Annotated in this window: 47 protein-coding genes and 1 tRNA gene (2 of these 48 only partly in view); 26 read left to right on the plus strand and 22 right to left on the minus strand. The window is 64.2% G+C overall.

Features of this window, described 5'->3' with window-relative positions; all coding sequences use genetic code 11:
- Window positions 1-1,668, plus strand: partial view of a ComEC/Rec2 family competence protein gene (locus tag AC4NN3_RS02795; protein ID WP_491925598.1) — the 3' portion only. 480 nt of this gene lie to the left of the window's left edge; the window shows 1,668 of its 2,148 coding nt (coding positions 481-2,148); its start codon lies beyond the left edge, outside the window; it ends in the stop codon at window positions 1,666-1,668.
- Here the strand turns inward: AC4NN3_RS02795 and AC4NN3_RS02800 are convergent.
- From AC4NN3_RS02800 to AC4NN3_RS02815, 4 genes are read right to left on the minus strand one after another with little or no spacing between them, the layout of a single operon-like run.
- Window positions 1,637-3,595 (minus strand): beta-galactosidase, encoded by a 1,959-nt coding sequence (locus AC4NN3_RS02800; RefSeq protein ID WP_491925599.1) that lies wholly within the window; start codon window positions 3,593-3,595, stop codon window positions 1,637-1,639. The genes AC4NN3_RS02795 and AC4NN3_RS02800 overlap by 32 nt on opposite strands.
- Before the next feature lie 10 nt (window positions 3,596-3,605).
- On the minus strand, window positions 3,606-4,484 hold the full coding sequence (locus AC4NN3_RS02805) for an SMP-30/gluconolactonase/LRE family protein (protein WP_491925600.1): 879 nt from the start codon (window positions 4,482-4,484) through the stop codon (window positions 3,606-3,608).
- Window positions 4,481-5,092, minus strand: coding sequence for a 2-dehydro-3-deoxy-6-phosphogalactonate aldolase (locus tag AC4NN3_RS02810; RefSeq protein WP_491925601.1), 612 nt, complete (start codon window positions 5,090-5,092; stop codon window positions 4,481-4,483). Before AC4NN3_RS02810 ends, AC4NN3_RS02805 begins: the two co-directional genes overlap by 4 nt.
- A 9-nt stretch (window positions 5,093-5,101) precedes the next feature.
- Window positions 5,102-6,022, minus strand: a complete 921-nt coding sequence (locus AC4NN3_RS02815; RefSeq protein ID WP_491925602.1) for a 2-dehydro-3-deoxygalactonokinase — start codon at window positions 6,020-6,022, stop codon at window positions 5,102-5,104.
- A gap of 292 nt (window positions 6,023-6,314) precedes the next feature.
- On the opposite strand from AC4NN3_RS02815, the gene AC4NN3_RS02820 reads away from it, so the two are divergent.
- From AC4NN3_RS02820 to AC4NN3_RS02830, 3 genes are all read left to right on the plus strand, one after another.
- Entirely contained in the window at window positions 6,315-8,123 is a 1,809-nt protein-coding gene (locus AC4NN3_RS02820) for an IlvD/Edd family dehydratase (RefSeq protein ID WP_491925603.1), read from the plus strand.
- Window positions 8,124-8,273: 150 nt separating this feature from the next.
- Window positions 8,274-9,059, plus strand: coding sequence for an SDR family NAD(P)-dependent oxidoreductase (locus AC4NN3_RS02825; protein WP_491925604.1), 786 nt, complete (start codon window positions 8,274-8,276; stop codon window positions 9,057-9,059).
- A gap of 46 nt (window positions 9,060-9,105) precedes the next feature.
- On the plus strand, window positions 9,106-9,600 hold the full coding sequence (locus AC4NN3_RS02830) for a GyrI-like domain-containing protein (protein ID WP_491925605.1): 495 nt from the start codon (window positions 9,106-9,108) through the stop codon (window positions 9,598-9,600).
- On the opposite strand, the gene aat is transcribed toward AC4NN3_RS02830, so the two are convergent.
- The 5 genes from aat to AC4NN3_RS02855 form a co-directional block, all read right to left on the minus strand.
- Window positions 9,584-10,225 (minus strand): leucyl/phenylalanyl-tRNA--protein transferase, encoded by a 642-nt coding sequence (gene aat / locus AC4NN3_RS02835; RefSeq protein WP_491925606.1) that lies wholly within the window; start codon window positions 10,223-10,225, stop codon window positions 9,584-9,586. The two genes, AC4NN3_RS02830 and aat, sit on opposite strands and share 17 nt — an antisense overlap.
- 52 nt (window positions 10,226-10,277) lie before the next feature.
- The gene (gene accC / locus AC4NN3_RS02840; RefSeq protein ID WP_491925607.1) at window positions 10,278-11,624 is read right to left on the minus strand and encodes an acetyl-CoA carboxylase biotin carboxylase subunit; all 1,347 of its coding nucleotides are present in this window, start codon (window positions 11,622-11,624) and stop codon (window positions 10,278-10,280) included.
- A gap of 10 nt (window positions 11,625-11,634) precedes the next feature.
- Window positions 11,635-12,129, minus strand: a complete 495-nt coding sequence (accB, locus tag AC4NN3_RS02845; protein ID WP_491925608.1) for an acetyl-CoA carboxylase biotin carboxyl carrier protein — start codon at window positions 12,127-12,129, stop codon at window positions 11,635-11,637.
- A 34-nt stretch (window positions 12,130-12,163) separates the two neighbouring features.
- Complete coding sequence (gene aroQ, locus AC4NN3_RS02850; RefSeq protein WP_491925609.1) at window positions 12,164-12,601, minus strand: type II 3-dehydroquinate dehydratase; 438 nt, start codon at window positions 12,599-12,601, stop codon at window positions 12,164-12,166.
- A gap of 94 nt (window positions 12,602-12,695) precedes the next feature.
- On the minus strand, window positions 12,696-13,571 hold the full coding sequence (locus AC4NN3_RS02855) for a DsbA family protein (protein ID WP_491925610.1): 876 nt from the start codon (window positions 13,569-13,571) through the stop codon (window positions 12,696-12,698).
- 164 nt (window positions 13,572-13,735) lie between these two features.
- Here AC4NN3_RS02855 and AC4NN3_RS02860 point away from each other — a divergent pair, with 164 nt between their 5' ends.
- A complete protein-coding gene (locus AC4NN3_RS02860; protein ID WP_491925611.1) occupies window positions 13,736-14,881 on the plus strand; it encodes a pyridoxal phosphate-dependent aminotransferase in 1,146 nt (381 codons plus the stop codon).
- A 97-nt stretch (window positions 14,882-14,978) separates the two neighbouring features.
- Window positions 14,979-15,560, plus strand: coding sequence for a hypothetical protein (locus tag AC4NN3_RS02865; protein ID WP_491925612.1), 582 nt, complete (start codon window positions 14,979-14,981; stop codon window positions 15,558-15,560).
- Between the two features lie 40 nt (window positions 15,561-15,600).
- Here AC4NN3_RS02865 and AC4NN3_RS02870 read toward each other — a convergent pair whose 3' ends face one another.
- On the minus strand, window positions 15,601-18,309 hold the full coding sequence (locus AC4NN3_RS02870; RefSeq protein ID WP_491925613.1) for an Rne/Rng family ribonuclease: 2,709 nt from the start codon (window positions 18,307-18,309) through the stop codon (window positions 15,601-15,603).
- Window positions 18,310-18,926: 617 nt separating this feature from the next.
- Here AC4NN3_RS02870 and AC4NN3_RS02875 point away from each other — a divergent pair.
- From AC4NN3_RS02875 to prfB, 4 genes are all read left to right on the plus strand, one after another.
- Window positions 18,927-20,171: an N-acetylmuramoyl-L-alanine amidase gene (locus AC4NN3_RS02875; RefSeq protein ID WP_491925614.1), complete on the plus strand. Its 1,245-nt coding sequence runs from the start codon at window positions 18,927-18,929 to the stop codon at window positions 20,169-20,171.
- Between the two features lie 184 nt (window positions 20,172-20,355).
- Window positions 20,356-22,827 (plus strand): penicillin-binding protein 1A, encoded by a 2,472-nt coding sequence (locus AC4NN3_RS02880; RefSeq protein ID WP_491925615.1) that lies wholly within the window; start codon window positions 20,356-20,358, stop codon window positions 22,825-22,827.
- The gene (locus tag AC4NN3_RS02885; RefSeq protein WP_491925616.1) at window positions 22,828-23,322 is read left to right on the plus strand and encodes a peptide deformylase; all 495 of its coding nucleotides are present in this window, start codon (window positions 22,828-22,830) and stop codon (window positions 23,320-23,322) included. It abuts the gene before it with no gap.
- 57 nt (window positions 23,323-23,379) lie between these two features.
- A protein-coding gene (prfB, locus tag AC4NN3_RS02890) for a peptide chain release factor 2 (RefSeq protein WP_491925617.1) occupies window positions 23,380-24,502 on the plus strand; the annotation gives its coding sequence in 2 pieces (ribosomal slippage) (window positions 23,380-23,448 and window positions 23,450-24,502; 1,122 coding nt in all).
- A 69-nt stretch (window positions 24,503-24,571) separates the two neighbouring features.
- Here the strand turns inward: prfB and AC4NN3_RS02895 are convergent.
- Together AC4NN3_RS02895 and AC4NN3_RS02900 are read right to left on the minus strand one after the other, a co-directional pair.
- On the minus strand, window positions 24,572-25,732 hold the full coding sequence (locus AC4NN3_RS02895) for a M23 family metallopeptidase (protein ID WP_491925618.1): 1,161 nt from the start codon (window positions 25,730-25,732) through the stop codon (window positions 24,572-24,574).
- Between the two features lie 63 nt (window positions 25,733-25,795).
- Window positions 25,796-26,284: a peroxiredoxin gene (locus AC4NN3_RS02900; RefSeq protein ID WP_491925619.1), complete on the minus strand. Its 489-nt coding sequence runs from the start codon at window positions 26,282-26,284 to the stop codon at window positions 25,796-25,798.
- A gap of 234 nt (window positions 26,285-26,518) precedes the next feature.
- On the opposite strand from AC4NN3_RS02900, the gene AC4NN3_RS02905 reads away from it, so the two are divergent.
- Window positions 26,519-29,908 carry a hypothetical protein gene (locus AC4NN3_RS02905; protein WP_491925620.1) on the plus strand — a complete coding sequence of 1,130 codons (3,390 nt, stop codon included), beginning with the start codon at window positions 26,519-26,521 and terminating at the stop codon, window positions 29,906-29,908.
- Between the two features lie 59 nt (window positions 29,909-29,967).
- Here the strand turns inward: AC4NN3_RS02905 and tyrS are convergent, their stop codons facing one another.
- A complete protein-coding gene (gene tyrS / locus AC4NN3_RS02910; RefSeq protein ID WP_491925621.1) occupies window positions 29,968-31,212 on the minus strand; it encodes a tyrosine--tRNA ligase in 1,245 nt (414 codons plus the stop codon).
- Between the two features lie 92 nt (window positions 31,213-31,304).
- Window positions 31,305-31,967, minus strand: coding sequence for an alpha/beta hydrolase (locus AC4NN3_RS02915; RefSeq protein WP_491925622.1), 663 nt, complete (start codon window positions 31,965-31,967; stop codon window positions 31,305-31,307).
- A 285-nt stretch (window positions 31,968-32,252) separates the two neighbouring features.
- Here AC4NN3_RS02915 and AC4NN3_RS02920 point away from each other — a divergent pair, with 285 nt between their 5' ends.
- The 8 genes from AC4NN3_RS02920 (at window position 32,253) to AC4NN3_RS02955 (ending at window position 40,518) form a co-directional block, all read left to right on the plus strand.
- Window positions 32,253-33,383 carry a cysteine desulfurase family protein gene (locus tag AC4NN3_RS02920; RefSeq protein ID WP_491925623.1) on the plus strand — a complete coding sequence of 377 codons (1,131 nt, stop codon included), beginning with the start codon at window positions 32,253-32,255 and terminating at the stop codon, window positions 33,381-33,383.
- 66 nt (window positions 33,384-33,449) lie between these two features.
- The gene (sufB, locus tag AC4NN3_RS02925) at window positions 33,450-34,952 is read left to right on the plus strand and encodes a Fe-S cluster assembly protein SufB (protein ID WP_193335733.1); all 1,503 of its coding nucleotides are present in this window, start codon (window positions 33,450-33,452) and stop codon (window positions 34,950-34,952) included.
- Between the two features lie 171 nt (window positions 34,953-35,123).
- Window positions 35,124-35,873, plus strand: coding sequence for a Fe-S cluster assembly ATPase SufC (gene sufC, locus AC4NN3_RS02930; RefSeq protein ID WP_491926452.1), 750 nt, complete (start codon window positions 35,124-35,126; stop codon window positions 35,871-35,873).
- 2 nt (window positions 35,874-35,875) lie between these two features.
- Window positions 35,876-37,084 carry a Fe-S cluster assembly protein SufD gene (gene sufD, locus AC4NN3_RS02935; protein ID WP_491925624.1) on the plus strand — a complete coding sequence of 403 codons (1,209 nt, stop codon included), beginning with the start codon at window positions 35,876-35,878 and terminating at the stop codon, window positions 37,082-37,084.
- Window positions 37,084-38,304 (plus strand): cysteine desulfurase, encoded by a 1,221-nt coding sequence (locus AC4NN3_RS02940; RefSeq protein ID WP_491925625.1) that lies wholly within the window; start codon window positions 37,084-37,086, stop codon window positions 38,302-38,304. Before sufD ends, AC4NN3_RS02940 begins: the two co-directional genes overlap by 1 nt.
- Before the next feature lie 16 nt (window positions 38,305-38,320).
- Complete coding sequence (locus tag AC4NN3_RS02945) at window positions 38,321-38,734, plus strand: SUF system Fe-S cluster assembly protein (protein ID WP_491925626.1); 414 nt, start codon at window positions 38,321-38,323, stop codon at window positions 38,732-38,734.
- A gap of 53 nt (window positions 38,735-38,787) precedes the next feature.
- On the plus strand, window positions 38,788-39,168 hold the full coding sequence (locus tag AC4NN3_RS02950; RefSeq protein ID WP_193335738.1) for a HesB/IscA family protein: 381 nt from the start codon (window positions 38,788-38,790) through the stop codon (window positions 39,166-39,168).
- A 72-nt stretch (window positions 39,169-39,240) separates the two neighbouring features.
- On the plus strand, window positions 39,241-40,518 hold the full coding sequence (locus AC4NN3_RS02955; RefSeq protein WP_491925627.1) for a 3-phosphoshikimate 1-carboxyvinyltransferase: 1,278 nt from the start codon (window positions 39,241-39,243) through the stop codon (window positions 40,516-40,518).
- A gap of 104 nt (window positions 40,519-40,622) precedes the next feature.
- Here AC4NN3_RS02955 and AC4NN3_RS02960 read toward each other — a convergent pair whose 3' ends face one another.
- The 3 genes from AC4NN3_RS02960 to parE form a co-directional block, all read right to left on the minus strand.
- Window positions 40,623-41,693 (minus strand): GGDEF domain-containing protein, encoded by a 1,071-nt coding sequence (locus AC4NN3_RS02960; RefSeq protein ID WP_491925628.1) that lies wholly within the window; start codon window positions 41,691-41,693, stop codon window positions 40,623-40,625.
- 164 nt (window positions 41,694-41,857) lie between these two features.
- The gene (locus AC4NN3_RS02965; RefSeq protein ID WP_491925629.1) at window positions 41,858-43,513 is read right to left on the minus strand and encodes a DEAD/DEAH box helicase; all 1,656 of its coding nucleotides are present in this window, start codon (window positions 43,511-43,513) and stop codon (window positions 41,858-41,860) included.
- A 361-nt stretch (window positions 43,514-43,874) separates the two neighbouring features.
- Window positions 43,875-45,896, minus strand: a complete 2,022-nt coding sequence (parE, locus tag AC4NN3_RS02970; RefSeq protein ID WP_491925630.1) for a DNA topoisomerase IV subunit B — start codon at window positions 45,894-45,896, stop codon at window positions 43,875-43,877.
- A gap of 244 nt (window positions 45,897-46,140) precedes the next feature.
- On the opposite strand from parE, the gene AC4NN3_RS02975 reads away from it, so the two are divergent.
- The 3 genes from AC4NN3_RS02975 (at window position 46,141) to AC4NN3_RS02985 (ending at window position 49,477) form a co-directional block, all read left to right on the plus strand.
- Window positions 46,141-46,458 (plus strand): hypothetical protein, encoded by a 318-nt coding sequence (locus AC4NN3_RS02975; RefSeq protein ID WP_491925631.1) that lies wholly within the window; start codon window positions 46,141-46,143, stop codon window positions 46,456-46,458.
- Window positions 46,459-47,023: 565 nt separating this feature from the next.
- Complete coding sequence (locus tag AC4NN3_RS02980) at window positions 47,024-48,544, plus strand: ATP-binding cassette domain-containing protein (protein ID WP_491925632.1); 1,521 nt, start codon at window positions 47,024-47,026, stop codon at window positions 48,542-48,544.
- 255 nt (window positions 48,545-48,799) lie between these two features.
- Window positions 48,800-49,477: a PilZ domain-containing protein gene (locus tag AC4NN3_RS02985; RefSeq protein WP_491925633.1), complete on the plus strand. Its 678-nt coding sequence runs from the start codon at window positions 48,800-48,802 to the stop codon at window positions 49,475-49,477.
- Window positions 49,478-49,539: 62 nt separating this feature from the next.
- Here AC4NN3_RS02985 and AC4NN3_RS02990 read toward each other — a convergent pair whose 3' ends face one another.
- The 4 genes from AC4NN3_RS02990 to AC4NN3_RS03005 form a co-directional block, all read right to left on the minus strand.
- Window positions 49,540-49,977, minus strand: a complete 438-nt coding sequence (locus AC4NN3_RS02990) for a VOC family protein (RefSeq protein WP_491925634.1) — start codon at window positions 49,975-49,977, stop codon at window positions 49,540-49,542.
- 103 nt (window positions 49,978-50,080) lie between these two features.
- Complete coding sequence (locus AC4NN3_RS02995; RefSeq protein WP_491925635.1) at window positions 50,081-50,446, minus strand: YciI family protein; 366 nt, start codon at window positions 50,444-50,446, stop codon at window positions 50,081-50,083.
- A 205-nt stretch (window positions 50,447-50,651) separates the two neighbouring features.
- Window positions 50,652-52,061, minus strand: a complete 1,410-nt coding sequence (gene glnA, locus AC4NN3_RS03000; RefSeq protein WP_491925636.1) for a type I glutamate--ammonia ligase — start codon at window positions 52,059-52,061, stop codon at window positions 50,652-50,654.
- A gap of 90 nt (window positions 52,062-52,151) precedes the next feature.
- Window positions 52,152-52,490: a P-II family nitrogen regulator gene (locus AC4NN3_RS03005; RefSeq protein ID WP_035079039.1), complete on the minus strand. Its 339-nt coding sequence runs from the start codon at window positions 52,488-52,490 to the stop codon at window positions 52,152-52,154.
- 363 nt (window positions 52,491-52,853) lie between these two features.
- Between AC4NN3_RS03005 and AC4NN3_RS03010 the strand changes: the two genes are divergently transcribed.
- From AC4NN3_RS03010 to AC4NN3_RS03020, 3 genes are all read left to right on the plus strand, one after another.
- Window positions 52,854-52,938 (plus strand) — tRNA-Leu (locus AC4NN3_RS03010).
- A 46-nt stretch (window positions 52,939-52,984) separates the two neighbouring features.
- Entirely contained in the window at window positions 52,985-54,364 is a 1,380-nt protein-coding gene (gene tig, locus AC4NN3_RS03015) for a trigger factor (RefSeq protein ID WP_491925637.1), read from the plus strand.
- A gap of 94 nt (window positions 54,365-54,458) precedes the next feature.
- Window positions 54,459-55,931 (plus strand): NAD(P)H-hydrate epimerase, encoded by a 1,473-nt coding sequence (locus tag AC4NN3_RS03020; RefSeq protein WP_491925638.1) that lies wholly within the window; start codon window positions 54,459-54,461, stop codon window positions 55,929-55,931.
- 10 nt (window positions 55,932-55,941) lie between these two features.
- Here the strand turns inward: AC4NN3_RS03020 and AC4NN3_RS03025 are convergent, their stop codons facing one another.
- Window positions 55,942-57,198, minus strand: a complete 1,257-nt coding sequence (locus tag AC4NN3_RS03025) for a cytochrome P450 (protein WP_491925639.1) — start codon at window positions 57,196-57,198, stop codon at window positions 55,942-55,944.
- A 149-nt stretch (window positions 57,199-57,347) separates the two neighbouring features.
- On the opposite strand from AC4NN3_RS03025, the gene AC4NN3_RS03030 reads away from it, so the two are divergent.
- Window positions 57,348-57,476: the start of a YciI family protein gene (locus AC4NN3_RS03030; RefSeq protein WP_491925640.1), read on the plus strand. 270 nt of this gene lie beyond the right edge of the window; 129 of the gene's 399 nt are visible here — the first part of the coding sequence; the start codon lies at window positions 57,348-57,350; its stop codon lies off the right edge, out of view.

Consider the following 57,476-nt stretch of genomic DNA (forward strand, 5'->3'; position numbering starts at 1 on the left):
TTCGTGCCCGTGGGCGATAGCCGGCCGGTGCCCATGGCGCGGGCGCGGCTGGTGGTGCCACCGGCACCGGCATTGGCGCCGGGCGATAGAATCCGCGGCCAGATGCGGTTCACCCCGGTGCCGGGGCCGGTGCTGCCGGGGAGTTTTGACGGGCAGTTTCATGGCTATTTTGCCGGCGTGGGCGCCTATGGCACGGTCACCGGCGGCTTTGCGCGGATCGCCGAGGGCGCCGCACTGGACGGCAATCGCGGCGTGGAACAATTGCGCATGGCCATTGGCAGCCGGATCGCGGCGCAGTTGGAGGGCGCCGCGGCGGCCATCGGCCGGGCCATGGTGGTGGGTGACCAGAGCGGCATCTCCGACGAGACGCGCGAGGTGATGGCGGCGTCCGGCCTGGCGCATATTTATTCGATTTCAGGCCTGCACCTGTCGATCGTGGCAGGCGGGGTGTTCTGGCTGCTGCGCTGGCTGCTGGCGTCCATTCCCGCCACGGCCAACCGCTGGCCGGTCAAAAAGCTCGCTGCCATGGTCGGTCTCCTGGCCGCCGGCGGATACATGTTGCTGGCGGGCGGGCTGGCCAATGTGCCGGCCTTGCGCTCGGCGATCATGCTGGGGCTGATCTTTGGCGCGGTGCTGGCCGGGCGGCGGGCGCTGACCATGCGCAATGTGGCGCTGGCGGCTTTGGCCATCGTGGTGATCGATCCGGCCAGCGTGTTCCGCGCCAGCTTCCAGCTGTCCTTTGCCGCCGTGGTGGCGCTGATCGGCATCTATGAGCTGCCGCGGGCTGCGCCGGTGACCGATCGCGCCTGGCCGGCGCGGCTGGGCGGCGCCGTGTGGACCACGGCGGTGACCAGCCTGATTGCCGGGACGGCGACGCTGCTGTTTTCGGCCTATCATTTCCAGCAGACCGCGCCTTTGGGCGTGCTCGGCAATGTGCTGGCTTTGCCCTTGGTCAGCCTGGTCATCATGCCGTTTGGCGTGCTCTCGGTGCTGGCCATGCCGCTGGGAATCGATGCGCCTTTCGTGGCCGTGCTGGGTTGGGGCATCGAGCGCATGGTGGATGTCGCCGCGCTGGTGGCCGCCTGGAGCCAAGGCCTGACCGGTAACCCTTTGCTGACGCATTGGGCGCTGTTGATCGGGCTGGCGGCTTTGGCCTGGTTTGCCTTTTTCAGCACGCGTTGGCGCCTGCTCGGGCCGCTGCTGGCGGTGCCGCTGGTGCTCTTGGTCGGTTTCGAGCCGCGGCCCGACGTGCTGATTGCCGATACGACCCAGGCCGTGGTGGTGCGCGGGGAGACGGGCATGGCGCTGGTGACCGGGCGGACGGGCAGCTTTGCCGTCGATGTCTGGAGCGAGCATTATCAGGAGGAGATCGCCGCGGCATTTCCCGGTATGCGCTGCGACAGCCTCGGCTGCCTGGCGCGGACGCCGGCGTTTTCCATCGCGGTAATCAAAAATGCCGCGGCTTTTGCCGAGGACTGCGGCAACCATGACCTGGTGATCACCCGGCTAAGGGCGCCGCAGACCTGCACAGGTAGTCAGGTGATCGACGGCGACGACCTCAAGGCCGGCGGCGTGCACTGGCTGAAATGGGACAAGGCGGCGGCGCGGTTCGAGATCCGCACCGCCGTTGTCCATCTCAACCGGCTGTGGCGAGTCGCGCTATGGTGACACCGGCGGCGGGCAGGTCGGCCGAGCCCAGCACATAGCCGGTCTCGTCGCTGGCCGGGGTCAGTGTCGCTGCGCTGGCATTGTAGTTGACGTAGATACGCAGGCCATCGCGGGTGCGGCAGCGGATGCCGGCGGGCAGCGACAGGGTGGGCAGGTCGGCCTCGGCGATCAGGTAGTCGACGACGCGGTGCACCAGCGCCTTGGAGCCGCTGCCACCCAGGTAAAACAGCTTGCCCTGGTTGACCAGTACCGGCCAGCCGTCGCCATCCTCGATGACGACATTGGCTTTGGTCTCGATACGCTCGCGCCAGTGATGCACGGCGCCGCTGCCCTTGACCTCCACCTCAATGCTGGGATCAAGCGTCTCGACGCGGATGACCTTGAGGTCGAGCAGATTGCTCGGCAGGTCGGGCGCCAGGCGGCTTGGAATGGAGAAATTTTCGGTCTTGGAACCCGAGCGCGGGCCGATCAGCAGGTGGCCGTCGAACTCGGCAATGGCGCTGCGCAGGGCGTCGTTCCAGGCGAACAGCGCTGGGATGGCGACAATGGCATAGCCGGCAAAGCTGGTGGTGCTGGGCGGCAGGATATCGACATCAAGGCCATGGCGGCGGAAGGCAGCGTAGAGCGCCCGGACATGGGCGGCGTGGCTGAAGCCCTGGGCTTGCGGCTGGACTTCCCAGGCCCATTCGCTCTGATAGTCAAAGACCAGGGCGACGCTGCCCTTGGTGGCGGGGCCGGTAATGCCGACAGCCTTGAGTTCCTCGGCAACCTGGCTGGCCTCGTGATAGGCCGGCGCCGGCTCGCTGTCGGGCCGCAGCAGGCCGGCATGCATTTGCTCCTGGGCGAAGGGGGCCTGGCGCCAGCGGAAATAGGACACGACCTCGGCGCCATGGGCAAAGGCTTCCCAGGCCCAGAGCCGGGCCATGCCCGGCAGGGGATCGGGATTGAACTGGGCCCAGTTCACCGGGCCGGGCTGCTGCTCCATGATCCACCAGCGGCCATGGCCGACGGTGCGGTAGAGATCATGGTGGAAGGCGGCATTGTCCGGCTCACCCTGGCGCATATATTGGCGCTTGACCTCTTCTGGCTCGGTGCTGACGGCCAGGTGGCCGAGCGGATAGCTGTCCCAGCTGGCAATATCGAGCGTTTCGGCGAGGTCGTAATGGTCGAAATCGGTGGTTCGGCTCATGAAATTGTGGATCACCGGCAGATCGGGGCGCTTGGCCTTGAGGATGTCGTACTGCACCTTGTTGAAGGCGGCGACCTGGTCGGAGGCATAGCGACGGAAGTCCAGATCATGGGCCGGGGCGGGTTCGCAGACGAGGAGATTGGGCAGCTCGACCTGGTCGAAGCGGTTATATTCCATCGACCAGAAGACATTGCCCCAGGCGGTGTTGAGCGCGTCCACCGTACCGTATTTGGCGGCCAGCCAGTGCTGGAAACCGGCTTTGGCGGCAGGTGAGTAGGAATATGTGGTGCCGTGGCAGCCATATTCATTGTCGGTCTGCCAGCCGGCCAAAGCCGGGTGATCGCCAATGGCATCGGCCAAGAGGCGGGTGATGCGGCCGGCCTCCTCGCGATAGCCGAGATGGGAGAAATCGTAATGCCGGCGTGAACCAAAGCCCTTCTGCCGGCCCTGGGCGTCAACGGCGAGCATGTCGGGATGCCGATCGACCATCCAGCGCGGCGGCGTGGCGGTCGGGGTGCCAAAGATCACCTTGAGGCCATGCTTGCCCAGTACGTCCATGGCGCGGATCAGCCAATCAAAGTGCAGATCACCCGGGGTCGGCTCGAAGCGCGACCAGGCGAATTCGCCGATACGGACAAAAGTGATGCCCACCGCAGCCATGCGCGCGGCGTCGCTTTCCCAGACCTCTTCGGACCAGTGTTCGGGATAGTAGCAGACGCCCAGGGTCGGGTTGATCATGGCAGCAATCTCAGAGTTGGATGGGGGTTTCAGCCAGACCGGCCACGTCGACATCGATGGCGAAGAGACCGCCGGCGACCTTTTCGGCGGCGAGCTGGTCGGCACTCAGGTTCTTGGCGGCGCTGGTGATGAACAGCGTCTTGAGGTCGGGGCCGCCAAAGGCAGGGCAGGTGACCTGGCTGACCGGCACTTCAATGATGCGGTCAATCGAGCCGTCGGGCGCGTGGCGGACGACGCAGGAGCCGCCCCATTTGGCGTTCCACAGATAGCCTTCGCTGTCGATCACGGCGCCATCGGGATAGCCGCGGCCCTCCGAGACATCGGCAAACAGCGTCCAGTCGCCAATGGGCATGCCGGTGGCCGGGTCGGTGGCGACCTGCATGATCTTCTTGGTCGGCGTGTCGGCCCAGTAGGCAATGGTACCATCGGGCGAGAAGCAGGTGGCATTGGGAATGGCAATGCCGGATTTGAGCGTGGTCAGCGTGCCGGCGCGATAGTGGTAGACGGCGCCGATCGCGGCGTCGTCGCCGCTCTTGTCCATGGTGCCGATCCAGAAGGCGCCCGAGGGATGCACGCGGCTGTCATTGGTGCGGGTCGCACTATTGCTGGCCTCGATGCCGACGATCGGGGCGATGCCGCCAGTGGCCAGTTCAAAGCCCTTGAGGCCGGTCTCGGTTGCCAGGACCAGGGTATCGTCATCGACGATGGCGGCCGCGGCGACGATCTCGTTGAACAGCCACTGATTGGTGATCTCGCCGGCGGCGGTCACCGCGAACAGCGTCTCGTTGTTGATGTCGAAAAAGAACAATTCCTGCCGGCCGGGATGCCAGAGCGGGCCTTCGCCCAGGGAACACTGGCTGTCGAGGATGAGCTTGGCGGTCTGGGTCATGCCGGGGCTCCCGCATCATAGGCGGCGACCGCAGCGACGGCGCGTTCGCCGATCTGGGCAGCATCCATGCCGGGCTTGTAGATATAGGAACCCAGGCCAAAGCCGGTGCAGCCGGCGGCGAAGTATTCGGTGAAATTGTCGGGGGCAGCGCCGCCCACGGCGTAAAGCGGAATTTCGGGGGGCAGCACGGCCTTCATCGCCTTGATGCCCTTGGGACCGAGCACTTCGGCGGGGAAGAACTTGAGCCCGGTTGCGCCGGCCTTGATGGCGCGGAAGGCATCGGTGGGGGTGAAGACGCCGGGGAAGGACAGCATCTGCAGGCGGATGGTTTCCTCGATCACCTGCTTGTTGGTGTCGGGCGAGACGACGAAGGTGCCGCCGGCTTCAGAGACGGCCCAGACCTGCTTCTTGCTCAGCACGGTGCCTGCGCCGATGGTGGCCGCGTCGCCCAGGGCATTGGAGGCCATGGCGATGCTGATCAGGGCGTCGGGCGAGTTGAGCGGCACCTCGATCATGGTGATGCCGGCGTCGATCAGCGCCTGGCAGGCGGCGATGGTTTCGCTGGGGGTGATGCCGCGCAGGATGGCGATGAGGTGACGGTGTTCCATGAAAGGCTCCTAAGCGGCGTAACTGCGGGCGGCCTTGAGGCCGGCCAGGACAATAGCGGTCGAATCGTAGGGTAGCCCGGTGGCGCCGATCATCTCGAGCACCTGGGCATAGAGGGCGCAGAGCGCACTGGCGCCGATCAAGGGCACAACCTGCTGGCCGATGAGATCACGGTTGCTGCCGATCTCGGTGCCGATCAACAGGCCCGAGAGATAGCCGGCGCACCAGTCGGGCTGGCGGTCGGACAGCAGCGCGCCGGCGCGCACCTGAAACAGCGTGCCGAGCAGCTTTTCAGGGTGGTCGAGCCCAGTCCGTGCGCCCAGGGCAAAGCCGTCGGCGCGGCCGGGACCGTCAAGGTCGCCAGCCAGCGAATGGCGCAGCACCGAATGGATGCGCAGCACCTCGTAGAGTTCTCCGGTCATGGCGGTGGAGAAGCTCTCGATGTGGGTGGCGGTGAGCTGGGCCCATTTGGAATGGGTGCCCGGCATGCAGACCATGCCGGAAAAGCCGGGCTGGGTTGCAGCCAGGCCGAGCAACTGGGTTTCCTCGCCGCGCATGACATTGTCGGCGCCGGCCTTCTGGCAGACGCCAGGGAGGATGGCGGGGGCGAGGCGGCTATCGGGCATGTCGGGGCGCACGGCGCTGGCCAGCAGGGCCCGCAGGTCGGTGGGCGCGACCAGATAGGGGGCCTCGAGCCAGCCCTGGCGTGCGCCGGCCATGCCGCAGATCAGCACATCGATTGGGCCGCCGCGCGCGCCCTTGACGTCCTCGAGCAGCGCGTTCAGGGCGGCGGGAAACTGCTCACGTGTCAGCCGGCCCATGCCCTTGTCCGAATGGCGCTCCAGCGCCACGCTGCCATCGGCGGCGATGCCCCAGGCACGCAGGTTGGAGGTGCCCCAGTCGACGGCCACCCAGTCTACGATATCGGTCACGAAAAGCTCCCCGTCGGCCAATTTTGGCGCGACCCTAATGGCTGAAGGCGGTTTCAGCCAGACCGAATTTCGTTGCCGGTCCGGGCTGAGGATGCCTGAACCGGTGCCATGGGGTCTCCTCGTCGGGTAAGGCCGGATAGGCGTTCCGACAGATTCGCCATGCGATGATTCCGGCATGGCGCAAAAGTATGATTTTTCTGTCGAAAGCCATTCACAGCGCCGCCAGCCATGTTAGAACGATGCAAACCTGCGGCATTGTTCGCGCCGTCGGGAGCAGCAAGGAAAGCACAACATGACGGCAGGTAACGGCGGTTCAGCGCCCAGCAAACTGCGCTCGCGCGCCTGGTTCGACAATCCGGAGAACCCGGACATGACGGCGCTCTATCTCGAGCGCTACATGAATTTCGGCGTGTCGCGCGAAGAGCTGCAGTCGGGCAAGCCGATCATCGGCATCGCCCAGACCGGCTCGGATCTCAGCCCCTGCAACCGTCACCATATCGTGCTGGCCGAGCGCGTGCGCGAAGGCATCCGCGAAGCGGGTGGCATTGCTATCGAATTCCCGGTGCATCCGATCCAGGAAACCGGCAAGCGCCCGACCGCCGGCCTCGACCGCAACCTAGCCTATCTGGGTCTGGTCGAAGTGCTCTATGGCTATCCACTCGACGGCGTGGTGCTGACCATTGGCTGCGACAAGACCACCCCGGCCATGCTGATGGGGGCGGCGACGGTGAATATTCCGGCAATTGCCCTGTCGGTCGGCCCCATGCTCAACGGCTGGCACAAGGGCGAGCGCACCGGCTCGGGCACCATTGTGTGGAAGGCGCGCCAGATGATGGCGGCCGGCGAAATCGACTATGCCCAGTTTATCGAGCTGGTGGCGTCCTCGGCGCCCTCGACCGGATATTGCAACACCATGGGCACGGCTTCGACCATGAACTCGCTGGCCGAGTCGCTGGGCATGCAGCTGCCCGGCTCGGCCGCAATTCCGGCGCCCTATCGCGACCGCCAGGAAATGGCCTATCGCACCGGCAAGCGCATCGTCGACATGGTGCATGAGGACCTCAAGCCCTCCGACATCCTGACCAAGGACAATTTCATCAACACCATCGTGGTCAATTCGGCCATTGGCGGCTCGACCAATGCGCCGATCCATATCCAGGCCATCGCCAAGCATATCGGGGTCGAGCTCGAACTGCAGGATTTCCAGACCTATGGCCACAAGGTGCCGCTGCTGGTGAACCTGCAGCCGGCCGGCGAATATCTGGGCGAAGACTATTACCATGCCGGCGGCGTGCCGGCGGTGGTCAACGAGTTGATGAGTCAGGGCCTGATCCGCGAGAACGCCCCCACCGTCAACGGCAAGACCATTGGCGAGAATTGCCGCAACACCACGATCCAGGACGACAAGGTCATCCGCCACTTCGACAACCCGCTCAAGACCGAGGCCGGGTTCCTGGTGCTGCGCGGCAACATGTTCGACAATGCCATCATGAAGACCAGCGTGATCTCGACCGAGTTCCGCGACCGCTACCTCAACAATCCGGCCAGCCCGGGCGCGTTCGAGGGCAAGGCGGTGGTGTTCGACGGGCCGGAGGATTATCACCACCGGATCGACGATCCTTCGCTCGAGATCGATGAAAACACCCTGCTGTTCATGCGCGGCGCCGGCCCGATCGGCTATCCCGGCGCGGCCGAAGTGGTCAATATGCGGCCGCCGAACTACCTGATCAAGAAGGGCATCACGGCTTTGGCCTGCATCGGCGATGGCCGCCAGTCGGGCACGTCGGGGTCGCCCTCGATCCTCAATGCCTCGCCCGAAGCGGCAGCAGGCGGCAACCTGGCTATCCTGCGCACGGGCGACCGGGTGCGGATCGATCTCAATACCGGTCAGGCCAATATACTGATCTCGGACGAGGAGATCGCGACGCGCCGGGCGGATCTGGAATCCACGGGCGGCTACAAGTTCCCCAAGAGCCAGACCCCGTGGCAGGAAATCCAGCGCGGCATTGTCGGCCAGCTGGGCGAGGGCGCCATCCTGCGCCCGGCCGAAAAGTATCAGCGCATTGCCCAGACCAACGGCATTCCGCGCGACAACCACTAGCTCGCTGCATCCCGCTTAGAAAGGCTCGCCACCCGGCGGGCCTTTTTTATTGAGCGGCTGTCGAAGTCGGCGGCCGATTCTCGTCGTCTCGGGCAGAAGGGTCTGAATCGCAAGCCTGAGCAGGGCGGTGGGGCAACAGGGGAGAACGGGATGCTGCTCAAGAACAAAACGGCCATTGTCTATGGCGGTAGCGGCGCGGTTGGTGGCGCGGTGGCTAGGGCCTATGCGCGGGAGGGCGCCCATGTGGTGCTTGCGGCGCGCCAGCCGCAGCCGCTGGAGCCCGTGGCGGATGAAATCAGGGCGCTTGGCGGCAGCGCCGAGGTGACGGTCGTGGATGCGCGCGATCCGGACTCGATCCGCCAGCATCTGGCCGAGGTTTCCGGACGGATCGGGCCGATCAAGATCATGTTCAACGGCATATTCTGGGGTGACGTGCAGGGCAGTCATATGTCGGCACTGGGCTATGATGCCGTCATGACGCCGATCCTGGGAGGCATGACCACCTGGTTCCATACCGGAACCATCCTGGCGCGCCACATGGCCGACAATGGCGGCGGAGTGATCGTGGGGATCACCGCCAATGTGGGACGTGTGACCAGCGCCAATGTGGGTGGCTTCGGGATCGCCTGTGCGGCTGTCGAGAATTTCCTGCGCCAGCTAGGACAGGAAACCGGTCAGCAAGGCGTCCGCGTGTGCTGGGTTCGCTCGCCGGGATCGCCGGATGCCCCCGGGGTGCGCGACATCTGGATGCAGCATGCGGAGGCCGTCGGCAAGACATTTGAGCAACTGGCGCAGGAGTGGGGCAGCGGGGTCCCTCTGGGCCGTGTTACCGCTCTGGCGCAGGTGGCCGACGCGGTGGTGCTGCTCTCGAGCGATCTGGCGGCCGGCATGACTGCGACCTTCGCCAATGCCACCGGCGGGGCCCTGATCGACTAGGGGACGCCATCCGTCCTGAGGGAGCGCCATAAGCAAGGAGGAGCAGATGCAGACTGAACCCATCATCGTCACCCGGCCGGAACAGGCCTTTGCCGCCATGGTATTGCGGCTCAGCCAGCCGGAAATTGCGGCTGTGGCGCCACCGCTGATCGACGACGTCATCGCCTGGGTAAAGGCGCAGGGCGGCAGGACGGCCGGACCGCCCTTCTTCAACTATGTGAACTTCTATCCCGACGGCACCATGGACATGCAGGCCGGCATGCCGACCACAACCCTGCTCAAGCCCGAGGGCAGGGTAAGCACCGGCATGCTGCCGGGCGGCCGGTTTGCCTCGCTGACCGCGACGGTGCCCTATCATGAGCTGCACGCGGCCAATATGGCGCTGCATGAATGGACGGTGGCCAGGGGCCTGCGGCTGGACGGTGTCGAGGCGGGCAATGGCTTTGTCGACGCCAATCGCCTCGAAATTTACCACAAGGATCCCGGCGAGGACCCGTCAGGTCACCCCGTTACCGAGATCGCCTTCAGGCTGGCGCCCTAGCGTCGATGGCGTGCCAGTTGCCGCTGTGAAGCAGGGCCTGGGCCAGGCGTTCTTCATAGTCTGCACGCGATATCTCGACGCCGCCCAGCGAGGCCAGGTGATCAGTGAGGAACTGGGTGTCGAGCAGGACGAAGCCGCCAGCGCGGAGGCGCTCGACCAGGTGTGCCATCGCCATCTTGCTGGCATTGGTGCGGCGATGGAACATGGATTCGCCGAAGAAGGCGCCGCCAATGGCGAGGCCATACAGCCCGCCGACGAGGTCGGGCCCATCCCAGACCTCCACGGTATGGGCAATGCCGCGGGCGAAGAGTTCGCCATAGACGGACCGGATGGTGCGGTTGATCCAGGTGCTATCGCGATCGGCGCCCACCGTGGCGCAGGCCTCGATCACGGCTGGGAAATCGGTATCGACCTTGACGGCAAAGCCGGACTTGCGGATCGCCTTGCGCAGGCTGGCCGAGAGGTGAAAGCCATCGAGCGGGATGATGCCGCGCTGTTCGGGGCTGACCCAGAAGAGGTTTTCGTCTTCGGCATCCTCGGACATCGGGAAAATGCCGGCCTGATAGGCGCGCACGATCAGTTCAGGGGTGATCTCGAGGTCGAAGGGATCCTGCCGTCGGGCCATGGCGTACACCTTGCATGCAAAAGCAAAGGGGCGCAGTGCGCCCCTTTATGGATCAAGCCTTGTTCTCGGCCAGGTATTTTTCCAGCCAGTGGATGTCGTAATCGCCCGAGAGAATTTCCGGCTCCTTGATCAGGCGCTGGAACAGCGGCAGCGTGGTCTTGATGCCGTCGATGACGAACTCATCGATGGCGCGACGCAAGCGCTGCAGGCATTCGTCACGGGTGCGGCCATAGACGATGAGCTTGCCGATCAGCGAGTCATAATAGGGCGGGATCTTGTAGCCCTGGTAGACCGCCGAATCGACGCGGATGCCGACGCCGCCGGCCGGGTGATAGAAGGTGATCGTGCCAGGCGAGGGCGCGAAGGTCTGCGGGTCCTCGGCATTGATGCGCACTTCGATGGCATGGCCGGTAAAGGTCACATCACTCTGGGCCATGGACAGCTTTTCGCCGGAGGCGACGCGGATCTGCTCATAGACGATGTCGATGCCGGTAATGCGCTCGGTGACCGGGTGCTCGACCTGCAGGCGGGTATTCATCTCGATGAAGTAGAACTTGCCGTCCTCGTAGAGGAATTCCACCGTGCCGGCGCCGGAATAGCCCAGCTTGCGCATGGCCACGGCGCAGATTTCGCCGATCCTGTCGCGCTCGTCCGGGCTGATGGTGGGGCCACCGGCCTCTTCCCAGACCTTCTGGTTGCGGCGCTGCAGCGAGCAGTCGCGAACGCCCAGATGCACCGCATTGCCCTGACCGTCGCCCAGCACCTGGACTTCGATATGGCGCGGCTTGCCGAGGTATTTTTCCATATAGACGGCGCCGTTGCCGAAGGCCGCCTGGGCCTCGGCGCGGGCGGTCGACCAGGCGACCAGCACGTCTTCTTCCGAGGTCGCCAGCTTCATGCCGCGGCCACCGCCACCGGCGGTTGCCTTGATCAGCACGGGATAGCCGATCTCCCTGGCGATCTTGATGGCATCCTTTTCCGTATCCACCGAACCGGCCGAGCCGGGGACGACGGGAATGCCCAGTTCGACCGCGGTTTTCTTGGCCGTGATCTTGTCGCCCATGATGTCGATATGGTGCGAGGAGGGACCGATGAAGGTCACCTTGTGCTCGGTCAGGATCTTGGCGAAGCGGGCGTTTTCCGACAGGAAGCCATAGCCGGGATGCACGGCGTCAGCGCCGGTGATCTCGATGGCGGCCATGATCGAGGGAATGTTGAGGTAGCTATCCTTGGCCGCCGGCGGCCCGATGCAGACGCTCTCGTCGGCCAGGCGCACATGCATGGCATTGGCGTCGGCCGTGGAGTGCACCGCCACGGTCTGGATGCCGAGCTCCTTGCAGGCGCGCAGGATGCGCAGAGCGATTTCGCCGCGATTGGCGATCAGGACCTTCTGGAACATGGGGTTCCCCTTACTCGATGACGACGAGAGGCTCGCCGTATTCCACCGGCTGGGCATCCTGGACCAGGATGCGCGTCACGGTGCCCGAGCGATGTGCGGGGATCTGATTCATGGTCTTCATGGCTTCGATGATCAGCAGCGTCTGGCCCTCGGTGACCTTGGCGCCGACTTCGATGAAGGCTGACTTGCCCGGCTCGGGCGAGCGATAGGCGGTGCCCACCATGGGGGAGGTCAGCGTGCCGGGATTGGACGCCAGGTCTTCGGCAGCGGCAGGGGCGGCGGCCGGAACCGAGCCGGCTGGCGCGATCGAGGTCGGGGCCGCGTGCTGGGGCGCCGGCATATAGTGCTGGGGCGCCGCGTAGGTCACGGCCTCGTTGGGATAGGAGCGGGTGACGCGGACCCGGAAATCCTCCTGCTCGATTTCGATCTCGGCGAGATCTTCCTTGTTGAGCAGCTCGGCGATGGCACGGATCAGATCCTGATCCACTTGCGATGACTTGGTCATTCTTGTCGGTCTCCCGCGCACGGCGCGTTGATCGTTAGTTGAGTTTTTCGGCGAGCGCCATGAGCGCCATTCTATACCCGGTGACGCCGAAGCCGCAAATGACACCGAAGGCGACGGCCGACACGTAGGAATGGTGCCGGAAGGCTTCGCGCTGGTGGATATTGCTCAGATGCACCTCGGCAACGGGCAGACCCACGGCCTTGAGCGCATCGTGGATGGCGACCGAGGTGTGGGAATAGGCGGCCGGGTTGATGAGAATCGCGTCGGCGCTGGTGCGGGCCTCCTGGATCCAGGTGACCAGTTCGCCTTCGTGATTGGACTGGCGGAAGTCGATGTCCAGGCCCTGTTCGGCGCCGGTCTGCTGGCACATCTTTTCGACATCGTTGAGCGTATGCGCGCCATAGATGTCCGGCTCGCGGGTGCCGAGCAGGTTGAGGTTCGGGCCGTTGAGGACGAGAACGCGCTTTGCCATTATTTTTGCCTTGTGCACCGGGTCTTCGACCTCAGGCAAGCGCGGTTACACGAATTGCACCGAAAAGGCAAAGCAGTGGGCGAATTTTCACCGGTCAGCCATCGCACTGGGTCTGGCCGCAGGCGCGCATATTGGCGATGCGCCCCCGCAGCTCGTCAATGCCGATGGCGCCGGGGATGATCTCGTTGCCGATGATATAGGTGGGGGTGCCGGTAATGTTGAGCGCCTTGGCGATCTCGTAGGAGCTCTGGATGGTCTCGGCGACGGCCGCCGAACCCATGCCGAGCTCGAGATTGACTTGGCTCAGGCCCAGATCGGTGGCGGCAGCAAGGGCTACGTCCTTGTCGACCTTGCCGCGGCTGCTGAACAGCGCCTCGTGGAAGGCCCAGTAATCAACATCGGAATCGCCCACCAGCACGGCGACGCGGGCGGCGTCGATGGATTCGTTGGAAAGAATGGGGAATTCCTTGAAGATGACGCGCAGGTTGGGATCTTCGGCCAGCAGGGCGGCCATGTCGGGCAGGGCGGCGCGGCAATAGCCGCAATTGTAGTCGAAGAACTCGACCAGCGTGACGTCGCCGTCCGGATTGCCGACCACGATCTGCCGCGGATCGTTGAAGATGGCGTCCTGCATGGAGGCGATGGCGGCGGTGGACTGCGCCCGCTCTTCCTCGCGCAACGTGGAATCAAGCGCCACTGACATGCGCTGGAGAATCTTGGGATCGCTCATCAGAAAGGATTCGATGAGCGGGTTGATGGTTTCGGGCGCGATGGTCGCCACATCCCGGGCCGGGGCAGCGGCCGGCGCGGCGGCGATGCGCTGGGCGTCATAGGCGGTAATGGCCTCGTCGATCAGGGCCTGCACGGCCACCGTGTCGGTTTGCGCGGCGGGCTTGACCAGGGTGGCATAGCCCAGGGCGCCGGCGAGAATGCCCGCAAGGGCGACGAGAACGACGGTGACGCGTGACATGGAAAAAGTGGACTCCGGTCCTGAGCAAGGCCTGCCTTCTAGCAGAGGCGCCAGCAGATTAGCAGGGGGCAGTAAACACGACGGGCATATCACCATCAATTGTTGTTGAGAGGAGGGGCGCTACAGGTTAGGGCGGGAGGGCACCCCAACAAACGCGAGTGACCATGACCGATCGTCCCGCCGATGGCCTGATGCCCTTCCAGGCCATGGAAATCCTCAAGCGCGCCAAGGTTCTCGAGGCGAGCGGCCGCAGCATCTGCCATCTCGAGCTGGGCGAGCCCGGGGCGCCGCCGGCGCCGCGGGTGATTGAGGCGGTGCGGCAGGCCCTGCCCAATGCCCAGGGCTATACCAATGCCAAGGGGCTGGACGGGCTGCGCGACGGGCTGGTGGGCTATTACCAGGACCAGCACGGGGTGCGCGTGGATGCCGATGCCATTATCTGCACCATGGGGTCGTCGGCGGGCTTCATCCTGGCCTTTCACGCCGCGTTCCGGCTCGGGGCGCGCATCGCCATTACGCGGCCGGGCTATCCCGCCTATGTCAACACGCTGCGCGGCCTGGGCTTCGGCGTGGTGGAAATCCCGGTCAGCATGAGCAATGGCTGGCAGCTGACCGGCGCCGACATTGCCGCCGCTCATGCCCGCGAGCCATTCGAGGGACTGCTCTTCGCTAGTCCCGCCAATCCCACGGGCGCAGCTGTCGACCGGGCGGGCCTGGCCGACATCGTGGCCACCTGCGCGCGGCTGGGCGTGACGCTGATCTCGGACGAAATCTATCATGGCCTCGACTATCGCGGCCCGTCGATCAGCGCGCTGGAGCTGACAAAGGACGCCATCGTCATCAACAGCTTCTCGAAATATTACTGCATGACCGGCTGGCGCATCGGCTGGATGGTGCTGCCTCAGTCTCTGGTGCGGCGGGCGGAAATCCTGCAGCAGAACCTCTTCATCTCGGCGCCGACCCTGAGCCAGATTGCCGCCACCGTGGCGCTGGGCGAGCGTGACTATGCCGAGGAGCAGAAGGCGGGATACGCAACCAGCCGGTTACGGCTCGATGCGGGGCTGCGGGAACTGGGCTTTGATGTCGGCAGCCCGTCGGACGGGGCCTTCTATGCCTATGTCGGGATTTCCAGGTTTTCCAACGACGCGGTGGCTTTCTGCAGCCGTATGCTGGAGGAGGCGGGGGTGGCGATGACGCCAGGCGTCGATTTCGACCGGGTGAACGGGCAGGGCTATGTGCGGCTCTCCTATGCCGGCAGCGCCGACACCATCACCCAGGCGCTCGAGCGGATGAGCGATTTGTTGCGTTAGCAGGGGGTTAGCGGCGTTCTTTGCATGCAGCCGCCGGCCTAAACATTGCTTCACTGCTGCATGGTATGATCTGCCCAGAGTAAGGGGAGGTCCGACCATGCCCACACATCCGCCTGATCCCGCCATACTGGCCCATTGCGTGGCGCTGGTCGTGGCCAGTAACCAGCCCGATACCGAGGCGCTGATGCGGCTCGCCGAAAAACTGCGCTTTGGCGATATCGTGGCCTGGTCGCCGGCACTCGGACACGCGCCCTTCGCGCACCGCCTGGTCTTCTTCCTGGTGCATTTCGATTTCGGCGACGCCGACCGCGTGGCGCTGCTGAAAAACCTGCGTCATTCCGGCTCGGTCAGCCTGTGCTACGCGCCGGTCGTCATGTTTCTGCGCGAGGCGACGGAGGAGCAGGTGCGGGCCTGCGTAGAAATGGGCTTTGACGAGGTGATCAATGTGCCGGCCGAGGGCAAGGGCATGGCGACGCGGCTGGCCGGCCAGATAGGGCGCGAGCATCTCTATATCGAGACCCGCAACTATCTCGGGCCGGATCGGCACCGGCTGGACCATCGCCGGGCCTCGCCGGCGCCGCGCCAGGCCGCGGAACCCCATGCCAGGCTGTTCATCCGCCGCACGGTGGAGGAGGGCGTCCACATCGTGCGCCGCGAGGGGGTGTCCAAGGGGCACTGAGGGAACAAAGAAGGCGGCCCGAGGGCCGCCTTCTGATTGTTTAGCCGAGGCCCAGGCGACGCTGCCACCAACCGGCCTTCTTCTTGCCCGTGGGCTCCTCGGTCGGCTCTTCCTCGGCCTTGGGGGCGCTGGAGGAGACCACGACGCCTTCGGCAGGCAGGTCCTTCTTGACGCGGCGCGACTTGGGCGCCTCGACGTCGACCTCCGCCTCGGCGGCAGCGGCCGGAACCGCTACGGCAGGGGCAGGCTCGACGGCAGGGGCAGCTTCGGCGACGCTGGCAGCCGGTGCGGCAGCTTCAGCTTCAGCCTTGGGCTTGCGGGCCCGTGGCTTGCGCTTGGGCTTGTCGTCAGCAGCGGCCTCGGCCGGAACAACCTCCTCCGCTTCGGCTGCTTCGGCGGCAATTGACGCAACCGCGACCGCCGCTATTTCGGCAGGCGATGTCGCGGCGCCGGCGGCCGGCTTGCGGCGACGGGTGCGCTTGGGCTTGTCGGACGCGGCTTCCTCGGCAGGGGCCTCGGCCAATTCGTCCTGCACCAGCAGGGCATCGGCGACGGCGTCGACCGTTGCGGGGGTCAGTGCGCCGGCCGCTGCGTCGGCGGAAGGCTCGCTGCCCTCTTCGCCGTCGCGACGGTTGCGGCGGCCACCGCGGCGACCGCGACGGCGACGCCGGCGGGGTTCGCCATCGGCGCCATCAGCCTCGGCGCGGGCGCCATTTTCGTCACCGTCTTCGGCATCGCCCTCAAGGTCGGCATCGGCATCGATAGCAGTGGCCTCGGCCTCGTCAGCCGGTGCCTGCGCCGCGCGCTGCTGCGGTGGCCGCTGGCCACCCTCGTCGCCCCGTTCGGCACCACCGCGACGGCGGCGACGACGACGACGCGTGCGACCGTCGCCATCGGCGGCTTCGCCATTGGGTGCAGCCTTTTCCTCGGCCTCTTCGTCTTCGATCTCGGCTTCGTCCTCGATCTCGTCATCGGCATCATCGTCGATGGTGGCGCTGTCGACGCGGACATGCTCGACGGCGCGCTGTTCGACATAGGTGGTGACGCGGACTTCACCCTTCTCGATGGCGAACTGGTGTCCGGTCATCTTGCCATCGGCGGTGATGGTGATCGAGAGCGCGTTGCGGATCTCCAGCGCCGTCAGCGTCTCGCGCTTGAAGTTGAGGATGTAGAGGGCGACCTCGACGGGCACCCGCACATTGATCGACTGGCCGTGGCGGCGCAGCACGTGATCCTCGATATTGCGCATGATCATCAGCGCCAGCGACTCAACGGAGCGCACGAGGCCGGTGCCATCGCACATCGGGCATTTGTGGGTGGAGCTTTCCACCACACCGAAACGGATGCGCTGGCGGCTCATTTCCATCAGGCCAAAATGGCTGATGCGGCCGACCTGGATGCGGGCGCGGTCGTCCTTGAGGCAATCCTTGAGCTTGCGCTCGACGGCCCGGTTGGAGCGGTTTTCCATCATGTCGATGAAATCGATGACGATCAGGCCGGCCAGGTCGCGCAGGCGCAGCTGGCGGGCCACTTCATCGGCGGCTTCCAGATTGGTCTGGAGCGCGGTGTCCTCGATATTGTGCTCCTTGGTGGAGCGGCCCGAGTTCACGTCGATCGAGACCAGGGCCTCGGTCGGGTTGATGACGATATAGCCGCCCGAGGGCAGGGTCACCGTGGGGGAGAACATGGAGTCGAGCTGGGCTTCGATGCCGTACTTCGAGAAGAGCGGCTGATCATCCTTGTAGAGCTGCACGTTCTTGGCGTGGCTCGGCATGATCATGCGCATGAAGTCCTTGGCCTCGGCGAAGGCAGCGTCGCCAGCCACGAAAACCTCGTCGATCTCCTTGTTGTAGAGATCGCGGATGGTCCGCTTGATCAGCGAGCCTTCCTCATAGACCAGGCATGGTGCCTGGCTCTTGAGCGTGAGCGAACGCACGCTCTCCCACAGGCGCATCAGATACTCGAAGTCGCGCTTGACCTCGGCCTTGGTGCGCGAGGCACCGGCCGTGCGCAGGATGACGCCCATGCCCTGAGGCACTTCGAGATCGGAGGTGATCTCCTTGAGGCGCTTGCGGTCGGCTGCGTTGGTAATCTTGCGAGAGATGCCGCCGCCACGGGCGGTATTGGGCATCAGCACGGAATAGCGGCCGGCCAGCGAGAGATAAGTCGTCAGCGCCGCGCCCTTGTTGCCGCGCTCTTCCTTGACCACCTGCACCAGCATGACCTGGCGGCGCTTGATGACTTCCTGGATCTTGTAGTGCTTGCGCGACTGGCTCTGTCGGCGCCGCTCGGGCACTTCCTCGAGCGCATCGGCGCCACCGATCGATTCGACAGGCTCGGAATTGGCCGGGGCCTGCTCGATGTGGCTATCGTCGTCACTGTCCTGGGGATCGGCGTCGGCGTCGACATCGCTCACGCCTTCGGGCAGCGAGACATTATCCTCGGCGTCCTCGGCATGCTCTTCTTCTTCGTCGCGCAGCAGCGCTTCGCGATCGGCAACCGGGATCTGGTAGTAGTCGGGGTGAATTTCGCTGAAGGCGAGGAAGCCGTGGCGGTTGCCGCCATATTCAACGAAAGCAGCCTGCAGGGACGGCTCAACGCGCGTCACCTTGGCGAGGTAGATATTGCCCCGCAACTGCTGGCGCTGGGCGGACTCGAAATCGAATTCCTCGATCCTGTTACCCGCGGTGACGACAATCCGTGTTTCTTCCGGGTGGATGGCATCCACCAGCATTCTCTTGGTAGCCATAATGAACTCCGCGCCTTCGCGCGCCGACAAGAGGGCGCCGGAGAACCGGTATCCTTCTGGTAGCGCAGTGCGAGGCGAATGGTTTGGGGGTGGGTGCGCGCAGAAGCTCTGCCTTGAGCGCGCCGATGTAATTGGTCATGGCCGAAAGTTGCAGCGTGGCAAAGCGGCAATCGTCTTGTTCGATCGCGTCGCGTGTTGTCCGCCTGCGGGCCATCTGACCTCTTCCTATTGGGCTACGGGCATCCGAGGATTGGCCAGCAGCCGTCCGGCCCGAATGGGACCGAAATTCGTAAAAAGCGCAAGAAATGCCGCTTCTGAACCAGAGCAGGGAGGTCTCTTCGATCCCATTTCCGGTCGCTTTCCGTGCCGCCGTAAAGAGCCTGAGGCTGCAAAAACCGGCGTCGGGAAAGCTTGCGCTTCGCCTTAAGCGTGTAGGGATGTCGCGGCCAATTGGCAACAGGAAACTCCAAGGCCCTGCGGTCACCACAAATTTGGGGGCGTTTGCGGGCCCATGTTGGCCGGATCGGCAAATCATCGCATAAGAGCCGGCAGTGCCGCAGAATCGCCCGACCGGGATGCGATGGGCGGCGCCTCAAGATGCAGGGGCCGGTCAGCACGTGTTCAAAGCCATTCACACTTTCCTGTTACCGCTGCTGGTCTGCCTGTCCCTGCTTTCGGGAGGGAGCGCGGCGCAGGAAACGGCCGCCGCCGCGGCAGCGATGGCGGGACTGCCCAATGTCATGGGCGTGCGGGTGACCGCGACGCCGGACCGGGCCAGACTGGTCATCGACCTGGCCGACAAGACCGAGTTCGCACTGGTATCGCTGAGCGGACCGGACCGGCTGGCCATCGATGTGCGCGCCGCGACCTTTACGGTGCCCGAGCCGGTGGTCGAGGTTACCGAGGCGGGCGTGATCTCCCAATATGCGGTGGAGCAGGCGGGACCGGACCGGGTGCGCACCATCCTGACCCTGTCGTCGCCGGCCCAGGTGCAGCAGGCCTATGTGCTGGCCCCGTTCGAGGACCAGCCGGCGCGGCTCATCGTCGACATCATCGCCGCCACGCCCGCGGAATTTGCCGCCAATGTGGCCAAGGACGCCGTGGCGTCGGCCACGCCGGCGCCAGTGGTGGACAGCTCGACCCCGGCCGGCGGCTCCGAACTGCCCATCGCCACACGGCCCCTGGTGGTGATCGATCCGGGTCATGGCGGCATCGATAGCGGCGCAGAGGCGCCCGGCGGCATCAAGGAAAAGGACATCGTGCTGGCCTTCGCGCTCAAGCTGCAGCAATTGTTGGTGGAAGCCGGGCGCTTCGACGTGGCGCTGACGCGCGAGGACGACACCTATCTGCGGCTGGAAGAGCGGGTGGCGCTGGCCCGGGCCAACAAGGCCGACATCTTCATCTCGATCCATGCCGACAGCTTCCAGCAGCCCGAGATCCGCGGCGCCAGCGTCTATACGCGCGACGAGAATGCCACCGACGTGCTCGACAAGGTCCTGGCGGACAAGGAGAACCGCACCGACGTCATTGCCGGCTTTGCCATGCCGCAAATGGCGCCCGAAGTGGTCGACATCCTGCTCGACCTGATGCGGCGCGAGATGCGGCACCAGTCCTACAGCCTGGCGCAATCCATCGTGCATCAGCTCGAGGCCAGCGTCGAACTGCGGCGCTTCCCGGTGCGGCAGGCGGATTTCTTCGTGCTGCAGGCGCCCGACGTGCCCTCCGTCCTGGTGGAGCTGGGCTTTCTGTCCAATACCGACGACATGGCCAATCTGCTGCAGGGCGAGTGGCAGGGCCGGACCGCCGAGGCGCTGGCGCGCGGCATATCGAGCTACTTTGACGGCATGGCGGCAGCGGAGTGATGTGACAAATCGGTCACGAGCGGTGCCAAGCGGTCGGAACGGGCGGCGGCTTCGGGCTTGTGATCCACTTTGGGCTGCGTCTCTGCTATGATTCTGCCAAAGACAGGGATGCGCCGCCGGCAGCATCGCATGGACCATCAGGTGTGCCCGATCTGTTCGGGCATGTCGCGGAGAGATTGACTAGATGCTGCGCTTGATCGGCTGGTTGTTCGGCCTTGGGATATTTCTGGCCTTTCTGGCTCTGGGCGCAGGCGCCATCTATCTGACCAACGTGTCGGCGGAACTGCCCGACTATACGGTGCTCAAGGATTACCAGCCGCCGGTAACGACGCGCGTGCATGCCGCCGATGGCACGCTGCTGGCCGAGTTCGCGCGCGAACGGCGGCTGTTCCAGCCGATCGAAACCGTGCCGCCGCTGGTGATCAATGCTTTCCTGTCGGCTGAGGACAAGGACTTCTATAATCATGGCGGCATCGCCATTGACGGCGTGTTCCGCGCGGTGCGCGACAATGTGATGGCGCGGCTGGACGGCAACAATGCCATCCAGGGCGGCGGCTCCTCGATCACCCAGCAGGTGGCCAAGAACTTCCTGCTCACCGCCGACCAGACCTGGGATCGCAAGATCCAGGAAGCGCTGCTGGCCGTGCGCATTGAATCGACCTTTTCCAAGGACCGCATCCTCGAGCTCTATCTCAACGAGATCTTTCTCGGGCTGAACTCCTATGGCGTCGCGGCGGCAGCGCTGAACTACTTCGACAAGGCCCTCTACCAGTTGACGCTGAGCGAGGCGGCCTATATCGCCGCGCTGCCCAAGGGACCGAACAATTACCATCCCTTCCGGCGCCCCCAAGCGGCCATCGAGCGGCGCAACTGGGTGATCGACCGCATTGTCGAGAATGGCTATGCCACGCCCGAAGAGGGGGCGCTGGCCAAGGGCGAGCCGCTCAACGTCAGCCCGCGTGCGGGCGGCAGCCAGCTCTATTCGGCCGAATATTTTACCGAGGAGGTCCGGCGCGACCTGGCCAAGCTTTATGGCGAGGACCAGCTCTATGGCGGTGGTCTGTCGGTGCGCACTACGCTGGAGCCTCAGCTGCAGACCTATGCACGGCAGGCGCTGATGGACGGGCTGATCGCCTATGATCAGAGCCGTGGCTTTCGCGAGCCCGTCGCCAGCATCGCGCTGGGGTCCGACTGGGGTGCCGATGTCAGCAAAATCGTGCCGCTCAGCGACGTGCCCGAATGGCAGCTGGCGGTGGTGCTGGAACTGGGCGACAACCTCGCCCGAATCGGCCTCCGACCGGACGGCATTGCCGATGGCGGAACCTCCGACGAGCGCCTCGAGGGTACGCTGGCCGGGGCCGATATCAAGTGGGTTTCCAAGCGGGTAGAGAGCTTTCTCAAGGTTGGTGACGTGGTCTATGTCTCGCCGGTGGCGGGCAAGACGGGCTTTTATACGCTGCAGCAGATACCCGAGATCGAGGGCGCGCTGGTGGCAATGGACCCGCGTACCGGCCGCGTGCTGGCCATGGTGGGCGGCTTCTCCTATGCGCTGAGCGAATTCAACCGCGCCACCCAGGCCCTGCGGCAGCCGGGGTCTTCGTTCAAGCCGATCGTCTATGCGGCGGCGCTGGACAATGGCTATACGCCGGCCTCGGTGGTGCTCGATGCCCCGGTGGAAATCCGAAACAGCGACGGCTCGATCTGGCGGCCGGAAAACTATGCGCAGGAATTCTATGGCCCGCAGACGCTGCGGCGCGGCATCGAGCGCAGCCGCAACGTGATGACCGTGCGGCTGGCGCGCGACATCGGCATGCCGCTGGTGGCCGAATATGCCAAGATGTTCGGCGTCTATGACAGCATGCAGCCAGTGCTGGCCATGGCGCTGGGCGCGGGCGAAACCACTGACATGCGGATGACCGCAGCCTATTCCACCATTGCCAATGGCGGGCGCAAGATCGTGCCGACGCTGATCGACCGGGTGCAGGATCGCTATGGCGTCACCGTCTACAAGCATGACCAGCGCCTGTGCCAGGACTGCCGGGCCGATGCATGGCGCGGGCAGGGCGAGCCGCTCATCGTGGACAATCGCGAACAGGTGCTCGACCCGATGACGGCCTACCAGATCACCTCGATGATGGAAGGCGTGGTGCAGCGCGGCACCGGCACCGCCGCCAAGGTGCTCGGCCGACCGGTGGCCGGCAAGACGGGCACCACCAATGACTACAAGGACGCCTGGTTTGTCGGCTTCACGCCCGAGCTGGCGGTGGGTGTCTATGTCGGCTACGACCAGCCGCGCTCGATGGGCAGCTCGGTCACCGGCGGCAGCTTTGCCACACCGATCTTCACCGAATTCATGGCCAAGGCGCTGGAAGGCAAGCCGGCCACGCCGTTCAACGTGCCGGCGGGCATGAGCACGGCATGGATCAATCCCAATTCGGGTGTCGCCGCCTTTGACGGCCAGGCTGCGGTCGAGGAATCCTTCAAGCCGGGCACCGGGCCCAACCTGATGACCTCGGTAATCGGGCTGGACGCCAATACGCTGGACGCGATCCAGCGTCAGCAGCAGATGCAGCAGGAATATCAGGGCGGCATCACCCGGCCGAGCGGCAATGGCCAATATCTCGATCCCAATCTGGGGCGCGGCGGGCTGTTCTAGATGGCCGGTTTCGTACTCTATCCCGACCCGCTGCTGCAGCTGACGGCCGTATCGCGGCCGGTGGATGCGGCCATGCGGGAGGCCGGGACAGAGCTGAGCGCGGCAGCGGCAAGCGTCGAGGCTTACGGCCTGGCTGCGGCCCATATCGGCCGGGTCGAGCCAGTGGTGGTGGTCAGCCTGGCCGCGCCCGGCATGGCGCGGGACTATCGCCTGCTGTTCAATCCCGTGGTGCTGGCGATGTCCAGCGAAAGGGCTTTCGGGCCGGAGGGCTCGGTGTCGATGCCCCACATCGAAGTGCCGATCGAGCGGGCCCTGTGGGTCGAGATCGGGTTTGATACCGATGCGGGCGCGCCGCAGACACTGCGGCTCGAGGACTTTGCCGCGCGGGTGGCCCAGCACGAGATCGACCAGGTGAACGGAATATTTTTCCTCAACCGGCTGTCGCGGCTCAAGCGCGATACGGCGATCCGAAAATTCCACAAGAGTGCACGCTAGGTTGATCGGGACGGGCGGGTCGGTTACACGGGGCGCCGCGAATAAAGGGAATTGAACATGCGCACGGAAATCGAAAAGACCGTTGCCGGAATCGAGCAGGTTTTGACCTTGCTGAGGAGGCATCTTTGACTGGGATACTGCAGAACTCCGCCTCGACGCGCTGACGGCGCAAACCGAATCCCCCGATTTCTGGAATGATCCGGAAAAGGCCCGCACCACCATGCGCGAGCGCGACGAGCTCGACGTGGCGGTCAAGTCCGTGCGCGAGCTGGAAGCGGGCATTCGCGACAATGTCGAGCTGATCGAGATGGGCGAGGCCGAAGGCGACGCCGAGATCGTCAAGGATGCCGAGGATGCGCTGCTCGAGCTGCGGCAGGTGGCCAAGCGCCGCCAGATCGAGACGCTGCTCTCGGGCGAAGTCGATGCCAACGATGCCTATGTGGAAATCCACTCCGGCGCCGGCGGCACTGAAAGCCAGGACTGGGCCAACATGCTGTTGCGCATGTACACCCGCTGGGCCGAACGCCGGAAGATGAAGGTCGAAGTGCTCGAAATGCACGACGGCGAAGAGGCCGGTATCAAGTCGGCTACCATCAAGGTGTCCGGCCACAATGCCTATGGCTGGCTCAAGACCGAGAGCGGCGTGCATCGCTTGGTCCGCATCAGCCCCTATGATTCGGCGGCGCGCCGGCACACCAGCTTTTCCAGCGTCTGGGTCTATCCGGTGGTCGACGACTCCATCGATATCGATATCCGCGAAGCCGACCTCAAGGTCGACACCTATCGCGCCTCGGGCGCCGGTGGCCAGCACGTCAACACCACCGATTCTGCGATCCGCATCACCCATATCCCCTCGGGGATCATCGTCGCCTGCCAGCAGGAGCGCAGCCAGCACAAGAACCGGGCCACGGCGATGGCGATGCTGAAGTCGCGGCTATACGAGGCCGAACTGCAGAAGCGCGAAGAAGAAGCCAATGCCCAGGCGGCCAGCAAGACCGATATCGGCTGGGGTCACCAGATTCGCTCTTACGTGCTGCAGCCCTACCAGATGGTCAAGGACCTGCGCACCAGCGTGGAAAGCGGCCAGCCGGCTCTGGTGCTGGATGGCGACCTGGATGCGTTCATGGAAGCGGCATTGGCGCAGCGCGTGGGCGTGGCAACCGACGTGACCAGCGACTAGAACATCCGCGCCGTTCCGCGCTGCATCGAAGCGTGGAACGGCCCATTGTTCTGCCCACCCCTGGAAGTCCTACCCCAGCAGTGCGCGCAGCCGCGTGCCCGCGTCGAGGAATGCCTTGGGGTTGATGGCGCTGTCGCCCTTGCGCACTTCAAAATGCAGATGCGGGCCGGTGGAGCGGCCGGTGGAGCCCACCTTGGCGATGGGCGTGCCGGTATGCACGCGCTGGCCCTCATGGCTGAGAAAGGCCGAAAGATGGCCATAGCGGGTGACCAGGCCATCGTCATGGGTGACCTCGACCATCTTGCCATAGCCTGAACTGGTGCCCACAAAGGTGACTGTGCCATCGCCGGCGCTGAGCACCGCCGTGCCGGTGGCGGCGGCAAAGTCGAGCCCGGCGTGAAAGGCACGGCTGCCGGTAAAGGGATCGGTGCGGTTGCCAAAGCCGGAACTGCGGCGGAAATTGCCGCTGATGGGCATGTGTACCGGGGCGCCGTCAATGCTGTCGCGCGCCGCCTTGTAGCGCAGCAGTGCGTCCATGACGGCATTGGCATCATCGACCATCGGGGACGTGTCGCCGCCTTCAAGGGCGGGCAACAGCGGGCCGCCGATGCCATCCTCGGCGTCCGGCATTTCCACGGCAATGCCCAGATCGGCCAGTTCGCCGACTATGCTGTCGGTGCGGGCGATGGCGGTGGCGGCGATCGAGGTCATGGCGAACTGCGTTTCATCCATCATCCGGGTCACGGCGGCAGCGGTGTCGCCGATGTCGGGATTGCCCGTGCTGCCGGCAGTCGAGGCTGCGGCCAGCGGTGCAACGCGCTCGGCGGATTGGGAAAGGGTGGCGGCCTCGATGCCGAGTTGATCGGCCTTGTCGACCAGCGAGCGCACCAGCTGGTGCTGCTCGAGCAGCACTTCCTGCTGCTGGGATAGTTCCTGCAGCTGCAGGTTGATGTCGCCGGCCTGGGCATAGCTGCGCGATTGCAGCCGATCGACCTCGACGCGCAGTTGGGCGATCCGATCCTCATAGGCCTCGACGACCTGTTCGGTCTGGCCGTTGAGCAGGCGGGCAATGTCGGGCGACAGCAGGAAGGCTGTGCCCAGCAGGCCGTTGCCGGCCAGCAGCAGAGTGAACATGGCGTAGAAGAGCGCTGGGTGAATGCCATGCCGCGCCGGTTTGCCCAATGGGGCCATGGCCTTGTCGGTCCGGCCGAAACTGGCTTGGTTACGCACGCGACTACCCCGTTACCCCACAAATATGGTGAGCCGATTATGACTGGGCGTGGTTAACAAAGCCTATTTCGGCGCGGCTTTGCCGAGATGATCCTGCAGTGCCTGCAGCACTTTTTGGGCATGGCCGGCAATGCGGGTGGCCGGGATGATGGCGGCGATGGTGCCGTCGGCGGCGATGATGAAACTGGTGCGGATCAGGCCCATGAAATCGCGGCCATAGAGCTTTTTGGGCTGCCAGAGATCATAGGCGTTGATGGCCAGGTGATCGGGATCGGCGGCGAGGGGCACTTCCAGGCCATGCTTGCGGCGAAATTTCTCGTGCTTGGCAAGGCTGTCGGGCGAGATGCCGACAAGGCTGGCGCCCAGCGCAGCGAATTGCGGCGCGAGTTCGGAGAATTCGCGGTTCTCGGTGGTGCAGCCGGCCGTGTCATCGGCCGGATAGAAGAACAGTACGACAGGGCGGCCGCGCTGGGCGACCAGCACGAAATTTGTGCCATCATCGAGGGGCAGGGCGATGTCGGGCGCTGCATCGCCGGGCTGTAACTTGGTCATGGATTTCCATATCGGGACTGGGGGAAAAAGTGGGTGTCAGTGCCCTATTCCAGCCGGTATCATCGGGCATTAGAGCGCATCTGCGCCTGATTCCTTTGGGCGCCGGACGATATCGGCAGAGCTTCGTTCTGGATGCAAGTGAGCGCGTCAATCGTACCACGAGACACTCCGATCACTGCGCCAGCGCCGCGTCAGCGCCACCCCGCGCGTCATTCCGCCAAGATCGCCGTCTGGATGCTGGGCATTCCGGCCCTGCTGGTGGTGCTGCTTTACATCGTTCTGCTGATCACCCCGATCCGCCTGCCCATGGGCAGCGAGGCGGCGCAGGCCATTGCTCGCTCGGCGCTGCCGCCCACCAGCGCGTTGACGCTGGGACCGATGGCGCTGACGCTGGAGAACGGCGTCTGGCCGGTCATCCAGTTCGCGCCCGTGCTGCTCACCGACAGCAAGAGCGGCGCCAAGGTGGCGATCGACGCACTGGAAGTGGGGTTTTCCCCGGTGCGGGCGCTGTTCGGCCAGCCGGGCGCCACGGTGACCATCGTCAAGCCGCATATCCAGATCGTGCAGGACCTGTTCGGGCCGCGGCTGAGCGATTTCGAGCTGGTCGAGGATCCCCAGGGCGGGGCGGCCACCGTGCGGGTGCTGGAGGGTGAGGACGCGTTTCCTGCTGTTGATATCGGAGCCCAGGGCATTGATCTCGGCAGCTCGGCCGCGCCGGTGCGCATGCGCTCGGACAATGATTGGCTGATCTATAATCTGGAAGCCAGCGAACAGAGCATTGCCGACCTGGTCGAGCATGCGGCGCAGGGGCGGTTTTCGCGCCTCCGCATCCGCGGCGGCATCGTCGGCATGAACGACGTGGTCTATGGCCTCTATCGTCGCTTCGACAACATCAATCTCGATATCAGTCCCTCGGCCGATCTGCGCGACACGCACGGCACCTTCACCGCAACGCTGGGCGGTCGTACCCTGGCGGGAAGCCTGTCGCGCACGCTGGACGACGACGGCAATGCGCATATCGAGGCCGATGTCGCCAATATCGACTTTGCCGCCTTCCTGCCCTTCATCGATGATGCCAGCAGCATGGCCGCGCTGCGCGGGGCCGGGGCGCTGTCGATCGACGTCAATTTCGCCGGGGCGGACGGCAAGCTCAAGGACGGGCGTTTCAAGGTCGACCTGACCGGGCTCGATCTGCGCCTCAAGGATGCCTATTTCCCGATTGCCAGCTCGATCATGGACATCAACTGGACGCCCAGTACCGGCCAGTTTGCGTTACAGGAATCGGCGCTGCAGATCGGCAAGAGTAGCGCACGCCTGTCCGGGGTGTTCGCCATGGGGCTGGACCCGGTTTATGGGCCGACGCTGGGCATCGTGTTCAATGCGAAAGACGTGGTGGTGCAACCCGAGGACATGGCGGCGCCAGCGGTGCCGTTTGACAGCATGGAGTTTTCCGGCTGGTCGGCGCCGCTCTATGGCGCGCTGGGAATTGACCGGCTGGTGGTGCAAAAGGGTGATGCCAGGGTTGAAACGGCCGGGCGGGTGGACATGCTGCAGGCGGGGCTGGGGCTGGACCTGACCCTGGCCGGCCAGGGCATCAGCGCCGATGACATGAAACGGCTGTGGCCCTACCTGATGGCGCCCGAAGCCCGGGATTGGGTCGTGGCCAACCTCACCGAAGGCACCATTACCCAGGCGCGCATGCAGTTCAAGTTCCCAGTGGGATCGCTGGCCGACGAGGGCGCGCGCAAGCCGGTGCCTGACGGCGCCATCCAGATCGACCTGGTGGGGACCGGTGTGGCGGTCAAGCCGTCCGCCAGCATGGCGGCGATTGCCGTCGGCGGGGAGACGCGGCTGCAGATCGACGATACGGCGGTGACCATTTCGGCCGGGGGCGGGCGGCTAGCCACGGCGGCCGGCACCATCGTGGTGAGCAATCCGGCCGTGGTCATCGACAGCACCGACCCGGCCGACCGCATCATGGAAGTATCCGGCGATATCAGCGGCCCGATCCCGGCTTTGCTCGACCTGGTGAGGACGCAGCAGCCAACACTGCTGGCCGACAATGCGCTACCCATCGACGTGACGGCGCTGACCGGGGTGGTCGATACCGGCCTGGTGGCGACCATTCACCTGCCCGATGAGGATAGCGGTAGGGCGATCCGCTTTGACTATGTGCTCAACGGCACGGTGGCCGACTTTGCCAGCACCAAGCCGATCGAGGAGCGCCGCATCGGCAATGGTCAGCTGGCCTTCAGTGCCTCCCAGGATGGCTATCAGCTGGGCGGCACGGCCGAGATCGATGGCATTCCCGCCCAGGTGGAGATTGCCGGTACGCCCACGACCGATCCGGCCTTCCGCCTGTCCTCGACCGTGAATGTGGCCGAACTGGCCAAGATGGGGTTCGATGCCTCGGCCTTTCTGTCGGGCAGTGTGCGCTTCGTGGCCCAGCCCATGGCGGGTGGCGCGCTCAAGGTGGCGGTGGACCTGCAGGACGCGGCGCTCAATATCCAGGATCTAGGGATCAGCAAGGCGGCGGGCACGGCCGGCATGGTCAGCGCCACGCTGCAGCAGGAGGGCGAGCTGTCGCAACTGAGCGATATCGATCTGGCCTTCGGTACGGTGCGGGCGCAGGGCTCCATCGCCTATCACGCCAAGGATGGACTGGTTTCGGCCAGCTTCAGCCAGCTGGCGCTGAGCGATGGCGACAGCGCGCAGCTCGATCTCAAGCCGATCGATGGCGGCTATAGCGTGCAGGTGCGCGGGGGGCAGTTCGATCTCAAGCCGATGCTAAAGCGCTTTTTCAGCCTCAACGAGGGTACGGGCGGGGTCAAGACCAGCCAGGCCACGCAGACGCTGGCGCTCGACGTCAAGCTCGAGCGCGCGCTGGGCTTTTACGCCACCACGGCCTTCAACCTCGATCTGGCACTGGGCCTGCGCGGCGGCGAGGTGCGCGACGCCAGTGTTGCCGGGCAGTTCAGCGACGGCAATGCCCTGTCGGTGACGACCAATCCGGCGCCGGACGGCCGCACCATGTCGGTGGCCTTCAACGATGCCGGCACCATCCTGCGCTTTCTCGGGGTCTATTCGCAGCTGGCGGGCGGCTCGGGTAATCTGGTGCTGACCACGGACCGGGAGCGCGACGTCGAAACCGGGCAACTGGTGATGCGCGACTTTGCCATTGTCGACGAGGCCAATGTTGCCCAGGTGCTGGGCAATCACTCGGATTCGAGGACGGCGATTGCCCAACAGAACCGGCTCGATTTCAACGTGGCCGAGGTGGATTTCCTGCGCCGCTCCGACCGGGTCGAGGTCACCAATGGCCTGGTCACCGGCGCCACGGTGGGCGGCACGATGCGCGGGTTCATCTATACCACCAGCCGGCAATATGACCTGACGGGCACCTATGTGCCGCTGTTCGGTATCAACAGCGTGTTCCAGAAGATCCCGCTGCTCGGGCCGCTGCTGGGCGGAAGGGACGGCGAGGGGCTGCTGGGCGTAACCTTTGCCGTGCAAGGGTCCCTGGACAGACCGGAATTCAAGATCAACCCGCTTTCGGTGCTGGCGCCGGGCGTGTTCCGCGAACTGTTCGAGTTCCGCGCCAAGGAACTGCCGCCGGCGCAGTGACGAAAAAGGCGCCGGTTTCCCGGCGCCTCGAAGACTATGCAGTGGTGCGGTTCAGACGATCAGACCGGCTTGAGCAGAGCGTGGCGCTTCTTGCCGACCGAAAGCTTGATGACGCCTTCGTCGAGCAGGGCATTGTCGCCTAAGGCCAGCTTGTCATCGTCGATCACCGCATCATTGACGCGCACCGCGCCCGACTGGATGTGGCGCCGTGCCTCGCCATTGGACCCGGCGAGTCCGGCTGTGACCAGGGCCGCCAGGATGCCGATGCCATTGGCCAGTTCGGCATGGGTGACGGTGGTGGTGGGCAGCGACAGGTCGATGGCGCCGGTTTCGAAGGTGGCGCGCGCGGTTTCAGCCGCTTCCTGGGCGGCTTCAAGGCCACGGATCATGCCGGTGACTTCGGTGGCCAGGCGCTTCTTGGCCTCGTTGATGTCGCCGCCCACGATACGGGCGATCTCCTCGAGCGGCAGGGTTGTGTAGAGCTTGAGGAAGCGCTCGACATCGGCGTCCTCGGTATTGCGCCAGTATTGCCAGAAGTCATAGGCCGAGAGCAGGTCGGCATTGAGCCAGATGGCGCCATTGAGCGACTTGCCCATCTTGGCGCCCGAGGCGGTGGTCAGTAGCGGGCTGGTCAGGGCATAGAGCTGGGGCGTGCCGAGGCGATGGCCCAGGTCGATGCCATTGACGATATTGCCCCACTGGTCCGAACCGCCCATCTGCAGCCGCACGCCATAGCGCCGGTTGAGTTCGACGAAGTCATAGGCCTGCAGGATCATGTAGTTGAATTCGAGAAAACTCAGCGACTGCTCGCGATCGAGCCGCTGCTTGACCGAGTCGAAGCTGAGCATGCGGTTGATCGAGAAGTGCTGGCCAACGTCGCGCAGGAATTCGAGGTAGTTGAGCGGCATCAGCCATTCGGCATTGTTGAGCATCAGCGCGTCTTTGGGGCCGCTGCCAAAGCTGAGGTAGTTGGAAAATACCTGCTTGATGCCGTCGATATTGGCCTGGATGGTGTCGGTGGTCATCAGCTTGCGCGCCTCGTCCTTGAAGGACGGGTCGCCGACCATGCCGGTGCCGCCGCCCATCAAGGCCACGGCGCGGTGGCCGGTCTTTTCCAGCCAGTGCAGCATCATGATCTGGATCAGGCTGCCGACATGGAGCGAGGAGGCGGTGGGGTCAAAGCCGATATAGGCAGTGACGGTCTCGGTGGAAAAGAGGTTGTCCAGCCCCGCGTCATCGGAGGTCTGGTGGATGAAGCCGCGCTCGGCGAGCGTGCGGAGAAAGTCAGATTTGAACTGGGTCATGGGATGCGATCCGGGTAACGCTGATGGTCTGGGGAGTGCCGCTCAGCGACAGCTCCCCGGGGTTCGGATGATCGCAATAGTGCGCTCGAAGTTCAGCGCCCGCCGCCGTCGGCGATCTCCTGACGGCGACGGTCGAGATATTCGGCACAGGCGGTGGTCAGCTCGTCGATCTTGCCCTCGAAGAAGTGGTTGGCGCCCTCGACGATCTGTTGCTCGATGGTGATGCCCTTCTGGGTCTTGAGCTTGTCGACCAGCTTCTGCACCGAGGCGGGTGGGGCCACGCGGTCCTTGTCGCCATGAATGATCAGGCCCGAAGACGGGCAGGGGGCCAGGAACGAGAAGTCATAGAGATTTTCCGGCGGCGCCACGGAAATGAAGCCTTCGACCTCGGGGCGGCGCATCAGCAACTGCATGCCGATCCAGGCGCCGAAGGAGAAGCCGGCAATCCAGCAGCCGCGCGATTCGCGGTTGATGGTCTGCAGCCAGTCGAGCGCCGAGGCCGCATCGGAGAGCTCGCCAATGCCGTGATCGAACAGGCCCTGCGAACGACCCACACCACGCGAGTTGAACCGCAACACGGCAAAACCGCGCTCCACGAACATGTAGAACAGGTTGTAGATGATCTGATTGTTCATCGTCCCGCCGAACTGTGGGTGGGGATGAAGCAGGATGGCGATGGGAGCATTGGGCTCCTTGCCGGGTTGATAGCGGCCTTCCAGACGACCCTCAGGTCCGTTGAAAATCACTTCTGGCATGGTCTTACTTCTTCCGGCCGTTGGGCTCTGTTCGTGTGCGGCTGCGATGTCCGGGTAGCGGCCAGCGGCTTGACTATGCCAGCCCGGCTCCCTAAAACATGGGTCGCAAAATCTAGTTTAGAATTGTTCGAAACTCGGTTTTTTGGCCTAGTACGGCCTGCAAGTGCGCCCCTTGTAATGAAGTTGGGCGGCAAATTTCAAGAAGTGTTTGAAAGCAGGGGCGCCAAGCGCCCTGGCACAGGCATGGAAGGTATGACCGGCGCGCAGGCGCCCAACGGGATTCCGATGACCAGACCGGCGATCTATCTTGATCATAATGCCGCGTCCCCGCTTCTTCCCGAAGCGCGGTCGGCGCTGCTGGCTGCGCTCGATCTGGTGGGCAATCCATCCTCGGTGCATGGCCATGGCCGTGCCCTGCGCCATCTGATCGACACCGCTCGCGGGCAGGTTGCCGCGCTGGCGGGCGCCGAGCGCAAGCAGGTGGTCTTTACCGGGTCAGCGACCGAGGCGATTACCCAGGCCATTGTCGGCGGCGCCAAATGCTTTGGTGCCAGCGCGATTGTCATCAGTGCCGGCGAGCATGCCGCCGTCGGCAAGGCGGCCGAGGCGACCGGACTGAAGGTGATCACCCTTAGCCTGCGGCCCGATGGCTGCATTGATCTGGATCAACTGGCGCAGGTGTTGGCCCAGGCCGAGGGAAACCTGCTGGTGGCGCTGCACTGGGTCAACAACGAGACCGGCGTGATCCAGCCGATGGCGCGGATCAACGCGCTGGTGGGCCCGACGCGTCACACGCTGTTTATCGATGCAGTGCAGGCGCTGGGCAAGCTGCCCCTCGATTTTGCCGCCTCGGCACCCGATATGATGGCTATTAGCGGCCACAAGATCGGCGCGCCCGCCGGTGTCGGCGCCTTGCTGGTCAAGGCCCATGCCGATCTGGTCCGGCTCATTCCCGGCGGCGGGCAGGAGCAGGGCCGGCGTGGCGGCACCGAAGCGGCAGCCTTGATTGCCGGCTTTGGCGCGGCGGCGGCGGCTTTTGCCGCGCACTATGCGGCGGCCGACGTGGCCGCGCTGACGGGGCGGCTCGAGGCGGCTCTGCCCACAGAGGCCGTCATTTTCGGCGGGGCGCGTCTGGGCAATGTGATCAACTTTGCCCTGCCGGGCGTAAAAAGCGCGACGGCTATGATGGCGCTGGACCTGATGGGCCTGTCGGTCTCGTCGGGCTCGGCCTGCTCGTCGGGCAAGGTTGGCCCCAGCCATGTGCTGGCGGCGATGGGCGTAGCGCCGGAACTGGCCGAGTGCGCTTTGCGCGTCAGCCTGGGCTGGACGTCCACGGCAGCGGACGTAGATGCGTTTGTTGCCGGTTACCAATCGATCCTGGAGCGCCAGCGGGCGCGGCAGGGGCAGGCGGCCTAGGCCGCAAGAGTTTTAGACGGTTCGCGGCGACCTTGAATCGCCGAGGAGCAATTAGGAGAAGCCGACATGGCGGACTACGACCATATCCCGACGCTCAAGGAAAACATTGATCGCGCTACCGTGGATTCGGTGCTGTCGCTTGACGTGGACAAGTACAAATACGGCTTCGAGACCGATATCGAATCCGACATGGCCCCCAAGGGCCTGAGCGAAGACACGGTCCGCTTCATCTCCGCCAAGAAGAACGAGCCCGCCTGGATGCTGGAATGGCGCCTGGAGGCCTATAAGCGCTTCCTGACCCTTACCGAGCCGACCTGGGCCAAGGTGCACTATCCGCAGATCGACCTGCAGGACATGTACTATTATGCCGCGCCCAAATCGACGCCGGCGCCGACCAGCCTCGACGAGGTCGATCCGGCTTTGCTCGAGATGTATGAAAAGCTGGGCATTCCGCTCAAGGAGCGTGAGATTCTGGCGGGCGTCGAGCGCCCCAATGTGGCGGTCGATGCGGTGATGGATTCCGTTTCGGTGGTCACCACGTTCCGCGAAGAGCTGAGCAAGGTGGGCATCATCTTCTGCTCGATCTCGGAAGCCATCCGCGAATATCCTGAGCTAATCCAGAAATATCTCGCCTCCGTGGTGCCGGTGTCGGACAATTACTACGCCACGCTCAACAGCGCCGTCTTCACCGATGGCTCCTTCGTCTACATCCCCAAGGGCGTGCGCTGCCCGATGGAGCTGAGCACCTATTTCCGCATCAACGAGAAGAAGACCGGCCAGTTCGAGCGCACGCTGATCATTGCTGAGGCCGACAGCTATGTCAGCTATCTCGAAGGCTGCACCGCGCCGATGCGCGCCGAAAGCCAGCTGCATGCGGCCGTGGTCGAGCTGGTGGCGATGGACAATGCCGAGATCAAGTATTCCACCGTCCAGAACTGGTATCCGGGCGACAAGGAAGGCAAGGGTGGCATCTACAATTTCGTCACCAAGCGGGGCGACTGCCGTGGCGCCAATTCCAAGATCAGCTGGACCCAGGTGGAAACCGGTTCGGCCATTACCTGGAAATATCCCAGCTGCATCCTGCGTGGTGACGGGTCGCGCGGCGAGTTCTACTCAATCGCCATCTCGAACGGTTATCAGCAGGTCGATAGCGGCACCAAGATGATCCATCTGGGCAAGAACACGTCCAGCCGCATCATCTCCAAGGGCATTGCCGCCGGCTTTTCCGACAATACCTATCGCGGCCAGGTCTCGGCCCATGCCAAGGCGAAGAATGCGCGCAACTTCACGCAGTGCGACAGCCTTCTCATAGGCGATCGCTGCGGCGCCCATACGGTGCCCTATATCGAGAGCCGCAACAGCACGGCGGTGTTCGAGCATGAGGCGACCACGTCCAAGATCTCGGACGACCAGATGTTCTACTGCCAGCAGCGCGGCCTCAATGAAGAGGAAGCGGTGGCGCTGATCGTCAACGGTTTCGTCCGCGACGTGCTGCAGCACCTGCCGATGGAGTTCATGGTCGAGACGCAGAAGCTGATCGCCATCAGCCTCGAAGGCAGCGTCGGCTAGCCGGACAGCATGAGACTTCATGATGCGCCCGTCGCACCATGAAGTCGGGAACACAACCAGCCACGACCGCGTCCTTCGCCAAGCTCAGGATGAGGTCTACCGAAATCGTCAGCCGGTCGGCGCATTTGATGCGACACCGCGCTCTAGTTGGAGACTGACATGACCACCCCAATCCTTGAAATCCGCAACCTGCATGCCCGTATCGAAGATCGCGAGATCCTCAAGGGCGTCAACCTGATCATTCCGCCCGGCGAGATCCATGCCGTGATGGGCCGCAATGGCTCGGGCAAGTCGACGCTGAGCTATGTGCTGGCCGGCAAGGAAGACTACGAAATCACCGAGGGCGAAGTGCTGCTCGACGGGCAGAACCTGCTCGAGATGGATCCGTCAGAGCGCGCTTCGGCGGGCCTGTTCCTGGCCTTCCAGTACCCGATCGAAATCCCGGGCGTCGCTACCATGACTTTCCTCAAGGCGGCGATGAATGCCCAGCGCAAGGCGCGCGGCGAGGCCGAGATGACCACGCCGGACTTCATGCGCGCGGTCAAGACGGCCGGCACCGAGCTCAATATCGATACCGACATGCTCAAGCGTCCGCTCAATGTCGGCTTTTCGGGCGGCGAGAAGAAGCGCGCTGAAGTGCTGCAGATGGCGCTGCTGCAGCCCAAGATGTGCATTCTGGACGAGACCGATTCCGGCCTCGATATCGATGCGCTCCAGGTAGTGTCCAAGGGCGTCAACGGCCTGCGCGCGGCCAATCGCTCCATGCTGGTAATCACGCATTACCAGCGCCTGCTCAACCATATCGTGCCCGACGTGGTGCATGTGTTCAGCGATGGCCGGATCGTGGAAAGCGGCGACAAGGACCTGGCGCTGCAGCTTGAAGCCAAGGGCTATGCCGACTTCGACGGCGCGGCGGCCTGATCATGGCACAGTCCCTGCCCATCCGGCTCGGCGCGGCCGAAGCCACCCTGATCGCCCAGCTCACCAGTGTCGGCGCCACGGCCGAGGCCGAACGGCTCAGCGTGGCCGGCCTGCCGACGCGCCGCGTCGAGAGCTACCACTATACCGACCTCAAGAGCCTGCTGAAGGCCGTGCCGCCGCTCGGCCTGGCGGCCAATGCCGCCAGCGCCCCGGCTTTGCGCGTCGCCGGCGCCTATCAGCTGATGATCGCCAATGGCGTCATCCAGTCCTCGACCACCGCACCGGCCGGCGTCATCGTCGGCAAGAGTGCCGGCGGCGTGCTCAGCACCCGCGACGACGTGCTGGTGCACCTCAATGGGGCGCTGGCCAAGGAAAGCCTCAGCCTGACGCTGGAGAACAGCGTTGATCCAGTGATCCAGATCGACCGCCGCATTGAGGGCGAGGCCGCTCATGTTGCCGATGCGCTCAAGATCTTTGTCGCCGACAATGCCTCGGCGGTGATCCTCGAGACCTTTTCCGGCTCCGACGCCGCCCATGTCGGCAACCACGCCACCTATCTCGCGGTGGGCAAGAATGCGGTGGTGACCCATATCACCATCGATCTCTCGGCCAGGGCGGTGAGCCATTTTGCGACCAATGAATATCAGCTGGCCGACGGCGCCAAGCTGCGCACGCTGACCATCCATGCCGGCGCGGCCCTGTCGCGCAGCCAGGTCTTTGCCCGCTTTTCCGGGCCGGGCGCGCATGCTGACTTCACCGGGCTCAACCTGGTGGCGGACGGCCAGCACAACGACATCACCATCGATATCCGCCATGGCGTGGCCCATACCACCAGCCAGGAAATGTACAAGCAGATCGCCCGCGGGCGGTCCAAGGCGGTGTTCCAGGGCAAGATCGTGGTCGAGCGCGACGCCCAGAAGGTCGACGCCAAGATGATGATGCAGGGGCTGATGCTCTCGGACGAAGCCGAGATCCTCAGCAAGCCCGAGCTCGAAATCTATGCCGACGACGTTGTCTGCGGCCATGGCTCGACCTGCGGCGAACTCGACGCGGATTCCATGTTCTACCTGATGAGCCGGGGCATCACCAAAGCCGAGGCCGAGACCATGCTGGTGCGCGGCTTCATCGCCGAAGTGCTCGACCCAATCGAAGATGCCGCCCTCAACGAGGCCCTCAACGGCGTCGTCGACGGCTGGCTGCTGGAGGCCTGATGGCGTTCAACCTCGATACCGTCCGGGCCGATTTCCCGATTCTGTCGGAGCAGATCCACGGCAAAAGACTGGTCTATCTCGACAGCGGTGCCTCGGCGCAGAAGCCGGTGCAGGTGCTCGAGCGCATGGATCATGCCTTCCGGCATGAATATGCCAATGTCCACCGAGGCCTGCACACGCTGGCCAACCGGGCGACCGAGGCCTATGAGGGCGGCCGCGAGGCCACCCGCGCCTTCCTCAATGCCGGCCGGGTGGAAGAGATCATCTTCACCAAGTCGGCAACGGAGGCGATCAACCTGGTCGCCGCCTCCTTTGCCGGGCCGCGGATCGGGGTGGGCGACGAGATCGTCCTCACCATCATGGAGCATCACTCCAATATCGTGCCCTGGCACTTCCTGCGCGAACGCCAGGGGGCGGTGCTCACCTGGGTCGATGTGCGCGACGATGGCAGCTTTGACCTCGAGGCCTTTGAAGCGGCCCTGACTGCCAAGACCCGTATGGTTGCGGTTACCCATATGTCCAATGTGCTAGGCACGGTGACGCCGATCAAGCAGATCATCGAAATCGCCCATGCGCGCGGCATTGCGGTGCTGATCGATGGCAGTCAGGGCGCCGTGCACACCAGGGTGGACGTGCAGGATCTGGGTGCCGATTTCTACGTCATGACCGGCCACAAGCTCTATGGCCCCACCGGGATCGGCGTGCTCTATGGCAAGTACGACCTGCTGGCCGAGATGCAGCCCTATCAGGGCGGCGGCGAGATGATCGATACGGTCGCGCTCGAGGGCGTGACCTATAACGAGCCGCCACACCGCTTCGAGGCGGGCACGCCGCCCATCGTGCAGGCCATCGGCCTGGGGGCGGCGCTGAACTATATCACCGCGCTCGGCCAGGAAGCTATCGCCGCCCACGAGGCCGAGGTAGCGGCCTACGCGACCGAACGTCTGACCCGGATCAACAAGCTGCGCATGATCGGCGCGGCGCCGGGCAAGGGCGGCATCTTCTCCTTCGAGATCGAGGGGGCGCATGCCCATGACGTTTCGACGATTCTCGATCGCTACGGCATTGCCGTGCGGGCCGGGACGCATTGCGCCCAGCCGCTGCTCAAACGCTTTGGTGTCAGCTCTACCTGCCGCGCCTCCTTCGCCCTATATAACGGCAAGGACGATGTGGACGCTTTGGTGGACGGCATTGAACGCGCCCTGACCTTTTTCGCGTAACGGCGAGGACCACATGATGACCGACGACGATATCAAGATCGACGAATCCAAAATTGCCCCTGCGCCGGCGCTGCCCGTGCCCGGCATCCAGCCGACCATTGGCGGCGACCTGCCGGAAGCCGAGGTCGAGCGCATTACCAGTGATTTGATCGGCGCGCTCAAGACCGTCTATGATCCGGAAATCCCGGTCGACATCTACGAGCTGGGCCTGATCTACAAGGTCGATCTCGATGATGATCGCAATCTCACCATCGACATGACGCTGACCGCGCCGGGCTGCCCGGTGGCTGGCGAAATGCCCGGCTGGGTGGAAAATGCCGCGCGCAGCGTCGAGGGCATCCAGGACGTGACCGTCAATATGGTGTTCGATCCGCCCTGGGATGCCACGCGCATGAGCGAAGAAGCCCAGGTCGCGTTGAACTGGTGGTAATTTTCTGCGTTTGCGCCTATATATCGTGAAACGCCGATAGAAAGAATGTGCCCATGGCCTTCAAGATCATGTCGTTGAGCGACGCTGCTGCAGCCCGCATCAATGAAATCATCGAAGACTCCGACAAGCCCGTCATTGGCGTGCGCGTCGGCGTCAAGAATGCCGGCTGCGCGGGCATGGCCTATACGCTGGACTATGTCACCGAGCCGGTGGCCGGTGACGACCATGTTAGCGACAAGGGGGTCGAGGTCTATGTCGAGCCCAAGGCCACCATGTTCCTGCTCGGCACGGTGATGGACTATGCCGAATCCAAGATGAGTGCCGGCTTTACCTTCCGCAATCCCAACCAGACCGGCGAATGCGGCTGTGGCGAAAGCGTGCAGCTCAAGCCGGCCGACCTCAAGGCCATTGCCGAGGCGCGCGCCTCGGCCTGAGGCGCTGGTTGCACGACGGGGCGGTTTGGCCTAACAGGTCTGGGCATTCCGGCTCCAGCCTCGAGACGCCTCATGACCGCTCTGCCTGCGGGTTTTCTGCTCACTCCACCTTCCCACAAGCTGGTCGGCCGCGTCTCGCCGCCGGGCTCGAAATCGATCACCAACCGGGCCCTGTTGCTGGCGGCGCTGGCCAATGGCACCAGCCAACTGTCCGGCGCGCTGAAAAGCAAGGATACCGTGCTGATGGCGGCGGCCCTGCGCCAGATGGGGGTGCAGGTCGAGGAGCCTGATGCCACCAGCTTTGTCGTCACCAGCACGGGCAAGCTGTTGCCGCCGGATGCGCCGCTGTTTCTGGGCAATGCCGGCACGGCCACCCGCTTCCTTACCGCTGCCGTGGCGACGGTCACGGGCACGGTGGTGGTCGATGGCGATGACGAAATGCGGGTGCGACCGATCGGCCCGCTGGTGACTGCGTTGCAGTCACTGGGCATTGAAGCGACCAGCCCCACCGGTTGCCCGCCGGTGACGATTGTCGGCACCGGCAGCTTCGGCCAGGGCCGCGTGGAGATCGATGGCGGGCTATCGAGCCAATATGTTTCGGCTCTCCTCATGGCGGCGCCTTTGGGCGAGGGGCCGATCGAGGTTGCCCTGACCGGCAGCGAAATCGGTGCACGCGGTTATGTCGACCTGACCCTGGCCGCCATGCGCAGCTTTGGCGCCGTGGTCGAGCAGGTCGATGCCGGCACGTGGCTGGTGCAGCCGACTGGCTACCAGGCTACCGACCTGCTGATCGAGCCGGACGCCTCGGCGGCAACCTATCTGTGGGGCGCACAGGCGCTGACGGGCGGGCAGATTGACCTTGGGGTCGAGGCTGATGCCTTTACCCAGCCAGACGCCGCTGCACAGGCCCTGATCGCGCTATTTCCCAATATGCCGGCGGTGATCGACGGTTCGCAGATGCAGGATGCCGTGCCGACGCTGGCCGTGCTGGCCGCGTTCAACAATCATCCGGTGCGCTTTGTCGGCATTGCCAATCTACGGGTCAAGGAAACCGACCGGATTCGCGCCGTGGCCAATGAACTCAACCGCATCCTGCCGGGCCTCGGCGCCGAAGAGGGCGACGATCTGCTGGTGGCCTCCGATCCCGATCTGGCCGACAAACTGGCCGAGCGCAACAGCCGGGTCAAGATCGAGACCTATCACGACCATCGCATTGCCATGAGCTTTGCCCTGGCCGGCCTGCGTCTGCCGGGCATCGTCATCCTGGACCCCGCCTGCACCGGCAAGACCTATCCGGGCTATTGGGACATGCTGGCCGGTCTGGGCGTGCAGTTGACGGCGGTCGACTAGTGCATTTCACCGTTTCGTTGAAACGGCTCAATAGCTCTAGATCTTTGGTTTGTCGCGTTTTCGAACCGCAAAAGTGGAGCCACTTTTGCTGAAAACGCTCTAGATCAGGCGGCGGTTGCGCCGGCGCGCTTGGCCGGCACCACGTCATTGACCAGGTCGTTTTCATTGATCACCCGGTTGCGGCCGGCATGCTTGGCAGCATACAGGCAGCGGTCGGCGCGCTCGATCAGCGAGGCGGCGGTGTCCGAGGGGCGGAAGGCGGCAATGCCGAACGATGCGGTGATGCGGCCCAGCTTCTCATTGGTCGAGCGCTTGAGCAGTTCCTTGGCCTGGATGGCCCGGCGGATGTTCTCGGCGACGATGACGGCGCCTTCGACATCGGTATGGGGCAGGATGGCGACGAATTCCTCGCCACCATAGCGGGCGGCCAGATCCTTGCCCTTGATGTTGGATTTCAGCGTCATGGCGACGAGGCGCAGCACCTGATCGCCGGTCTGGTGGCCATAGCTGTCGTTGAAATTCTTGAAATTGTCGATGTCGACCAGCATCAGCGAGAGCGGATCGCCGCTGGTGCTGGCGGCAGCAATGGCAGCGGCCAGTCCCTCGTCGAAGCTCTTGCGGTTGGCAATCTTGGTCAGCGGATCGAGCAGGGATTCGCGGCGCACGTCATCGAGGTCGCGCTGCAGGGCGGCAATGTCGTCGCGCGATGCCTGCAGTTTCTGTTCGAGCGAACGGTTGGTTTGCTGCATCTGCCGGGTTTCTGCCAGCAGCTTGACTGAGAGTGCCTTCATGGCGGCCGCGGAAATATTGCGGCTGAGATCGCCGCTGGCCGACTGCAGCGAGCCCGAATAGGCATTGGCGGTGGTCATGGCACTGTCGATCGCATCGTGCACGGCGTCGATGCGGTCGTGCATGCGCTGGGAAACTGCCGTCATGCGGTCGTTGACGTCGGACTTCAGGAACTCGTTGTAGAGCGCCTCCGCCACGCTTTCGCTCGGCGAATCGCCGTTGCGGAACAAGGTGTTGATGCGGTTGTTCAGGCTTGGATTGACGCCCGTGGCATAGGTGTAGAGCAGTTCATAGAACTGGGGATAGGCCGGAATACCGCTTCGCTTGAGAAGGTCAAATGCCGCATTGGCATAGCCGAGCGCTCGTTTGAATTCCTGATCGGACACCGGTTCCCTCGTGCGCCACGACGGAGGGCGCCCCCGCGCCATCCGTCATCCCCAATACATATCGCATCTACAGCAATCAAGACAACAGAATGGCCGCAACAATACCACGGCCCGGATAGCGGCAAGCTTTACCGCAGCAAATAAAAAATCAAATCACGAAATACTTAAGGGTCAATACGTGCCGAACGGAGCAGGAAAGCCGGAACCGGACCGTCATTGCCAAATGGCGAGCCGCTATCGTTCTCGTTTTCCGCCTCGCGCGTTTCCGCAGGACGACGGTTGCGGGTCCGTGCGGGACGGGCCTCGGCCTGTTCCGGCCTCGGTTCGCTGGTAGGCCGCTGTTCGCCGCGTGGGCGCTGCTCGCCGCGTGGCTTGGCCTGGCTGCGCGGGGTCTCTTCGCCCTTGGCCTCGACCTTGGCCTCGATCTCGATCTCGGCCTCCGGCTTGGCGACGGGGCGCGTGCGGGGCTGGCGGCGTGGCGCAGCGTCGCGCGGTGCGGCCGGCTCGGCATTCTGCTCGGCAGTCGGGGCTGCTGCGGCCGGCGGCTGGGCGGCCGTTGCCGGCGCAGCGGCTTCGGCCTGGGGCCGGGTGCGCGGACCACCGCGGCGCGTGCGGGCGGGACGGGCCGGACGATCTTCGCCATCGGCATCCGGTGCCGCGGCGGCAGGGGCCGCGGCCGCCGGCCGCCGGCCGGTATCTTCCAGATAGTCGATGGGCTTCTGGATCAGCTTGATGATCGCGTCGAGATGCTTGGTGTCGCTTGGCGCCACCAGCGTATAGGCAACGCCCGAGCGACCGGCGCGACCGGTGCGGCCGATACGATGTACATAGTCCTCGGCATGCACGGGCACGTCGAAGTTGAACACATGGCTCACCGCCGGGATATCGAGGCCGCGGGCCGCGACGTCGCTGGCCACCAGCAGGGTCAGGCGATTGTTCTTGAAGGCATCGAGGGTTTCGGTCCGGCTCTTCTGGTCCATGTCGCCATGCAGACCGCCGACGCTGAAGCCATGACGCTCCAGCGAGCGGGCAAGGGTCGCCACGTCGCGCTTGCGGTTGCAGAAGATGATGGCATTGGTCAGGCCGGTGGCCGCATTGATGCGCTCGCGCAGCATCTCGCGCTTGTCTTCCGGCTTGGAGCCGACGCGGACGAGCTTCTGGTCGATGGTTTCGGCCGTCGAGCTCTGGCGCGACGACTGGATATGCACCGGATCGTTGAGGAATTTCTTGGTGAGCCGCTCGATTTCCTTGGACATGGTGGCCGAGAACAGCATGGTCTGGCGCCGCGGCGGCAGGCGGCCGCAAATTTTTTCGATGTCGTCGATAAAGCCCATGTCGAGCATGCGGTCGGCTTCGTCGATCACCAGGATCTCGACGCCATTGAGCATGATCTTGCCGCGCTCGATCTGGTCGAGCAGGCGGCCCGGGGTGGCAATGAGCACGTCAACGCCGCGATCGAGCTTCTTGTTCTGCTCCTCGAACGACACGCCGCCGATGATCAGGGCCATCGAGATGCGGTGGTTCTTGCCGTATTTCTCGAAATTCTCGGAAACCTGCGCCGCGAGTTCGCGCGTCGGCTCGAGGATCAGGGTGCGTGGCATGCGGGCCCGGGCGCGGCCGTTTTCCAGCAGCGTCAGCATGGGGAGCACGAAGCTCGCCGTCTTGCCGGTGCCGGTCTGGGCGATGCCGATAATGTCCTTCTTCTGAAGGACATGGGGAATCGCCTGTGCCTGGATTTCGGTCGGCTTGGTGTAGCCGGCCGCGGTGACCGCGTCGGTTACTTTGGTGGACAGGCCGAGCTCGGAAAAATCGTCAGTCAAATTGGGTAATCCACTATGAAGCGTAGCCCGGGGCCAGATCCGGTTCGAGACATTCGAACGGTGCGCCGGGATGGTCAGTTGTGGTGCGGGGCCGCTGCCGGGAGATAGCATCCACACCTGGGATGGCCACGGGACGGATGCACCAGGTGCAGATCGCCGGAGTGACCCCCAGACACCGTAGCAAAGCAGGTCATTGTCCGTGTGACAGGCCGCCAAGCAGAGTGCCCTAGCGGCGCGGACCATAACGCAAAGGCCTTGTCTGTCAACGGTGTTGCGCCGTTTAGCCTTAATTGGCAGCTGCATCCGTCCAGTTGAACGAGCGCCGCCTGCTGTCGAGGCGACGACCGGGACAGTACAGCGGCTAGATGTCGAGATCGGTGACGAAGGCGGCATTCTCCTGGATGAAGTCAAAACGGGCTTCCGGCTTGGTGCCCATCAGCCTGTCGACGCTGATGCGGGTGGCGTCCAGATCGTCGCGCACCTTGACCTGGAGAAGAGTGCGGCTCTTGGGCGACATGGTGGTTTCGCGCAGATGCGCGAACGGCATTTCGCCCAGGCCCTTGAAGCGGGTGGTGTCGACCTTGCCCTTGCCGGTGAACTCGCTGGCCATCAATTCCTCGCGATGGGCGTCATCGCGGGCATAGAGCGTCTTGCCGCCCTGGCTGATGCGGTAGAGCGGGGGCAGGGCCAGGAACAGGTGGCCGCCATCGATCAGCTTGGGCATTTCCTGAAAGAAGAAGGTCATCAGCAAGGCCGCGATATGGGCGCCGTCGACATCGGCATCGGTCATGATGATGATCTTGTCGTAGCGCAGGTCTTCCTCACGATAGCGGTCGCGGGTGCCGCAACCGAGCGCTTGGATCATGTCGGAGATCAGCTGGCTGGCCGCCATCTTCTCGCGGCTGGCGCCGGCGACGTTGAGGATCTTGCCGCGCAGTGGCAGCACGGCCTGGCTGGCGCGGCTGCGCGCCTGCTTGGCGCTGCCGCCGGCCGAGTCGCCTTCGACGATGAAGAGTTCAGCGCCCTGGGCGGCGGTCTGGGTACAGTCGGCCAGCTTGCCGGGCAGGCGCAGCTTGCGCGTGGCGCTGGCGCGGTCGATTTCCTTTTCCTTGCGGCGGCGCAGGCGCTCTTCGGCGCGTTCCACTGCCCAGTCGAGCAGCTTGCCGGCCTGGTTGGGCGAGGCGGCCAGCCAGTGGTCGAAGGCGTCACGCAAGGCGGTGTCGACGATGCGTGTGGCCTCGCCCGAGGCCAGCTTGTCCTTGGTCTGGCCCACAAATTCGGGCTCGCGCACAAAGACCGAGAGCATGGCATTGCAATGGGCGAAGATGTCCTCGGCCGTCAGGGCGGCAGCGGCCTTGTTCTTGGTCAGCTCGGCATAGTTCTTGAGGCCGCGCAGCAGGGCGGAGCGCAGGCCGGCCTCATGGGTGCCGCCATCGGGCGTGGGCACGGTATTGCAGTATGACGAGACACCGCCATCGCCCAGGGTCCAGGCAATGGCCCATTCGACGGCGCCCTGGGTGCCCGGCTTGCCATGGCTGCCGGCGAAGAGGTCGTCGACAATGCGGGTTTCGCCCTCGATGCGGGCGGTCATGAAGTCCTTGAGCCCGTCCGGATAGTGGAACACGGCCTTGGCGGGGGCGTCCTCGGTGACCAGGGATTCGTCGCAGCTCCAGCGCAGCTCGACGCCGGCAAACAGATAGGCCTTGGCGCGGGTCATGCGGAACAGGCGGGCCGCCGAGAAATGCGCCGTGTCGCCGAAGATCTGCGGATCGGGGTGAAAGCGCGTGGTGGTGCCGCGGCGATTGTTCACCCGGCCCATGGGCTGGATCTCGCCGGTCGGCTTGCCACGGGAAAACTGCAGCCGGTAGAGCTGTTGCTCGCGTGCCACTTCGACGACCATGTCGTCGGACAGCGCATTGACCACCGAAATACCCACGCCGTGCAGGCCGCCCGAGGTCTCATAGGCCTTGGAGTCGAACTTGCCGCCGGCATGCAGGACCGTATGCACGATTTCCAGCGTCGAGCGGCCGGGATATTTAGGGTGGTTCTCGACGGGAATGCCGCGGCCATTGTCGGTCACGGTGATATAGCCGTCGGCGCCCAGATGCACCTCGATGCGGGTGGCATGGCCGGCAATGGCCTCGTCCATGGAGTTGTCGATGACTTCGGCAAACAGGTGATGCAGGGCATTGGAATCGGTGCCGCCGATATACATGCCCGGGCGACGCCGGACCGGCTCAAGCCCTTCGAGAACCTCGATATCGGCAGCCGAATACGAACCCGTGGTGGGGGTTACGCCGGCGTTCTTGGGCGCTGGCTTGGCGGCCGGGGTCGGGCTGGCGGCGGGCTCATCGGCACCGAAAAGGTCTTCTGCTTGCGACATGCACGTTCCGTATCTGGTGCCCGAATCAGGCGTTTTCCAGTTCTATCATATTCCACTGGCCCGTCGGGGCAGGGGCACGGGGCCCCCCTGGTTTGCCCACAAAGCTGAACGGGCGATGAACGGCTGGTTCCAGCGCGGTTCAAGGGCAGGGGACTAGACAGAGGGGCAGGACGTCAATTCGTCCCGATCGGCGTGGAGCGGTTTTCCACATGGCTTTGCCGGCGGCGGGAGCAGGGAGAGTGCGATGAAACGATGGGCAGCCGGACTGATGCTGGCGGTGACGCTGACCGGAACCGTGGCGGCGCCGGTGCAGGCGCAGCCCTTTGGCCTGTTCTTTGGCGACGAGCGCTCCGACTTCTATCCCGAGCGCCTCTCCTGCCTGACCGACTATCAAATTCGCCAGGCCATCGCCGATCTTGGTTATCACGATATCTATCTCAACGTGGCAATGGACAAGCGCATCCAGGTGCGCGCGACCCAGGGTGAATGGGTCTATCTGATTGAATTCAATTACTGTTCTGCCCGCATCGAGAGTCTGAAAAGGCTGCGGCCGGCCGGCTGACGGGCCGGTTCGGGACAAAACCGTCCCGGAATCGGGCGGCCCATTCACATTCCGTTTGCTTCTTGAAAGCACTTTCTTAAAGGCACGCTGCTAGACCAATCGGCATACGGTTTTTGTTTGGAGTATCCGTATGCGAGCCGATCGGGATCTTCGTTCTGCGTTCCAGATTTCGACTGGCTCGGCTGCTATCGGCACTTGGCCGCATGCCGGGTTAAACAGTATTGCGTACCGGCTGGCCAAGCTCACTGTCCCGCGTATTGGGGCATTGCTGATCGTTTCTGCCTTGTTTTATCTGGTCTGACCGGCTGCGAATTGATTTTCGCGGCCGGCCCAGCTATGGCTGGTCCATCCCGAACACCAGCGACAGGAGGGCTGCATGATCGTTTACAAGCATCACCGTCAGCGTGGCCCCGTCTTCGCTCTGTGGCAGCAGCTGCAGGGCTGACCGGAGCTGGTTCGGACGCTTTTCGCCATCCCCCTTCTGGTTTGCCCTTCGAGGCGGTCGCCTGACCGCCAATTGACGGCATCTGGCGCCCTTGGCGGCGCCGTTCCAGAAAGACACAAAATGGGTTCGATCAGCCTTCGCAATGCCGGCCTGGTGGCCGCAGACACCCTCTTTTCCAATCTCAGTTTCGTGCTGGCCGATGGCGACCGGCTGGGGCTCGTGGCCGGCAATGGCCGCGGCAAGACCAGCCTGCTGCGCGCCATGGCCGGACAAAGCGAGCTTAGCGGGGGCGAAATCGTGCGCTCGCGCGGGCTGCGGGTGGGCTATGTCGAACAGGACATGCCGCCCGCCAGCATGGCGATGACGCTTTACGACATGGTGCTGTCGGCTTTGCCGGAAGCCGAGCGCGACAGCGACAGCTGGCGGGTCGACGTGGTGCTCGACGAGTTCGAGACGCCCGCTGCGCTGCGGCAACGTCCGCTCAGCCAGCTCAGCGGTGGCTGGCAGCGCATTGCGCTGATTGCCCGCTGCTGGGTGCTGCAGCCCGATGCGCTGCTGCTGGACGAGCCGACCAACCATCTCGACCTGGGCAAGCTGGTGCAGCTGGAAAACTGGATCAACCAGGCGGCCCGCAACATCCCGGTGGTGATCGCCAGCCATGACCGGGAATTCCTCGACGCCACCACCAACCGGACGCTGTTCCTGCGTCCCGATGCCTCGCCGTTCTTTGCCTTGCCCTATAGCAAGGCCCGCCTGGCGCTGGCCGAGCTGGACGAAGCAGCCGAGCTGGCGCGGGAGCGCGACCTCAAGGAGGTCAGCAAGCTGCGCAAGCAGGCGGCCAAGCTGACCAATATCGGCATCAATTCGGGCAGTGACCTGCTCGTGGTGAAGTCAAAATATCTGCGTGAACGCGCCGAAAAGATCGAGAATGCCGCGCGCGCCGTGCACAAGGAACACAGCGGGGAAATCCGGCTGGGCAATAGCGGGGCACAGGCGCGGGTGATGGTGGCCTTCGACAAGGTGACGGTGGCGACGCCGGCCGGCGACAAGCTCTTTGTCATCGACAAGCTGCATGTGTTCCAGGGCGACCGCCTGGTGGTGCTGGGGCGCAATGGCACCGGCAAGTCGCAGTTCATGGGGCTGCTGCACCGGGCGATGACCGGGCAGGAGGTGCCGGGCATCCGGGTCAGCGCGCAGGTCGTGCCGGGCTATGTCGACCAGGCCATGTCGATGCTGCCCGACAAGCGCTCGCTGCTCGACTACATCACCGGCCGGTTCGACGCCGGCGACCAGCGCAGCAAGAGCCTGCTGGCAGCAGCCGGCTTCACCCCGGAAAAGCAAGAGCGGCCGATCGGCGAGCTGTCGTTCGGGCAGCGGGCGCGGCTGGGACTATTGGCCCTGCGCCTGCAGACGCCCAATTTCTACCTGCTGGACGAGCCGACCAACCATGTGGACATTGCTGGCCAGGAGCGGCTTGAGGCCGAGATCCTGGCGCATGGCGCTACCTGCCTTCTGGTCTCGCATGACCGCAGCTTCGTCCGCGGACTGGGCGAGCGCTTCCTGCTGATCGAGCGGCAGAAGCTGACCGAGGTGGAGACGCCGGAGCCATTCTTTGCGGCCATGGCGGCGGAGCAACGGTAGGTCGGCGGAGGGCTTTCGGCGGGAGATGAAACGTAGTCCGCCGGATCCGCACCAGAGTGCAGCAAGGGTAATGCCGAAGCTGGCTGCGGCGGACCTTTTGCTGCAGTCGGTCAGTACATCTCTAACAATTGCCGAGAAGGATTGTTAACAGACCGCCGATACACTTTTGTTCATATTGCGAACTAATGCAAACTCTGCTCAAATTGCGGGCATCGACTGCGCTGGTTCTTATTTGCTGACGATTGGGAGGGACCCATGTCGCTGAGCGCCGAAGGTAGTTTTTCGCCGCCGCGGTCCGATTATGACCGGCACGACGTGCGGTTTATTGGTGCAGTGGGTGGCCGTTATGCCCTGGTCGAGCGCAAGAGCGGGGCCCGCAAAGCGCCGGTCTATGCCTGCCGGCTCTGTTCGGTATCAACCCGCAATGCTGTGGTCGTGGGCCCGGTTGTGGGCAAGGACGGGGAGGGGGTCACCGCCCATTTCGACGCGTTCGGCATCCTGCGCGGCCAGATCAGCCGGCAATTGCCCAGCGGCTTCGTGATGAACCTGACGCTGAGCCCGGAAGCGCGCGACAAGCTCGGCCGCAAGATCAGCTGGCACAAGAAGCGCGTCTACGACCAGGTGGAAGATCGCCGCGAGTTCAAGCGGGTGCAGCTGCGCGATCCGCGCACCATCATCACTCTGGCCGACGGCACGCAGGTGCCGTGCTTTGTCATCGACGTCTCGCAATCGGGCATTGCGCTGTCGGCACAGACCCAGCCGCCCATCGGCACGCCCCTGGCGGTCGGCAAGCTGGTGGGGCGCGTGGTCCGCTATCTCGATATCGGCTTTGCCGTCAGGTTCCTGGCGCTGCAGGATATCGAGACCATCGAAGCATTGATCGTGCCGGCCAAGCTGACCCCGATCACCGCCGAGGATGGCGAGACGGACTGAGAGTCCCCTGGCGGCGGCGGCCCGGGCATGCCGCTTCCGGCTTTTTGCCCTTGGCCCAACCGTCAACCGAGTTCCTGGGCCAGTCCGAGCAGCAGGCCTTCGGGTCCGCGGATGTAGCACAGCCTATAGGTGTCCTGGTACTGGACGACATCGCCGACGAGCTGTGCGCCTAGCGGCCGAAGCCGGCCGAGGGTTTCATCGAGATCGTCCACGGTGAACATGACGCGAAGATAGCCAAGGGCATTGACCGTGGCGTTCCGGTGATCGGCGATGAACGGCGGCGTCAGGAAGCGGGAAAGCTCGAGCCGGCTGTGACCGTCAGGGGTCTGCATCATGGCAATCTCGACATGCTGATTGCCCAGTCCGGTGACACGTCCTGCCCATTCGCCTTCGATCGTGGCCCGCCCTTCAAGCGCAAGGCCGAGCGCGAGAAAGAACGCGATGGTCGTGTCCAGGTCCTCAACGACGATGCCGACATTGTCCATTCGCTTGAGCGCCATGGTTCATCTCCAGTTTCGGTCTGCATGTATCGGCGCAGGCTTGGCGCATGTCGGTCCATGGCGTCCGTAGCGTTGATCCCCGCGCCCGGTCACGACGGGAGAACTAGTAGTTGGCGCCGCCGGCGATTTCGCGCAGTTCCAGCACGATGCCCGTGAGGCCGTTATCGATGTGCAGCTGCAGGAAGGCGCTGGCCAGGGCCGTCGCCGATTGAAGATCGGGCGCCTCGAACACGGCATAGCCGCCGACGACCTCCTTGGCCTCGGCAAACGGGCCGTCGGTGATCGCGATCTCGCCCGTGTGCCCCTTGAGGCGCTTGCCTTCGCTGGCGGGCTTGAGGCCGCCGGTCGAGACCAGGGCGCCATTGGCCAGGTTTTGCTCCATCCAGGGGCCCATGGCGTCCATCAGCCCCTGCGGAATCTGTTCCGGCTTGAGGTCGGCGGGCGGGATAATGCTCATGAAATAACGCATGCAGATTCTCCGGTTGGCCGGGCCAGCATTGGCCTTGCACTGACACTACGAGTGAGCGAGTGCAGAATCGACACCATGCTGCAGATCTCTGCTTGGCGTCCGCAAGTTGGCGTGACCTCGGCCGATGCTGGGCGTGTCACGCCACTATCAAACCGGCAAAGAAAAAGGGCGCCTTGCGGCGCCCTTCTGTTTCGGCTGTTTCGGCTCAGGCCGAATAGTACATCTCGTATTCCACGGGGTGTGGGGTCTGCTCGAACTTGATCACTTCGGCCATCTTGAGCTCGATATAGGAATCGATCTGGTCGTTGTCGAAGACGCCGCCGGCGGTCAGGAACTCGCGATCCGTGTCCAGGCTGCCGAGAGCTTCGCGCAGCGAACCGCAGACGGTCGGGATCTGCTTGAGTTCTTCGGCGGGCAGTTCGTACAGATCCTTGTCCATCGGCTCGCCGGGGTGGATCTTGTTCTTGATGCCGTCGAGGCCGGCCATCAGCATGGCCGAGAAGGCGAGGTACGGGTTGGCCAGCGGATCGGGGAAGCGGATCTCGACGCGCTTGGCCTTGGGCGACTGGCCGAAGGGGATACGGCACGAAGCCGACCGGTTGCGGGCCGAATAGGCCAGCAGCACGGGGGCTTCAAAGCCGGGCACCAGGCGCTTGTAGCTGTTGGTGGTCGGGTTGGAGAAGGCGTTGATGGCCTTGGCGTGCTTGATGATGCCGCCGATGTAGTAGAGCGCGTCCATCGACAGGCCGGCATACTGGTCGCCAGCGAACAGCGGCTTGCCGTCCTTCCAGATCGACTGGTGGCAGTGCATGCCCGAGCCGTTATCGCCATAGATGGGCTTGGGCATGAAGGTCACGGTCTTGCCATAGGCATTGGCGACCTGGTGGATGACATACTTGTAGATCTGCACGTCATCGGCAGCCTTGATCATCGGCGCAAACTTGATGCCGAGCTCGTGCTGGGCCGAAGCCACTTCGTGGTGGTGCTTTTCGACAACCACGCCCATGTCTGCCATGGCCGCGAGCATTTCGCCACGGATGTCCTGGGCGCTGTCCAGCGGGGGGACCGGGAAGTAGCCCTTCTTGAGGCCGATATGGTGGCCATTGTTGCCCGAGTCATAGGCGGTGTCGTTGTTGGACGGCAGTTCGGGATGGTCGACTTCAAAACCCACCTTGAAGGGGGTGTTGGAGTAGCGCACGTCGTCGAACATGAAGAATTCGGGCTCGGCACCGAACACGACCGTGTCGCCGATACCGGACGACTTGAGATAGGCCTCGGCCTTCTTGGCGGTGGTGCGTGGATCGCGGCTATAGGGCTGATAGGTCAGCGGCTCGAGAATGTCGCAGTTCACCACCATGGTGGAGGCGCCGAAGAAGGGGTCCATATAGGACGAGTTCGGATCGGGCATCAGCACCATGTCGGACTCGTTGATGGCCTTCCAGCCACCGATCGAGGAACCATCGAACATGGTACCTTCTTCAAACAGGTCTTCGTCGACGATCGAGCAATCGAGCGTGACGTGCTGCAGCTTGCCGCGCGGGTCGGTGAAGCGCAGGTCGAGATACTTGATGTTCTCGTCTTTGATGCGCTTGAGGAGGTCGCTTCCGGTGGTCATAAATGGTCCCCTGTCTAAATCGGAAATCTGGTGGTTGGGCACGGCGAGACGCGTGCGAGGTGCCATACCTCGCCTGGCGGGCGCAAGGCCCTAGAGCGCGTCGTCGCCGAATTCTCCGGTACGGATACGGATGGCTTGTTCAATCGAATAGACAAAGATCTTGCCATCGCCGATACGGCCGGTCTGGGCGGCGTTGCGGATGGCTTCGATGGCTTTTTCGGCCAGCTCGTCGGGGCATACGACCTCGACTTTGACCTTGGGCAGGAAGTCCACCACATATTCAGCGCCGCGATAAAGCTCGGTATGGCCCTTCTGGCGGCCAAACCCCTTGGCTTCAGTCACGGTAATGCCCTGGAGCCCCACTTCCTGCAGGGCCTCTTTGACTTCGTCGAGCTTGAACGGCTTTACGATAGCCTCGATTTTCTTCATTTGAGCCTCCACGGGTCATTTGGGCGGTTACCGCATAGAAGTATGCACGGCCTGTGCCAGCTCGATCAGACAGCAAAAACCACATTGTTGGCAAGGGTTTAATCGCATCTGCCTGCGGTCTGACGCCGCCCTGCATGGCGATGTATGCGCAATAAATAGGCATTGTGCGCACCGATTGGGCGGAATATTGCCGAAGCTGGCAGCATATCGGGGCGCAAGCGCCGCTAGTTTGTGCAGTTTGGCGGCGATAACCCGGGTCAGGGGTCTTGCTGCGGGGCAATCGGCGCAAATCGAGCAGCTAGGCTTTGACTGGCTTTCCGTCTTCCTATAGATGCACAGCCAACCCGGCCAACGGGTCCTTTTGCGGGTGTGGCGGAACTGGTAGACGCACTGGATTTAGGTTCCAGCGCCGCAAGGCGTGGAGGTTCGAGTCCTCTCACCCGCACCAAACTGGATCTGGCCCTCCAATGACAATGATCACGGGATTGAACCGAATGCAGGTTACCGAAACCCTCAATGAAGGCCTGAAGCGCAAGTTGAGCGTCACCATTCCGGCCGCCGACTTGAACGAGCGTCTGGGCGCCAAGCTCGAAGAGCTCAAGGGCCAGGCCAACATCAAGGGCTTCCGTCCCGGCAAGGTGCCGATGGCGCACATCAAGAAGATGTTCGGCCGTTCGGCCATGAGCGAAGTGATGACCGACGCGATCAATTCCTCGGTCTCCGATACGCTGGAAAAGCGCGAAGAGCGCGCTGCCGCCCAGCCCAAGGTCGATCTGCCCGACGATCAGGCCGTGATCAACGAAGTGCTCGACGGCAAGGCCGACCTCGCCTTTGAAGTCGAATACGAGATCCTGCCGCCCGTCACGCTGATGGACCTCAAGGGCGTGCCGCTGACCAAGCCGATCATCGAGATCACCGATGACGAGGTGACCGCCGAGGTCAACCGCGTCTTCGCGCAGAACCGCGGCTATACCGACAAGGGCGATGCCGGCGTCGTTGAACAGGGCGATCGCCTGGGCCTGTCCTTTGTCGGCAAGATCGACGGCAAGGAATTTGACGGCGGCCGTTCCGACCATGCGCACCTGACCGTTGGCGCCGGCGAATTCATTCCCGGTTTCGAAGAGCAGCTGATCGGCTTCAAGAAGGGCGAGACGCGCGAGATCGAGGTTACCTTCCCGGCCGACTACCAGAGCGCCGAACTGGCTGGCAAGAAGGCGACCTTCGAGGTCTCCGTGCTGCATGTCGATGGTCCCAATGCCGGCGAGCTGAACGACGAATTCGCCAAGCGCCTGGGCGTCGATGACGTCGCAGCGCTGCGCGATGCGGTCAAGACACAGATGGAAGCCGCGCTCGGCACCATGAGCCGCCAGCACATGAAGCGCCAGGTGCTCGATGCGCTGGACGATGGCCACAAGTTCGACGTGCCGGCCCAGCTGGTCGATGCCGAATTCGCCAGCATCTGGCAGCGCGTGGAGCACGAAGTGCAGAGCCACGGCCGCTCGTTTGAAGACGAAGGCACCACCGAGGAAGCAGCGCGCGAGCAGTATCGCCGCATTGCCGAGCGCCGCGTGCGGCTGGGCCTGGTGGTTGCCGAGATCGGCAACAAGAACGACGTCAACGTCACCGAGGAAGAGCACCAGCAGGCACTGATCGCCGAAGTGCGCCGCTTCCAGGGCCAGGAACAGCAGGTTTATGACTATTACCGTCAGAACCCGCAGGCACTGGCCGGTCTGCGCGCCCCGGTCTTCGAGAACAAGGTCGTCGACTTTGTCATCGAGCAGGGCAAGATCACCGAGCAGAAGATGGGCCGCGAAGAGCTGGCCAAGCTGATCCAGGCCGACGAGGACGAAGTCCCTGAAGAGCACCACCACTAAGGCGCCCTGACGCCCAAGATAGAGCCGCCCAGAAATGGGCGGCTTTTTTGTTTGTGGTGTAGAACTTTGCCAAACCTTTGACCTGCGAGACAACATGACCGCTTCCAGCGCCGATATTCTCCTGACCCCGCAGCAGATGGGCGAGGCCGACCGGCTCGCGGTCGCCACCGGCGCCAAATCGCTGCAGCTGATGGAGGCAGCCGGGCAGGCCGTCGCCGCGGCGGTGTTCGAGCACTATTACCAGCGCTCGGTGCTGGTGCTGTGCGGGCCGGGCAATAATGGCGGCGACGGCTTTGTGGTGGCGCGGCTGCTGACGCAGAAGGGCTGGCCGGTGCAACTGCGCCTGGTGGGCGATCCGGCGGCGCTCAAGGGCGATGCTGCGGCCATGGCCATGCTGTGGACTGGTCGCCTCGTGCCGCCCACCGCCCAGGATATCGAGGATGCCGATCTCGTCATCGACGCCCTGCTCGGCGCCGGTCTCGACCGTGATGTGGCCGGGCCGTTTGCCGAGATCATCGAGGCGGTTAATGCCAGCAACCGGCCTGTGGTGAGCATTGATGTGCCGTCGGGGCTGGACGGCGCCACCGGGGCCCTGCGCGGCCCCACCATGATCGCCGAGCTGACCGTGACCTTCTTCCGACTCAAGCCGGGACACCTGCTGCAGCCGGGGCGGGAATATTGCGGTGACGTGGTGCTGGCCGATATCGGCATTCCCGCCGGCGTGCTGGAAACCATCAGTGCGGCGACCTGGCAGAACACGCCAGCTTTGTGGTCGGTGCCCGTTGCCAGCATGGGCGGCAACAAGTTTGACCGCGGCCACTGCGTGGTGGTCTCGGGCGGGGTGCTGCAGACCGGCGCGGCGCGACTGGCGGCCATGGCGGCGTTGCGGGTCGGGGCGGGCGTGGTGTCGCTGACCGGGTCGGAAGCGGCGCTGCAGGTGCATGCCAATCACGTCACGGCGGTGATGCTCAAGCCGGCCGAGGACAGCGCAGCACTCGCCGCACTGCTCGCCGACAGACGCATGAATGCCGTGGTAATCGGCCCGGCAGCCGGGGTGAGCGCGCAGACGCGGCAGAACGTGCTGGCCGTGCTGGCTTCCGGCGCTGCCACGGTGCTTGATGCCGATGCCTTGACGGTGTTTGCCGGCGAGCTGGCGGCTTTGGCCACGGCGATCAAGGCACAGGCCCGGCCGGTGGTGTTGACGCCGCATGAGGGCGAGTTCGACCGGCTGTTCGGCGATCTGGCTGGCGGCAAGCTGGAGCGGGCGCGGGCGGCAGCCGAGCGCTCGGGCGCCATTATCGTGCTCAAGGGCAGCGACACGGTGATCGCCAGCCCGGACGGCCGCGCGGCGATCAATGCCAATGCCCCGGCCTGGCTGGGTACTGCCGGCTCGGGCGATGTGCTGGCCGGCATGGCGGCCGGGCTGATGGCGCAGGGCATGGCGGGCTGGGAAGCCGCCTGCGCCGCCGTCTGGCTGCATGCCGAGGCGGCCAACCGCTTCGGCGGACCTGGCCTGATCAGCGAAGACCTGCCGCTGCTGGTGCCCGGGGTGCTGGCAAGCCTTTAGGGCAGCGCCGTCAGTCCCAACGCACCATCAGCTTTTCCAGCCCATGGAAGTGGTAGACGTCGTTATAGCGCGGCGCCTCGGCCAGGCGCAGTTTGGGCAGGCGGCGGAACAGCTCGCTGAACGCCACCTGCAGTTCGATGCGGGCCAGAGGCGCGCCGATGCAGAAGTGGATGCCGGCGCCGAAGCTGACATTGGCGCCGTCGCTGCGGAACGGGTCGAAGTTGTTGGGATGGGCAAAGCGGGTCGGGTCGCGATTGGCCGCCCCCAGCATCAGGCCGACCACGTCACCCTTGCGCAGGCTGATGCCCGCATAGTCGAGGTCGGTCAGCGCGTAGCGGGTGAACAGGTGCAGCGGCGCGTCAAAGCGCAGGCACTCCTCCACCGTGGCCTCGGTCTGCTCCGGTGTCGAAAAAAGCGTAACGGGATCGATACCGGATTCCAGGATGGATTTGACGCCATTGCCGGTGGTGTGGACGGTGGCCTCGTGCCCGGCATTGAGCAGCAGGATGGCGGTGGACATCACTTCGGCGTCGCTCAGCCGGTCGCCGCCGCGATCGGCGGTCAGCATGTGGCTGAGCAGGTCCTCGCGCGGCTGCTTGCGGCGCTCGGCAATGGTTGCGGCCAGAAAGTCCATGAAATCCTGGGCCGCCTGGTTGGCGTCGAGCTCGGTCGCGCGGCTGACGCCGAACATGTACATGGCCACCATGCGGTTGGACCAAGCCAGCAGCTGCGGCGCACTCTCGGCCGGCAGGCCGATCATTTCGGCGATGATGATGGCCGGAATCGGCGCGGCAAAGGCCTTGATCAGGTCGACGCTGTCCTGGCCCTCGAAGCTGTCGATCATCTCGTTGGCGAGCCGGATGATGCGTGGCCGCAGCTGCTCGACATGGCGCGAGACGAAAGCCCGGTTGACCAAAGTGCGCAGGCGGGTATGGCCGGGCGGCTCGAGATTGAGCAGGGAATACTGCTCGGTCAGGTCAAAGGCGGCCGTATGCGGCTGCGGCGCGGGCATGCCCAGCTCCTCGCGCGTCGCCACATGCAGGATTTCCCGGCCGAAGCGCTTGTCGCGCAGCAGGGCGCTGACATCCTTGAAGCCGGCAAAGCACCAATGGCCATACTGTTCCCAGAAGAAGGCAGGCTGGCCGGCATGCAGCCGATCGTAGAAGGCATAAGGATTCTGGAAAAAGGCAGGGTCGCGCGGATCGGCGCTGGCCCGGCTCTGGCTGGGGACGTCGGTGATCGGCTTGAGCTGGATGATGGCGGCCATGGGGGTCCCGCGGATGATAGAACGGTACCATAGCCGCGAGAGGTCAGGTTGCAAGCCGGGCGGGCGACCGATTCCCTTCTCGCAAAAGAAATTAGTCGATCGGCTGTCGGCTGCTTCGTCGCGACCGTGTTCAACCTGGAGCAAAAGCCATGAAATTTCTGTGCCTGGTATATTTTGAGCCCGATGCCTTTGCCGGCCTGACGCCAGAGGAGATGCAGCGCATCGATGACGCCACGATCGAGCATGACCAGCAGCTGCGCGATGCCGGTCACCTGCTG

Source organism: Devosia sp. MDV22-iso42, from assembly GCF_058629155.1.

Excerpts from the sequence above, each read along its gene's own strand:
- AC4NN3_RS02800 (WP_491925599.1), bottom strand. The coding sequence starts at position 3,595 with ATGATCAACCCGACCCTGGGCGTCTGCTACTATCCCGAACACTGGTCC.
- AC4NN3_RS02805 (WP_491925600.1), bottom strand. The coding sequence starts at position 4,484 with ATGACCCAGACCGCCAAGCTCATCCTCGACAGCCAGTGTTCCCTGGGC.
- AC4NN3_RS02810 (WP_491925601.1), bottom strand. The coding sequence starts at position 5,092 with ATGGAACACCGTCACCTCATCGCCATCCTGCGCGGCATCACCCCCAGC.
- AC4NN3_RS02820 (WP_491925603.1), top strand. The coding sequence starts at position 6,315 with ATGACGGCAGGTAACGGCGGTTCAGCGCCCAGCAAACTGCGCTCGCGC.
- AC4NN3_RS02825 (WP_491925604.1), top strand. The coding sequence starts at position 8,274 with ATGCTGCTCAAGAACAAAACGGCCATTGTCTATGGCGGTAGCGGCGCG.
- AC4NN3_RS02830 (WP_491925605.1), top strand. The coding sequence starts at position 9,106 with ATGCAGACTGAACCCATCATCGTCACCCGGCCGGAACAGGCCTTTGCC.
- aat (WP_491925606.1), bottom strand. The coding sequence starts at position 10,225 with ATGGCCCGACGGCAGGATCCCTTCGACCTCGAGATCACCCCTGAACTG.
- accC (WP_491925607.1), bottom strand. The coding sequence starts at position 11,624 with ATGTTCCAGAAGGTCCTGATCGCCAATCGCGGCGAAATCGCTCTGCGC.
- accB (WP_491925608.1), bottom strand. The coding sequence starts at position 12,129 with ATGACCAAGTCATCGCAAGTGGATCAGGATCTGATCCGTGCCATCGCC.
- aroQ (WP_491925609.1), bottom strand. The coding sequence starts at position 12,601 with ATGGCAAAGCGCGTTCTCGTCCTCAACGGCCCGAACCTCAACCTGCTC.
- AC4NN3_RS02855 (WP_491925610.1), bottom strand. The coding sequence starts at position 13,571 with ATGTCACGCGTCACCGTCGTTCTCGTCGCCCTTGCGGGCATTCTCGCC.
- AC4NN3_RS02860 (WP_491925611.1), top strand. The coding sequence starts at position 13,736 with ATGACCGATCGTCCCGCCGATGGCCTGATGCCCTTCCAGGCCATGGAA.
- AC4NN3_RS02865 (WP_491925612.1), top strand. The coding sequence starts at position 14,979 with ATGCCCACACATCCGCCTGATCCCGCCATACTGGCCCATTGCGTGGCG.
- AC4NN3_RS02870 (WP_491925613.1), bottom strand. The coding sequence starts at position 18,309 with ATGGCTACCAAGAGAATGCTGGTGGATGCCATCCACCCGGAAGAAACA.
- AC4NN3_RS02880 (WP_491925615.1), top strand. The coding sequence starts at position 20,356 with ATGCTGCGCTTGATCGGCTGGTTGTTCGGCCTTGGGATATTTCTGGCC.
- AC4NN3_RS02885 (WP_491925616.1), top strand. The coding sequence starts at position 22,828 with ATGGCCGGTTTCGTACTCTATCCCGACCCGCTGCTGCAGCTGACGGCC.
- AC4NN3_RS02900 (WP_491925619.1), bottom strand. The coding sequence starts at position 26,284 with ATGACCAAGTTACAGCCCGGCGATGCAGCGCCCGACATCGCCCTGCCC.
- AC4NN3_RS02905 (WP_491925620.1), top strand. The coding sequence starts at position 26,519 with ATGCTGGGCATTCCGGCCCTGCTGGTGGTGCTGCTTTACATCGTTCTG.
- tyrS (WP_491925621.1), bottom strand. The coding sequence starts at position 31,212 with ATGACCCAGTTCAAATCTGACTTTCTCCGCACGCTCGCCGAGCGCGGC.
- AC4NN3_RS02915 (WP_491925622.1), bottom strand. The coding sequence starts at position 31,967 with ATGCCAGAAGTGATTTTCAACGGACCTGAGGGTCGTCTGGAAGGCCGC.
- AC4NN3_RS02920 (WP_491925623.1), top strand. The coding sequence starts at position 32,253 with ATGACCAGACCGGCGATCTATCTTGATCATAATGCCGCGTCCCCGCTT.
- sufB (WP_193335733.1), top strand. The coding sequence starts at position 33,450 with ATGGCGGACTACGACCATATCCCGACGCTCAAGGAAAACATTGATCGC.
- sufD (WP_491925624.1), top strand. The coding sequence starts at position 35,876 with ATGGCACAGTCCCTGCCCATCCGGCTCGGCGCGGCCGAAGCCACCCTG.
- AC4NN3_RS02940 (WP_491925625.1), top strand. The coding sequence starts at position 37,084 with ATGGCGTTCAACCTCGATACCGTCCGGGCCGATTTCCCGATTCTGTCG.
- AC4NN3_RS02945 (WP_491925626.1), top strand. The coding sequence starts at position 38,321 with ATGACCGACGACGATATCAAGATCGACGAATCCAAAATTGCCCCTGCG.
- AC4NN3_RS02950 (WP_193335738.1), top strand. The coding sequence starts at position 38,788 with ATGGCCTTCAAGATCATGTCGTTGAGCGACGCTGCTGCAGCCCGCATC.
- AC4NN3_RS02955 (WP_491925627.1), top strand. The coding sequence starts at position 39,241 with ATGACCGCTCTGCCTGCGGGTTTTCTGCTCACTCCACCTTCCCACAAG.
- parE (WP_491925630.1), bottom strand. The coding sequence starts at position 45,896 with ATGTCGCAAGCAGAAGACCTTTTCGGTGCCGATGAGCCCGCCGCCAGC.
- AC4NN3_RS02975 (WP_491925631.1), top strand. The coding sequence starts at position 46,141 with ATGAAACGATGGGCAGCCGGACTGATGCTGGCGGTGACGCTGACCGGA.
- AC4NN3_RS02980 (WP_491925632.1), top strand. The coding sequence starts at position 47,024 with ATGGGTTCGATCAGCCTTCGCAATGCCGGCCTGGTGGCCGCAGACACC.
- AC4NN3_RS02985 (WP_491925633.1), top strand. The coding sequence starts at position 48,800 with ATGTCGCTGAGCGCCGAAGGTAGTTTTTCGCCGCCGCGGTCCGATTAT.
- AC4NN3_RS02990 (WP_491925634.1), bottom strand. The coding sequence starts at position 49,977 with ATGGCGCTCAAGCGAATGGACAATGTCGGCATCGTCGTTGAGGACCTG.
- AC4NN3_RS02995 (WP_491925635.1), bottom strand. The coding sequence starts at position 50,446 with ATGCGTTATTTCATGAGCATTATCCCGCCCGCCGACCTCAAGCCGGAA.
- glnA (WP_491925636.1), bottom strand. The coding sequence starts at position 52,061 with ATGACCACCGGAAGCGACCTCCTCAAGCGCATCAAAGACGAGAACATC.
- AC4NN3_RS03005 (WP_035079039.1), bottom strand. The coding sequence starts at position 52,490 with ATGAAGAAAATCGAGGCTATCGTAAAGCCGTTCAAGCTCGACGAAGTC.
- tig (WP_491925637.1), top strand. The coding sequence starts at position 52,985 with ATGCAGGTTACCGAAACCCTCAATGAAGGCCTGAAGCGCAAGTTGAGC.
- AC4NN3_RS03020 (WP_491925638.1), top strand. The coding sequence starts at position 54,459 with ATGACCGCTTCCAGCGCCGATATTCTCCTGACCCCGCAGCAGATGGGC.
- AC4NN3_RS03025 (WP_491925639.1), bottom strand. The coding sequence starts at position 57,198 with ATGGCCGCCATCATCCAGCTCAAGCCGATCACCGACGTCCCCAGCCAG.